58 protein-coding genes and 1 pseudogene (1 of these 59 running past the window's edge) are annotated in these 57671 nt (G+C 39.5%); 48 read left to right on the top strand and 11 right to left on the bottom strand.

What is annotated here, in order from left to right; genetic code table 11:
* A protein-coding gene (locus AC1D7X_RS17265; RefSeq protein ID WP_495475798.1) for a chitinase N-terminal domain-containing protein crosses the window boundary here: on the top strand, positions 1-2125 show its 3' portion. It extends 1109 nt beyond the left edge of the window; the window shows 2125 of its 3234 coding nt (coding positions 1110-3234); its start codon lies beyond the left edge, outside the window; the stop codon is at positions 2123-2125.
* A gap of 77 nt (positions 2126-2202) precedes the next feature.
* Here AC1D7X_RS17265 and AC1D7X_RS17260 read toward each other — a convergent pair whose 3' ends face one another.
* A complete protein-coding gene (locus AC1D7X_RS17260; protein ID WP_495457618.1) occupies positions 2203-2475 on the bottom strand; it encodes a hypothetical protein in 273 nt (90 codons plus the stop codon).
* Positions 2476-2673: 198 nt separating this feature from the next.
* On the opposite strand from AC1D7X_RS17260, the gene AC1D7X_RS17255 reads away from it, so the two are divergent.
* From AC1D7X_RS17255 to AC1D7X_RS17160, 20 genes and pseudogenes are all read left to right on the top strand, one after another.
* Positions 2674-2952 carry a hypothetical protein gene (locus AC1D7X_RS17255; RefSeq protein WP_495457619.1) on the top strand — a complete coding sequence of 93 codons (279 nt, stop codon included), beginning with the start codon at positions 2674-2676 and terminating at the stop codon, positions 2950-2952.
* 92 nt (positions 2953-3044) lie between these two features.
* Positions 3045-3980, top strand: coding sequence for a DNA-binding transcriptional repressor DeoR (gene deoR, locus AC1D7X_RS17250; protein WP_495457620.1), 936 nt, complete (start codon positions 3045-3047; stop codon positions 3978-3980).
* Between the two features lie 252 nt (positions 3981-4232).
* On the top strand, positions 4233-4901 hold the full coding sequence (gene deoC / locus AC1D7X_RS17245; RefSeq protein WP_495457621.1) for a deoxyribose-phosphate aldolase: 669 nt from the start codon (positions 4233-4235) through the stop codon (positions 4899-4901).
* 70 nt (positions 4902-4971) lie between these two features.
* On the top strand, positions 4972-5364 hold the full coding sequence (locus AC1D7X_RS17240; RefSeq protein WP_495457622.1) for a cytidine deaminase: 393 nt from the start codon (positions 4972-4974) through the stop codon (positions 5362-5364).
* Positions 5365-5463: 99 nt separating this feature from the next.
* Positions 5464-6642 (top strand): NupC/NupG family nucleoside CNT transporter, encoded by a 1179-nt coding sequence (locus AC1D7X_RS17235; protein WP_495457623.1) that lies wholly within the window; start codon positions 5464-5466, stop codon positions 6640-6642.
* Between the two features lie 43 nt (positions 6643-6685).
* Positions 6686-7867, top strand: coding sequence for a phosphopentomutase (deoB, locus tag AC1D7X_RS17230; protein WP_495457671.1), 1182 nt, complete (start codon positions 6686-6688; stop codon positions 7865-7867).
* A gap of 45 nt (positions 7868-7912) precedes the next feature.
* A complete protein-coding gene (locus AC1D7X_RS17225; RefSeq protein ID WP_495457624.1) occupies positions 7913-9214 on the top strand; it encodes a pyrimidine-nucleoside phosphorylase in 1302 nt (433 codons plus the stop codon).
* 415 nt (positions 9215-9629) lie between these two features.
* Entirely contained in the window at positions 9630-11201 is a 1572-nt protein-coding gene (locus tag AC1D7X_RS17220) for an ABC-F family ATP-binding cassette domain-containing protein (RefSeq protein ID WP_495457625.1), read from the top strand.
* 28 nt (positions 11202-11229) lie between these two features.
* The gene (locus tag AC1D7X_RS17215) at positions 11230-11985 is read left to right on the top strand and encodes a M15 family metallopeptidase (RefSeq protein ID WP_495475755.1); all 756 of its coding nucleotides are present in this window, start codon (positions 11230-11232) and stop codon (positions 11983-11985) included.
* Positions 11986-12001: 16 nt separating this feature from the next.
* Positions 12002-12676: a response regulator transcription factor gene (locus tag AC1D7X_RS17210; RefSeq protein ID WP_495457627.1), complete on the top strand. Its 675-nt coding sequence runs from the start codon at positions 12002-12004 to the stop codon at positions 12674-12676.
* Positions 12676-14052: a sensor histidine kinase gene (locus AC1D7X_RS17205; RefSeq protein ID WP_495457628.1), complete on the top strand. Its 1377-nt coding sequence runs from the start codon at positions 12676-12678 to the stop codon at positions 14050-14052. Before AC1D7X_RS17210 ends, AC1D7X_RS17205 begins: the two co-directional genes overlap by 1 nt.
* A gap of 69 nt (positions 14053-14121) precedes the next feature.
* Positions 14122-15231, top strand: coding sequence for an ABC transporter permease (locus AC1D7X_RS17200; RefSeq protein ID WP_495457629.1), 1110 nt, complete (start codon positions 14122-14124; stop codon positions 15229-15231).
* Complete coding sequence (locus AC1D7X_RS17195) at positions 15228-15905, top strand: ABC transporter ATP-binding protein (RefSeq protein ID WP_495457630.1); 678 nt, start codon at positions 15228-15230, stop codon at positions 15903-15905. The genes AC1D7X_RS17200 and AC1D7X_RS17195 overlap by 4 nt, the downstream gene beginning before the upstream one ends.
* 69 nt (positions 15906-15974) lie before the next feature.
* A complete protein-coding gene (locus AC1D7X_RS17190; protein ID WP_495475754.1) occupies positions 15975-16508 on the top strand; it encodes a cysteine hydrolase family protein in 534 nt (177 codons plus the stop codon).
* Positions 16509-16537: 29 nt separating this feature from the next.
* Positions 16538-17014: a heme-degrading domain-containing protein gene (locus AC1D7X_RS17185; protein ID WP_495457632.1), complete on the top strand. Its 477-nt coding sequence runs from the start codon at positions 16538-16540 to the stop codon at positions 17012-17014.
* Between the two features lie 130 nt (positions 17015-17144).
* Positions 17145-17648, top strand: coding sequence for a ferritin (locus AC1D7X_RS17180; protein WP_495457633.1), 504 nt, complete (start codon positions 17145-17147; stop codon positions 17646-17648).
* 250 nt (positions 17649-17898) lie between these two features.
* Positions 17899-18153, top strand: a complete 255-nt coding sequence (locus tag AC1D7X_RS17175; RefSeq protein WP_495457634.1) for a hypothetical protein — start codon at positions 17899-17901, stop codon at positions 18151-18153.
* Positions 18154-18180: 27 nt separating this feature from the next.
* Positions 18181-18402, top strand: coding sequence for a hypothetical protein (locus AC1D7X_RS17170; protein WP_495475753.1), 222 nt, complete (start codon positions 18181-18183; stop codon positions 18400-18402).
* A gap of 193 nt (positions 18403-18595) precedes the next feature.
* Positions 18596-18850, top strand: a pseudogene (locus AC1D7X_RS17165) (SDR family NAD(P)-dependent oxidoreductase); the annotation flags it as partial.
* 212 nt (positions 18851-19062) lie between these two features.
* Positions 19063-22269: a bifunctional cytochrome P450/NADPH--P450 reductase gene (locus tag AC1D7X_RS17160; RefSeq protein ID WP_495475752.1), complete on the top strand. Its 3207-nt coding sequence runs from the start codon at positions 19063-19065 to the stop codon at positions 22267-22269.
* 129 nt (positions 22270-22398) lie between these two features.
* Here AC1D7X_RS17160 and AC1D7X_RS17155 read toward each other — a convergent pair whose 3' ends face one another.
* On the bottom strand, positions 22399-22761 hold the full coding sequence (locus AC1D7X_RS17155; RefSeq protein ID WP_495457637.1) for a DUF423 domain-containing protein: 363 nt from the start codon (positions 22759-22761) through the stop codon (positions 22399-22401).
* 132 nt (positions 22762-22893) lie between these two features.
* Between AC1D7X_RS17155 and AC1D7X_RS17150 the strand changes: the two genes are divergently transcribed.
* From AC1D7X_RS17150 to AC1D7X_RS17140, 3 genes are all read left to right on the top strand, one after another.
* Positions 22894-24051, top strand: a complete 1158-nt coding sequence (locus AC1D7X_RS17150; RefSeq protein WP_495475751.1) for a metallophosphoesterase — start codon at positions 22894-22896, stop codon at positions 24049-24051.
* A 202-nt stretch (positions 24052-24253) separates the two neighbouring features.
* On the top strand, positions 24254-24580 hold the full coding sequence (locus AC1D7X_RS17145) for an ArsR/SmtB family transcription factor (protein ID WP_495457639.1): 327 nt from the start codon (positions 24254-24256) through the stop codon (positions 24578-24580).
* Positions 24581-24633: 53 nt separating this feature from the next.
* On the top strand, positions 24634-25929 hold the full coding sequence (locus AC1D7X_RS17140) for an arsenic transporter (protein WP_495475750.1): 1296 nt from the start codon (positions 24634-24636) through the stop codon (positions 25927-25929).
* Positions 25930-26042: 113 nt separating this feature from the next.
* On the opposite strand, the gene AC1D7X_RS17135 is transcribed toward AC1D7X_RS17140, so the two are convergent.
* Positions 26043-26375, bottom strand: coding sequence for a hypothetical protein (locus AC1D7X_RS17135; RefSeq protein WP_495457641.1), 333 nt, complete (start codon positions 26373-26375; stop codon positions 26043-26045).
* A 306-nt stretch (positions 26376-26681) separates the two neighbouring features.
* Between AC1D7X_RS17135 and AC1D7X_RS17130 the strand changes: the two genes are divergently transcribed.
* A complete protein-coding gene (locus AC1D7X_RS17130) occupies positions 26682-27134 on the top strand; it encodes a hypothetical protein (protein WP_495475749.1) in 453 nt (150 codons plus the stop codon).
* 160 nt (positions 27135-27294) lie between these two features.
* Here the strand turns inward: AC1D7X_RS17130 and AC1D7X_RS17125 are convergent, their stop codons facing one another.
* Both AC1D7X_RS17125 and AC1D7X_RS17120 read right to left on the bottom strand, forming a co-directional pair.
* Positions 27295-27456 (bottom strand): hypothetical protein, encoded by a 162-nt coding sequence (locus AC1D7X_RS17125; RefSeq protein WP_495457643.1) that lies wholly within the window; start codon positions 27454-27456, stop codon positions 27295-27297.
* A gap of 79 nt (positions 27457-27535) precedes the next feature.
* Positions 27536-28639, bottom strand: coding sequence for a glycerol dehydrogenase (locus AC1D7X_RS17120; RefSeq protein ID WP_495475748.1), 1104 nt, complete (start codon positions 28637-28639; stop codon positions 27536-27538).
* Positions 28640-28902: 263 nt separating this feature from the next.
* Here AC1D7X_RS17120 and AC1D7X_RS17115 point away from each other — a divergent pair, with 263 nt between their 5' ends.
* A complete protein-coding gene (locus AC1D7X_RS17115; RefSeq protein ID WP_495457645.1) occupies positions 28903-29451 on the top strand; it encodes a superoxide dismutase family protein in 549 nt (182 codons plus the stop codon).
* Between the two features lie 67 nt (positions 29452-29518).
* Here the strand turns inward: AC1D7X_RS17115 and AC1D7X_RS17110 are convergent, their stop codons facing one another.
* Positions 29519-30259, bottom strand: coding sequence for a spermidine synthase (locus AC1D7X_RS17110; RefSeq protein WP_495457646.1), 741 nt, complete (start codon positions 30257-30259; stop codon positions 29519-29521).
* A 255-nt stretch (positions 30260-30514) separates the two neighbouring features.
* On the opposite strand from AC1D7X_RS17110, the gene AC1D7X_RS17105 reads away from it, so the two are divergent.
* From AC1D7X_RS17105 to AC1D7X_RS17080, 6 genes are read left to right on the top strand one after another with little or no spacing between them, the layout of a single operon-like run.
* Positions 30515-31117 (top strand): bifunctional transcriptional activator/DNA repair enzyme AdaA, encoded by a 603-nt coding sequence (locus AC1D7X_RS17105; RefSeq protein ID WP_495457647.1) that lies wholly within the window; start codon positions 30515-30517, stop codon positions 31115-31117.
* Entirely contained in the window at positions 31101-31679 is a 579-nt protein-coding gene (locus AC1D7X_RS17100; RefSeq protein WP_495475747.1) for a methylated-DNA--[protein]-cysteine S-methyltransferase, read from the top strand. The genes AC1D7X_RS17105 and AC1D7X_RS17100 overlap by 17 nt, the downstream gene beginning before the upstream one ends.
* Positions 31657-32475: an SPL family radical SAM protein gene (locus tag AC1D7X_RS17095; protein ID WP_495475746.1), complete on the top strand. Its 819-nt coding sequence runs from the start codon at positions 31657-31659 to the stop codon at positions 32473-32475. The genes AC1D7X_RS17100 and AC1D7X_RS17095 overlap by 23 nt, the downstream gene beginning before the upstream one ends.
* A 27-nt stretch (positions 32476-32502) precedes the next feature.
* Positions 32503-32862 (top strand): YbaK/EbsC family protein, encoded by a 360-nt coding sequence (locus AC1D7X_RS17090; RefSeq protein ID WP_495475745.1) that lies wholly within the window; start codon positions 32503-32505, stop codon positions 32860-32862.
* A 37-nt stretch (positions 32863-32899) separates the two neighbouring features.
* Complete coding sequence (locus AC1D7X_RS17085) at positions 32900-33517, top strand: DNA-3-methyladenine glycosylase family protein (protein ID WP_495457651.1); 618 nt, start codon at positions 32900-32902, stop codon at positions 33515-33517.
* Positions 33518-33549: 32 nt separating this feature from the next.
* Entirely contained in the window at positions 33550-34233 is a 684-nt protein-coding gene (locus AC1D7X_RS17080; protein WP_495475744.1) for a DNA alkylation repair protein, read from the top strand.
* A 102-nt stretch (positions 34234-34335) separates the two neighbouring features.
* Here AC1D7X_RS17080 and AC1D7X_RS17075 read toward each other — a convergent pair whose 3' ends face one another.
* Positions 34336-34656 carry a winged helix-turn-helix transcriptional regulator gene (locus tag AC1D7X_RS17075; RefSeq protein WP_495475743.1) on the bottom strand — a complete coding sequence of 107 codons (321 nt, stop codon included), beginning with the start codon at positions 34654-34656 and terminating at the stop codon, positions 34336-34338.
* Between the two features lie 284 nt (positions 34657-34940).
* Here AC1D7X_RS17075 and zwf point away from each other — a divergent pair, with 284 nt between their 5' ends.
* Positions 34941-36455: a glucose-6-phosphate dehydrogenase gene (gene zwf, locus AC1D7X_RS17070; protein ID WP_495475742.1), complete on the top strand. Its 1515-nt coding sequence runs from the start codon at positions 34941-34943 to the stop codon at positions 36453-36455.
* Between the two features lie 26 nt (positions 36456-36481).
* Entirely contained in the window at positions 36482-37375 is an 894-nt protein-coding gene (gene gnd / locus AC1D7X_RS17065) for a phosphogluconate dehydrogenase (NAD(+)-dependent, decarboxylating) (RefSeq protein ID WP_495457655.1), read from the top strand.
* A gap of 276 nt (positions 37376-37651) precedes the next feature.
* Here gnd and AC1D7X_RS17060 read toward each other — a convergent pair whose 3' ends face one another.
* Entirely contained in the window at positions 37652-38269 is a 618-nt protein-coding gene (locus tag AC1D7X_RS17060) for a TetR/AcrR family transcriptional regulator (protein ID WP_495457656.1), read from the bottom strand.
* A 192-nt stretch (positions 38270-38461) separates the two neighbouring features.
* On the opposite strand from AC1D7X_RS17060, the gene AC1D7X_RS17055 reads away from it, so the two are divergent.
* Complete coding sequence (locus tag AC1D7X_RS17055; protein ID WP_495475741.1) at positions 38462-39220, top strand: SDR family oxidoreductase; 759 nt, start codon at positions 38462-38464, stop codon at positions 39218-39220.
* A 121-nt stretch (positions 39221-39341) separates the two neighbouring features.
* On the opposite strand, the gene AC1D7X_RS17050 is transcribed toward AC1D7X_RS17055, so the two are convergent.
* On the bottom strand, positions 39342-41150 hold the full coding sequence (locus AC1D7X_RS17050; protein ID WP_495475740.1) for a cache domain-containing sensor histidine kinase: 1809 nt from the start codon (positions 41148-41150) through the stop codon (positions 39342-39344).
* 4 nt (positions 41151-41154) lie between these two features.
* A complete protein-coding gene (locus AC1D7X_RS17045; RefSeq protein WP_495475739.1) occupies positions 41155-42819 on the bottom strand; it encodes a response regulator transcription factor in 1665 nt (554 codons plus the stop codon).
* Positions 42820-43122: 303 nt separating this feature from the next.
* Between AC1D7X_RS17045 and AC1D7X_RS17040 the strand changes: the two genes are divergently transcribed.
* From AC1D7X_RS17040 to AC1D7X_RS17005, 8 genes are all read left to right on the top strand, one after another.
* Positions 43123-44496 carry an ABC transporter substrate-binding protein gene (locus AC1D7X_RS17040; protein WP_495475797.1) on the top strand — a complete coding sequence of 458 codons (1374 nt, stop codon included), beginning with the start codon at positions 43123-43125 and terminating at the stop codon, positions 44494-44496.
* A 76-nt stretch (positions 44497-44572) separates the two neighbouring features.
* Complete coding sequence (locus tag AC1D7X_RS17035) at positions 44573-45469, top strand: carbohydrate ABC transporter permease (protein WP_495475738.1); 897 nt, start codon at positions 44573-44575, stop codon at positions 45467-45469.
* A 12-nt stretch (positions 45470-45481) separates the two neighbouring features.
* Positions 45482-46369 (top strand): carbohydrate ABC transporter permease, encoded by an 888-nt coding sequence (locus AC1D7X_RS17030; RefSeq protein WP_495475737.1) that lies wholly within the window; start codon positions 45482-45484, stop codon positions 46367-46369.
* A gap of 373 nt (positions 46370-46742) precedes the next feature.
* Positions 46743-46949: a DUF5316 family protein gene (locus AC1D7X_RS17025; protein WP_495475736.1), complete on the top strand. Its 207-nt coding sequence runs from the start codon at positions 46743-46745 to the stop codon at positions 46947-46949.
* A gap of 69 nt (positions 46950-47018) precedes the next feature.
* Positions 47019-47405: a hypothetical protein gene (locus tag AC1D7X_RS17020; protein WP_495475735.1), complete on the top strand. Its 387-nt coding sequence runs from the start codon at positions 47019-47021 to the stop codon at positions 47403-47405.
* A gap of 141 nt (positions 47406-47546) precedes the next feature.
* Positions 47547-47951 (top strand): hypothetical protein, encoded by a 405-nt coding sequence (locus AC1D7X_RS17015; RefSeq protein ID WP_495475734.1) that lies wholly within the window; start codon positions 47547-47549, stop codon positions 47949-47951.
* 140 nt (positions 47952-48091) lie between these two features.
* Positions 48092-48379: an MFS transporter gene (locus AC1D7X_RS17010; protein ID WP_495475733.1), complete on the top strand. Its 288-nt coding sequence runs from the start codon at positions 48092-48094 to the stop codon at positions 48377-48379.
* A gap of 11 nt (positions 48380-48390) precedes the next feature.
* On the top strand, positions 48391-48786 hold the full coding sequence (locus tag AC1D7X_RS17005) for a hypothetical protein (protein ID WP_495475732.1): 396 nt from the start codon (positions 48391-48393) through the stop codon (positions 48784-48786).
* Between the two features lie 80 nt (positions 48787-48866).
* On the opposite strand, the gene AC1D7X_RS17000 is transcribed toward AC1D7X_RS17005, so the two are convergent.
* On the bottom strand, positions 48867-50963 hold the full coding sequence (locus AC1D7X_RS17000) for a DUF5693 family protein (protein ID WP_495475731.1): 2097 nt from the start codon (positions 50961-50963) through the stop codon (positions 48867-48869).
* Between the two features lie 390 nt (positions 50964-51353).
* Here AC1D7X_RS17000 and AC1D7X_RS16995 point away from each other — a divergent pair, with 390 nt between their 5' ends.
* The 5 genes from AC1D7X_RS16995 (at position 51354) to AC1D7X_RS16975 (ending at position 57090) form a co-directional block, all read left to right on the top strand.
* Positions 51354-51701 carry a DUF8832 domain-containing protein gene (locus tag AC1D7X_RS16995; protein ID WP_495475730.1) on the top strand — a complete coding sequence of 116 codons (348 nt, stop codon included), beginning with the start codon at positions 51354-51356 and terminating at the stop codon, positions 51699-51701.
* A 319-nt stretch (positions 51702-52020) separates the two neighbouring features.
* Positions 52021-52704, top strand: coding sequence for a response regulator transcription factor (locus AC1D7X_RS16990; protein ID WP_495475729.1), 684 nt, complete (start codon positions 52021-52023; stop codon positions 52702-52704).
* Position 52705: 1 nt separating this feature from the next.
* A complete protein-coding gene (locus tag AC1D7X_RS16985; protein ID WP_495475728.1) occupies positions 52706-53698 on the top strand; it encodes a sensor histidine kinase in 993 nt (330 codons plus the stop codon).
* Between the two features lie 102 nt (positions 53699-53800).
* Entirely contained in the window at positions 53801-54484 is a 684-nt protein-coding gene (locus AC1D7X_RS16980; RefSeq protein WP_495475727.1) for an ABC transporter ATP-binding protein, read from the top strand.
* On the top strand, positions 54481-57090 hold the full coding sequence (locus tag AC1D7X_RS16975; RefSeq protein ID WP_495475726.1) for an ABC transporter permease: 2610 nt from the start codon (positions 54481-54483) through the stop codon (positions 57088-57090). Before AC1D7X_RS16980 ends, AC1D7X_RS16975 begins: the two co-directional genes overlap by 4 nt.
* The last annotated feature ends 581 nt before the right edge of the window (positions 57091-57671 follow it).

The raw sequence follows: 57671 nt of genomic DNA, 5'->3' as shown, positions 1-57671 counted from the left end.
ATGGTTCGACAGTGCGACATATAAAGCAGGTTCATATGGAGGTCCTACAGCTAGTGCAGCTGCAACATATAGTTTCGTACATCAAGCACAGCTTCCTAATGCTCAAGACTTCCAAATACGTGTCGTCGTTGATAACTTACCAGCAAACACAACCGTATCAGGATTTAGTACGGGGATTTATTTAACGGGTGGAACACAGGTTGCTAAGATTCAGAACGAAGATGGAACTTGGCCTGCCTCTTACGCTTATAGCTCGACATATAGCTTAACATCGAATAGTAGTGGACGAGCCTATAAAGATCTCACGGTACGTATTAAGCCAAGTACGTTGGGAGCGGCAAGTCTTAGATTGAGACAGAATGGTACCAATCTCATCACTTCCGCAGTTCAAATAGCGGATGTACCTGCAGAAGAGCTTCCTGAAGAAGGCAATCCAATTCCAAGCCAAATTACCGTATCCGAAGCACGCGGTAAAGCGCAGGGAACGGTTGTAACTCTAGAAGGGGTTGTAACAACGGAGCCAGGATCGTTTGGAGGCCAAGCATTTTATCTTCAAGATGATACTGCGGGCATATATGTATTTCAGACATTAAGTGGATTTCATAAAGGCGATATAGTCAAAATAACAGCACCCCTTACATTGTATAACACAGAGATTGAGCTTACGGATCCCGTTGCTATTGTAAAAACTGGAACAGCTTCACTCCCCGTTCCTGTAGTATCCGTAAGTGTGAATGATGTCAATCAAGGCCAAGTGATTCAACTCCAAGATGTGACGATTAGAAACATAATATCTGCAACACCTGCGGGTTCTTTTGAATTCGATGCGGTCAATGGTTCTACAAGTAACCATGTAAGAGTAGATGTACGTACGGGTTTAACATTAGCAGATTTCCCTTATCAAGAAGGAGATGTTGTTGATGTAACAGGAATTTCAGCAATCTTCAAGGGTGTATTTCAATTGAAACCTAGAGGGATTAGTGATTTCACTAGTGTGATTGTACCGACTTTACCCGTCACCACTGCTTCGTTCTCTTCATCACCTAATGAGAATGGATGGTTTAATCACGATGTGATCCTATTGTTAGCAGCAACGGGAAACACGACGGATGTGATTACAACGAAATATAGCATAGATGGCGAGCCAGAAGTCGTATATGCAGGACCTGTAACGATTCAAACGGAAGGAATTCATACCATCCAATATTATTCGTTAACAAGTTCTGGTCAAGTAGAATCTACTCAATCGGTGGAAGTAAAAGTTGATAGAACCGCACCTTCCGTCGTGCTAACACAATCAGGTCAATCGATAGCGGATGTGAAATTAGAGGACGTTCTGAAATTTGAACTTACGAGTACAGATTCACTGTCAGGCGTATCCACACAAAAGCTATTGGTAGATGGACAAGAGATTAGTAGTGGCGCTTCAGTGAATGCGTCAGATCTTGGCTTAGGTGTTCATACGATTCAATACACTGTAATCGATCTAGCTGGTAATCAAGCTGAGAACAGCATTCTTTTTACCGTTCGCAATCCATTAGCTATTGGAGCGCCAGGAAAGCCTGTATTATCCGATAATAGTGGACATTTGAATGGGCTTAAGGGTGGTAGTTATACCCTATCTATGAATATGTGGTGGGGAAATAATGGTACGATTCTAAAATTATACGAGAACGGGATTCTGATCGATACACAGATCTTAAGTGATGCTTCTCCTACAGCACAGAATACAAAGACAAGTATATCTGGTAAAGCTAATGGCACTTATACGTATACAGCTGAGCTGATTAATGTATTTGGAACGACCACAAGTGATCCGTTGATCGTTACGGTATCTGCAGCATCACCGGCTAAATCTGTGTTATCACATGATAACTGGGATGGCGATGGAACATACAAAGTGAGCATGAATATGTGGTGGGGAACGAATGGCTCGGAATATCGATTGTATGAGAATGACGTGTTAATTGATACTCAGAGTCTCGTAGAGAACACATCAAGTGCCCAAAGTGCTACGACAGACATTACGAATAAAGCACCAGGTAAATATGAATACCGTAGTGAATTGATGAACGCTGCGGGAGTAACTTCAAGTGAAACGATCACGATTAATGTTGTGAAATAAAGTTATATTATAATAGTCATCTCTTAAAAAGGAACCCGTCAACACACGTGAGTAACGTGATGGACAGGTTCCTTTATTTAATCTAGATGTAACTTTAGGAAAAATCCCAAAGTTACATCCAAGGATATCTTCATGTGATAAGGCTGTTGCTCATTATTAATTCTTACATGTCCATAAAGATGAAAGATGCCTGAGGTCGTTAAATTAGGTGTTGAATAACCTAGATCGTCACATGTAATTGATAGAAGTTCGAACGCAACATGATCAAAAATAGTATGAAGGCAAGCGGTGAGTTGATCCACTTTGTTCTCTATAGGTAATTTTGTATTATTATGAACCAATACTTTCAAAACCATTGACCCCCCTGCTACCTGTCTAGTAGGTGTGCATTTCTTGCTTACCTAATTTCTTTTAGAAGACTTATATTCGCTTTCTACAGTGTACTGTCCTGCACATCAGTATGTAGACAATTTAACATTAGAAACTTATTTAGCTACAATAGAAATAGTGTTAGAACTACAGGACACTATGAAGGGAGCCATAATGTAATGAATTGGATCGCCCAACAATCGTATTATAAAATCCACAGGCAAGTTACCCACACTAAACAAACAACGATCGTGGATGATCGTTCGATGTATTTATATGAACATAAAGTCATGACGCAGTATCGTGAGTTTCCGATAAAGGATGTATTAGATATGTCTTTTCGAAAAATGGGAGTTGAAGGAGGATTTCTCTATCTTCATACCTTGCAAGGCGTGTATTCTTATACAGTTAGAACGGACCCCAGTGAATTTATTGATAATTTTAAAGAGTTGAAATAAGCACTCTTTTCCATGTCTATATAAAACCTTAGGATCTATGTATAATTAATGAATACATAGTGAGACAAATAAAATAAGTGAGTTGGATAACGATGGACATTGAGAAGCAACGTTTGAGTATAGAAGCGGCGAGACTTTATTATCAATCAGATTATAGTCAGCAACAGATTGCTACCTTATTGGGGGTATCCCGACCGACGGTTTCTAGATTACTACAGCATGCTAAAGATGAAGGGTATGTTAGAATCGATATTATTGACCCCCGAGAAGACATCGATATCTTAGCGAGTGAACTAAAGAAGCGATATCATTTAGACACTGTGCAGTTATGTTATTCACCACTCAATGATTATGAAGAAATCAAGAAACATATTAGCAAAAAGGCGGCTGATTTTCTTCATGAGTCTGTACAAGATGGGGATATCATCGGCGTTACGTGGGGGACAACCATGCATGCTGTAGCTCTAAATCTACAATCGAAACCACTAAAGGGCGTAGAAGTAGTCCAATTAAAAGGTGGCGTAAGTCATTCACAAGTGAATACTTATGCAGCTGAAATTGTGAATCTATTCGCAGAGGCATTCCAGACTATGGCTCGCTATTTACCCTTACCTGTTATTTTCGATAGTGTTGAAGTAAAACAAATGGTAGAAGAAGATCGACATATCGGGCGGATTATTGAATTAGGTAGACAAGCGAATATTGCTGCTTTTACAGTGGGTACGGTACAAGAAGATGCGCTTCTATTCCGTCTAGGTTATTTTAATGAAGAAGAGAAGGAATTACTTGCTCTTCATGGGGCAGGGGATATCTGTTCTCGATTCTTTGATAAAGACGGGGAAATATGTAGTGAAGGAATCAATAATCGTACGGTAGGTATTGATCTTTCCGAACTTAGAAAAAAAGAAAAGTCTATTCTTATTGCAGGTGGACAACGTAAAATCAAAGCGATTCAAGCTGCGCTTGCAGGTAAGTATGCGAATATATTAATTACGGATCAATTTACAGCCCAAGCGTTGTTAAAATAAATAAAATAGAGCAAATAGATTGCATATTTTGCTATAAAATAGAAAGTTGAAATAAGCCTTTAATACCAATATTTATATTGGATTTGAAGGTTTTTTAGTTATTTTGGGTAATATATTCTATAACTTATGCAGGGTGGAAAACAAGAAAAAAATCCCATGAACATAATTTCATGATAGTGTTTACATTTGTTCATATAGGTGATATTCTAAACATGTAATTATGGATCCGTATAAAAGAAGGGTGATGTCAAAATGGATAATTTATCAAAAATGATCGATCATACGCTTTTACGTGCAGACGCAACAAAAAATGAGATTACTAAATTAACTGAAGAAGCGAAAAAATATGAATTTGCATCCGTTTGTGTAAATCCAACATGGGTAGCTTATGCTGCTGAACAGTTGGCAAATACGAACGTGAAAGTATGTACAGTAATTGGATTCCCTCTTGGGGCTAATACTAGTGCAACGAAAGCTTTTGAAGCAAAGAATGCGATCGAGAATGGCGCGACTGAAGTGGATATGGTCATTAACATTGGCGCTTTGAAAGATGGCGACCATCAGCTTGTTGAACAAGATATTAAAGCAGTTGTTGATGCAGCAGCTGGGAAAGCACTTGTAAAAGTAATCATCGAAACTTGTATCCTAACAGATGAAGAAAAGAAGGTTGCTTGTGAACTGGCTGTTAAAGCGGGTACTGATTTCGTTAAAACTTCAACAGGATTCTCTACCGGAGGAGCAACAGCTGAGGATGTAGCACTTATGCGTAAAACAGTTGGTGCAAATATCGGCGTGAAAGCATCTGGAGCTATTCGCAGTCTTGAAGATATGCAAAAAATGATCGCGGCAGGTGCAACTAGAATCGGTGCAAGTTCTGGTGTGAAAATAATGGAAGGCGAGCAATCAACTTCGTCTTACTAATATTCTTGCTAATATTATAGTGTAAATTCCGTGCTGCTCATCATAGAGCAGCACTAACGGGGGAATAATAATGAAAGAACAGTTGATTCAAGAGGCAATAGAAGCTCGAAAGTATGCTCATATTCCTTATTCACACTTTGCAGTTGGCGCTGCATTATTAACAGGAAATAAAAAGATTTACACTGGAAGTAATATTGAGAATGCTTCTTTTGGACTTACCAATTGTGCAGAACGCACAGCTATATTTAAAGCGGTGTCAGAAGGAGAACGTGTTATTGAAGCGATTGCAGTCGTAGCGGATACCGAAGGGCCTGTCTCACCTTGTGGTGCTTGTCGTCAAGTGTTAGCTGAATTTTGTGATGAGAATACCAAAATATATTTAACTAATCTTCACGGGAACACAGAAGAATGGACCATGTCACAGCTTTTACCTGGAGCGTTTCAATCTTCTGATATGAAATAAAAGTAACCTGACAAGTAACCCACTTTTTATGAATGAGATGTAAGCGTTTCATACTGAATCGATCAACTTAGAATCCAAATGACTATTAGGAGAACGATCATGAGATATTTAATTACTATACTGGGCATACTAATTGTTTTTGGGCTCACATACATCGCAAGCAATGACAAAAGAAAGATCCGCTACCGGCCTTTGATCACCATGGTCATCCTACAGATCATTCTAGCCGCAATATTATTAAATACAGTTGTCGGAAATGTTGTCATTAAAGCTATTTCAAGTGTATTTGAAAAATTAATGGAATATGCATCTGAAGGTGTTAACTTTGTCTTTGGTGGTGTACTAAACGAAGGACAATTCACATTCTTTCTATCCGTATTATTACCGATCGTATTTATTTCTGCGCTAATTGGTATCTTGCAGTACATTAAGGTCTTACCATTCGTTATTAAATACATTGGTCTTATTCTAAGTAAAGTGAATGGCATGGGTAAATTGGAATCGTACAATGCGGTTGCATCTGCTGTTCTAGGACAATCCGAAGTATTTATATCTGTCAAAAAACAGATCAATTTATTACCAAAACACCGTCTCTATACATTATGTGGGTCGGCTATGTCGACCGTATCTATGTCAATTGTCGGATCATATATGTTAGTTCTAGAACCTAGATATGTCGTGACGGCGCTTGTTCTTAACTTGTTTGGTGGATTCATCATTACTTCCATAATAAACCCTTATGAAGTTACCAAAGAAGAAGATATTCTAGAAGTACAAGAAGAAGTGAAACAGTCATTCTTCGAGATGCTTGGGGAATATATCATGGATGGCTTTAAAGTTGCCGTTGTCGTAGCTGCGATGTTAATTGGTTTCGTGGCAATCATTGCAATGATTAACGGACTCTTTAGTGGTATATTTGGAGTGTCATTCCAACAAATACTCGGTTACGTATTTGCACCTTTTGCTTTTATTATGGGTGTTCCATGGAAAGAAGCAGTGGATGCAGGAAGTATTATGGCTACGAAAATGGTATCCAACGAATTCGTTGCCATGACTGAACTTAGTAAGTACACTGATCTTTCTTCACGGACAGTTGGTATTATCTCAATATTCCTTGTCTCATTTGCTAATTTCTCGTCGATCGGTATTATTGCTGGTGCAGTTAAAGGTTTAAGCGAAAAGCAAGGGAACGTTGTAGCACGTTTTGGCCTGAAACTGCTATATGGTGCAACCTTAGTTAGTATTCTTTCTGCAATTGTGGCTGGTATATTTATTTAAATACAATAAAAAATACGCACTATAGGAAAGGTAGGAATTAATGATGAAATCATTCAAACGAATTCACGTGATTGTCATGGACTCCGTTGGAATTGGCGAAGCGCCTGATGCAGCTCAATTCGATGATTATGATGTGAATACTTTAGGTCATATTGCCCGTGAATGCGGAGGTCTGGATATGCCATTTATGGCTAAGCTGGGGTTATCCAATATTGAGGAGATCAAGGGCGTTCCAGTAGCTGAGAAACCGCTGGCTTATTATACAAAGATGCAAGAAGCATCGAGCGGTAAAGATACAATGACAGGTCATTGGGAAATGATGGGCCTACGTATTGATACACCTTTCCGAGTATTTGAGGATGGTTTCCCTGATGAATTAATTTCACGAATTGAAGAGAAAACGGGTCGCAAAGTCATTGGAAACAAACCAGCTAGTGGAACAGAGATCATTGAAGAGCTTGGCGAAGAACATGTGAAAACAGGAGCATTAATTGTATATACTTCTGCTGATTCCGTACTCCAAATCGCTGCACATGAAGATGTTGTACCTTTGAAGGAATTATATGAGATTTGTGAATTTTGTAGAGAAATCACACTAGAAGACCCCTATATGCTAGGTAGAATTATCGCAAGACCCTTTATTGGAGAAATTGGTGAGTTCAAACGAACTTCCAACCGTCATGACTATGCATTGAAACCATTCAATCCTACAGTCATGAATACATTAAAAGATGCCGGTTTGGATGTCATTGCGATTGGGAAGATTTCAGATATTTTCGATGGTGAAGGGGTCACAAAGGCCATTCGTACAGTCTCTAATTCCGATGGTATGGATAAATTCATTGCAAATTTTGATGAATCATTTAAAGGATTCAGTTTCTTGAACTTAGTCGACTTTGATGCGTTGTATGGACATCGCAGAGATCCCAAAGGATATGGAGAAGCATTAGAGGATTACGATACCCGCTTGCCAGAGGTATTCTCCAAGATGACTGATGATGACCTACTCATCATCACCGCAGACCATGGGAATGATCCAACCTATCGTGGAACGGACCATACTCGTGAATATGTACCACTCTTAGTCTATTCTCCGCGGTTTAAAGAACCCGGAAATGAGCTGCCAATACGAGAGACGTTTGCGGATATTGGGGCAACGATTGCCGATAACTTCGAAGTCACCATGCCAGAGCACGGAAAGAGCTTTTTATCCGATTTGAAATAAGTCTTACACTACTACATTAAATACGAACGATGAGGAGAAATGACAATGAGAATGGTTGACCTAATTGCTAAAAAACGTGACGGTAAAGAACTGACTACAGAGGAAATCAATTTTATTATTGAAGGATATACGAATGATGAGATTCCAGATTATCAAGTAAGTGCATTGGCTATGGCTATTTATTTCAAAGATATGACTGTTCGGGAACGCGCTGATTTAACTATGGCTATGGTGAATTCAGGAGATACGATTGACCTGTCAGCTATTGAAGGAATAAAGGTTGATAAGCACTCCACAGGTGGAGTTGGCGATACAACAACTCTTGTGTTAGCACCACTTGTTGCTGCATTGGATATTCCTGTTGCGAAGATGTCGGGCCGTGGATTGGGTCACACCGGAGGTACGATCGATAAATTGGAGGCCATTGCTGGTTTCCATGTGGAGATCGATAAAGAAGAATTCGTGAATCTAGTAAACAAGGACAAAATTGCGGTTATTGGCCAATCAGGAAATCTTACACCGGCGGATAAGAAGTTGTATGCACTACGTGATGTTACAGCAACGGTTGATTCTATTCCACTGATTGCTAGTTCGATTATGAGCAAGAAAATTGCAGCTGGATCAGATGCAATTGTACTCGATGTGAAGACGGGTGCAGGTGCATTTATGAAGACTGTTGACGATGCTAAAGAACTGGCTCATGCAATGGTGAGTATTGGTAATAATGTGGGACGTAAGACGATGGCTGTTATTTCTGATATGAGTCAACCTCTTGGTCTGGCTATAGGGAATGCACTCGAAGTGAAAGAAGCGATTGATACACTTCAAGGAAAAGGTCCAAAAGATTTAGAAGAACTTTGCCTTGCTCTAGGTCGTCAAATGGTATTCCTAGCGGATAAAGCAAGTTCACTTGAAGAAGCTGAAGAAATGCTGAAAGAAGTTATACGTAATGGTAAAGCCTTAAATAAATTCAAAGAATTTATTACGAACCAAGGTGGAGATGCGTCCGTCGTTGACCATCCAGAGAAATTACCACAGGCGAAATACTTAATTGAAGTTCCTGCTAAAGTGGATGGCGTTGTTGCTGAGATCGTAGCCGATGAAATTGGTATTGCTGCTATGTTGTTAGGTGCCGGCCGTGCAACGAAAGAATCAGAAATTGATCTAGCAGTAGGGCTTATGCTTAATAAAAAAGTTGGGGATGCTGTGAAAGCAGGAGAATCACTGGTAACCATTCATGCGAATCGTGAAAATGTGGATGATGTGATGACTAAAATTTACGATAATATTCGTATTGGCGACCATGCAGAGCCACTTGTACTTATCTATGATATTGTAACGGAGTAATTCCGCTACGGTGACGGATTGTCCTTCCGATCGCTGTTACGCTCTGATTTCTTGATTGTATACCGCCTGCAGCGGTAGAAATCAGAGCGTAAAGGCGAACGCTATCGCTTCTTCAGGACAATTCCGTCACCTTCGCTACTTCATGCATTCTCAATCGTTTTCTGCGCAAGTACGATTATGATTTAAAACCTAAGAATATACAAAGCAGGATATCATACGACCAAGTGAATTCAATTCACTTGGTCGTATCTTGTTGTAAGAACGTCATTCTATAGAAGTCTCTGAGTTTGAAGAACGGAATGAAATAGGTATGAACAGCATTCTAGTGTTATAATCACGCATGAGTAGATAAAGAGCTCACTTGGATCGTAGTAATACTATTTTTGATATAGATAGAACTAGAGGGGTGTTAGACTTGAGCGTTATTCGGTTGGAGAATGTAACGAAGAAATATGAAGACACAATGATTTTTAGAGATATTTATTTTCGTGTAAGTAAAGGCGAACGTATAGGTTTAATTGGACGAAATGGTGCTGGAAAGTCAACTGTATTTAAACTCATTATGGGTAAAGAAGAGCCTACTGCCGGTAAGGTGGAATTGGATCCTCAGGTTAAGATTAGTTATTTCTCTCAATTCTCTGAACTATCTGGGCATTTATCTGTTCAACAAGAGTTAGAAGGTTGCTTCGAACAGGTTGCTCTCATAGAGAAGGAGCTAAAGGATATCGGGGAAAAGCTAGGCTATGTATCTGATGATGTTGAGATGAATGGACTATTAGAGCGCCAAGCGGAACTTTTTGAACAAATGGAGCATTTAGATGGATGGAATGTATCTGTCGAGATTGACACTGTTCTTAATAAGTTGGGATTCGATGATAGATCGAGGAATCAGCCTGTGGATGAGTTATCTGGTGGATGGAGAAACCGAGCTGCGCTAGCTAAAATGCTAATTGAGATGCCTGATGTCGTGTTGCTAGATGAGCCTACTAACTTTTTGGATATGGAAGGTATTGTATGGTTAGAGCAATGGCTACACCGCTTTAAGGGTGCGATGATATTAGTATCACATGATCGGCAATTTATCGACAGAGTCGTAACACGGACAATTGAAATCGAGAACTATCATTTTCAAGAATATGAAGGGAACTATACCGATTACATACGGAAGAAGAAGATGCGTAAGAAAGTGTTGGATCGTCAGTTCGAATGGGAAGAGGAACTTCTCGTTATGGAATCCGAAGTCATCGATAGTCGCTCGCAGAAGAAAACGTCAAAAGATCGACTCTCACGTAAGTTAGCTGATATAAAGAAACGGGTTGATCCACATCCGGTGAACGTACTGATCACCGATATTTATGAAAATTTGCGGTTCCCAGACAAGTTATGTGAAGTGAAGGCAATCGGGCAGACGTATGACGGTCGAACCATATTTGAGAACATCCATTTTGATATTCAGAAAGAAGATCGTCTGGTTATTGTGGGACCCAATGGTAGCGGGAAATCTACTCTCATTAAAGTGCTCACTGGACAGGAACAACCGAAAACGGGCGAGGTCATCTGGGAGAGAGGCGTTAGTTACGCTTATTTTAACCGGATGTGGGATGAACTAGATCTTAAGGATACGGTTAGTCATGCGGTAAACATCTCTGGGCTTGGCTTAAATGCGACTCGGAAAAAAGTGAATAAATTTCTATCTATGCTCCAATTCTCGGAGAATGATCTCAGTAAAGTGATAGGGAATCTTTCAGGTGGGCAGCAGGCTAGAGTGGCGTTAGCGAAATGCTTACTCTCAGGAGCAGCAGTCATTATATTGGACGAGCCTACGAATCACCTTGATCTAACAAGTATTCAGGTCATGGAACAGGCACTGATTCACTTTCCAGGTGCCGTAGTTACCGTGAGTCACGATCGATTCTTTATTGATAAAATAGGGACAAAGATGCTTACGTTCGATCCTATTTTGGGAATAAGTGAGCAGAACTTATAAAAGAGGCTTTTGGAGGAGGATTACCCCAATGAAACCCTTCGGATGGGGATTAAAGATCGCTGTAGGTGCTATGGTAATTGGTTTATTCCTATCTTCAGCTAACCTAGAGCAGACGATAAGCGCTGAGTCCCAGACCCAGGCAGTTACGCAGGAAAAGGTCACTAAGAAAAATAGCCTACCTAAAGGGTTTGTATATCTAGATGAGATGATTCCTTCTGCGCACTATGATATCAGATATTATGGGGATTATAATTTTGTAGGAAAACGAATTGATGGCTATAAGGCTCCGCTTGCGATTATGTCGCTAAAAGGGGCTACGGCATTAAAAAAAGTGAGCGATGAGTTGAACAAAAAGGGATATCTCCTCATCATATACGATGCATATCGACCTCAAAAAGGGGTAGATCACTTTATCAGATGGTCAAAAGATGTAAAGGATATCAAGATGAAGAAGGAATTCTATCCGTTGCTGGATAAGCGTAACTTATTCAAGCTTGGGTTCATATCAACTAAATCAGGACATACAAGAGGCAGTACCGTTGATCTGTCTCTTGTCCACAAATCTACGAGGGAAGTTGTAGACATGGGCGGTGACTTTGATTTCTTTGGAGAAGTTTCTAATCATGGAACGAAGCTTGTAACCAAACAGCAGACAGGGAATCGAAATCTGCTTAAGAATACGATGGTGAAGTATGGATTTAAACCTTATAGCAAGGAATGGTGGCATTACAGCCTAGTTAATGAACCATATCCGAAACAATATTTCAATTTCAATGTGGAGTAAAGTAGGGGTGTGAAACATGAGAAAGCTATTGGTTGCAGATGATGACCCGAATATTCGTATGTTATTGAAACATGTATTAACAAGAAAAGGGTATCTAGTGATTGAAGCGAATGATGGGGAAGATGCCATTCATAAATTAAAGGATGTTACCGTTGATTTGGCGATTGTGGATGTCATGATGCCGAATATGGATGGTCTAGATTTATGCCAATATATTCGTGAAACCTATGATATACCTATCATATTACTGACAGCACGTCAGCAGCTCAGTGATAAGGAACAAGGATATTTAAGAGGCACCGATGATTATGTCACGAAACCTTTTGAGCCAGAAGAATTATTATTTCGTATTCATGCCTTATTCCGGCGTTATTCCATTGCTTCTGATGAGAAGATACGATTAAACCGTCTAATCATAGACCGTAAGAATTATGAAGTCACGGATGGGCAACAAACACTACTATTGCCTGTAAAAGAATTCGAGTTACTGGCACAGTTAGCTCAATATCCTGGACGGTTGTTCTCTCGTAGTGAATTGATCGAACTGGTATGGGGAATCGACTATGAAGGAGACGAACGGACAGTGGACGTGCACATTAAGCGGCTCCGTGAGAGGTTCTCAGATTATCAAGATGATTTCTTGATTCGAACCGTTAGAGGAATAGGGTATAAGGTGGAGGTAATGACCTAATGAAATCACTATATATACGCATATGCCTTATTTTTTGTTCTGTCATTATCGTAAGTAGTGTATTAGGCTTTCTAATGTCTAATATGTACTATCATATCAAGCTGAAGCCTGTTAATGATTCGAAACTGACTGAAATGGCGCTTCAACTCCAACAATTTAACGAACTACATCCGGAATCGGTAGATGACTATTTACAAAGCGTAGCTACTCTGGGTTATAAGATTTATTTAAGTAACGGTGAAGGGGACGGGCGATTTTTTGGACATCCATTTCGTGAATTGGATCTAGAAAAGGGACAATTACAAAAGGTATTGGACGGGGAAGTGTATCATGGTGTCGCTAATTTCCCCAATAAAGCGTTCGTGACAGGTTTCTTTGATAATCAATTACGAAATAGTATAGGTGTTCCACTTCAAATAAAAGATCAATCTTACGCGTTATTCTTGCGTCCAGATGCTGAAGTGCAATTTGGCGAACTGCGTGTTTTTTTCGCGATGATTATCGGGTTAATTCTTCTGTTCTGCCTAGGTTTTGTGATGATTACTGCACTACATATCGTCAGACCGATAACAAGACTGACGGACGCCACCAAGAAGATTGTTAAAGGAAGATATGATATTAAGCTGAACACGTGGCGCCGTGACGAAATTGGGCAACTGGCTTCTAATTTCATGACTATGAGTAAAGAATTGGAACGGACGAACCGATCTAGACAGGAATTCGTTGCCAATGTATCCCATGAGATTGAATCGCCGCTGACCTCCATTCAAGGATTTGCAAATTCACTTAAAGAGCCATCATTAACGGAACATCAGCGGGATCATTACCTATCCATAATTGAAGAAGAATGTCGCCGCCTATCCTTACTAAGTAAGCAATTGCTTACGTTATCTTCGCTTGATTATGATGACAATGCTTTAATAGTGAAACCGTTCGATCTGCGCACTCAATTACGCCAAGTGATTCAAATCATGGAGTGGAAATTGACGGAGAAACAAATAGCACTCCGTCTAAACCTACCGGATATCACGATTCATGGGGATGTAAACTTGCTACATCAGGTATGGATGAATCTGATCTCGAATGCCATTAAATATACTTCTGAAGGCGGGACGGTTAATATATCTGCAAATATTGAGGGTGGATTCTGTATGATTACTGTATCTGATACGGGCCAAGGTATTTTAGAGGATGAATTGCCCATGATATTTGATAGATTCTATAAGGTTGATCGAGCACGTACTCGCGAGACGCTTAGTAACGGCCTTGGGTTGTCGATTGCTCAGAAGATTGTTCATTCACATAAAGGCTCCATAGAAGTCACAAGTAAACTAGGTGAAGGAACGACATTCACGATTCTGTTACCTTATTTGTAATTTGTTATTCATACTCCGTTCACACTCACCTTCTAAACTGAGTCTATACAGATTAGAAGGGGTGATTATATGTACTTATCATTAAGAGAGCTTCGCCATTCAAAAGCCCGATATGCATTGATTATGGTTATTATGTTATTGGTGTCTTTCCTTGTCTTGTTTGTAACTGGCTTAGCGAAAGGGTTGGCCTATGCTAACACATCTGCAATTGAGAATATGTCAGCTAATCATTATGTTGTTCAAGGGGATGCTGATCATAAATTTAGACGCTCTCAGTTGACCGAATCGAATCTACAAGATGTTCGTTCGATTGTAGGGAAGGATCATGCTACGCCATTAAGTATTCAGATGAGCACAGTTACAGCGATCGACCACGATGCAAAGGTTGATGCCACATTTTTTGCTGTCGATATGACGAGTCAACTTGCTCCATCCGTCGTTGAAGGGACTGCCATTACCAATGAAACCCAAGGTAGTGTGATCGTCGATCGAAAACTTGAAGAATCGGGGATTAAGATCGGAAGTACCATCTCCGATCAGCAGACAGGCATGACTTGGACCGTTGCAGGTTATGTTGAGGATAACTCCTATAGTCACACACCCGTAATATATATGAACAATCAGGAATGGATGGAAATGAACCATCAGGTAGGATCAGCAGTTGAGAACACAGTATTTAACGTGATTGCACTTCATGTCTCTGAAGATCAAGCAACGCTATTACAGAGTAAGCTTGATAATATGGATGTAATTACACAAAAAGAAGCCATCTCTAGTATTCCTGGTTATGCGGAGGAACAGGGATCATTACTCATGATGACGGTGTTCCTATTCTTAATTTCTGGGGTTGTTCTTGCTGTTTTCTTCTATGTCATCACGATTCAAAAGACAAGTCAATTTGGGATTCTGAAAGCGATGGGTACGAAAACATCGTACCTTGCACGTAGTGTTGTTGGGCAAGTATTGATTCTATCTGTGGGAAGTCTAGTTATAAGTCTTGTACTCACCGTTGGTATGTCCATGGTCCTTCCAGAGTCTATGCCGTTCCGTTTAAACACATCTACAATGACCTTAACGAGTTGCTTATTTGTAGGGATGTCTGTGATCGGATCACTTATTTCCGTAATCAAGGTAGCAAAAGTTGATGCGTTAGAAGCGATTGGGAGGGTTGGAGCATGACAGCTAAATTGATCATGACAAATGTAACGAAGTCCTACGGTGATGGTGATTCAACGCTATCCGTTCTGAACAGATTGAATTTACAGGTGAACGAAGGGGAATTCTTAGCTATTCTTGGTCCATCCGGTTCTGGTAAAAGCACATTCCTATCAACCGCTGGAGCACTTCTAACACCGACGAGTGGAGAAGTCATCATTAATGGAGAATCACTTGCTGATAAAGATACAGCACAACTGGCTGATTTCCGCTTGCATAATATCGGGTTCATGTTTCAGAATGCGCAGTTAATTCCTTATATTAAAGTGGAAGAACAATTACTATATGTGGCTAAAATTGCGAAATTAAGTTCAAGTGAAGCTAAGCAACGCTCATCCTATTTACTGAAGCGACTAGGCATCTGGGAACGACGTAATCATTACCCAGAGAAGTTATCGGGCGGTGAGAAGCAACGTGTAGCCATTGCGAGAGCTTGGATGAATAATCCTGCTATATTATTTGCAGACGAGCCCACAGCTAGCCTAGACTTCAAACGCGGCAAGGAAGTCGTTCAAATGTTAGCTGAAGAAGTGAAGAACGAAGGTAAAGCGGCAGTTATGGTTACACATGATGAGCGGATGCTAGAGTGGTGTGATCGTGTACTTTATTTGCAGGATGGTATTCTAGTAAAGAAATAAAGAATAGTATATTGGAGTACAACCATATAGAATAATTATAAGAAGATTATATATATGGAGGTATTTCTTATGAAAAATACTGTATTATTAGTAGTTGATGTTCAAACGGCACTTGTAGAGGAACATCCGTATAATGAAAACACCGTGGTTGCTAACATAAAAAATATAATCTCTACTTGCAGAGTACAAGGTATCGAAGTGGTTTATGTTCGTCATGATGGCAGTGTGGGTGATGAATTGGAACGAAACACGGTAGGGTGGAGTATTTATGAAGATATTTCACCTATGGATAACGAAAAAGTGTTTGATAAGCAATATAATAGTGCGTTTAGAAATACCGGATTAAAAGAATATCTAGAACGTAAAGATATTCAAAACATCATCCTTGTAGGCATGCAGACGGAGTATTGTATTGATGCTACTTGCAAGGTTGCTTTTGAATACGGCTACCATGTTATTATCCCGGAAGATACTACGACTACCTATGATAATCCAGTATTATCTGGTAAAGCATTGTCTGATTACTATACACAACAAATTTGGAATCATCGTTATGCAAAAGTGGTATCCATCGAGCAATTAAATGAAGATTTATTGGTGTGATTACATTTAAGGATAGAGGAGATGACTAATTGATTACCCTAACGATTGAACAGCGTATAGCTCAGATGGAGAAGGAAGAACAAGAACTCCAATTCACGTCATTTACTAATGAAACGGCATTACAACTAGGACTCGTAATCGTGGAGGAAGCAAGACAAACTGCGAAACGTATAACCGTAGACATTACGCGGGATGGGCAACGATTATTTCTGCATGCTATGGAAGGAACCGTTGCTGAGAATGAAGATTGGATACGGAGAAAGAATAATGTAGTGAACCACTTTGGTTCCAGTTCATGGCATGTGGCGCTCCGATTACAAAACGAAGGAACGACGTTAGAAGAACATTATGGTTTGCCTTTTGTAGATTATGTGGGCGCTGGTGGAGGGTTCCCTCTTGTTATTCAGGATGAAGGTCGGATAGGTACGATTACGGTCTCAGGACTACCTGATCAAGAAGATCACGATCTATTGATCTCCGCATTACGTCGATATTTATCTCTTTAGATGAGTATGGATTACTTGGTTAAGGATTATTATGATCGAAATATGGACCTCTTGCCGATGAATGGCTACCATGTTACGATGGATAAGTATGGTTAATCATAAATTATAAGAAGCAGAGGTGACTTGTTCAATGAATGATGGATTAGCGAAAGCTCTTAATACACAGATGAATTTTGAATTTTATTCAGCACATGTCTATCTCGCAATGGCAGCATATTGCTCAGGTGAAAGTCTAGATGGATTTGCGAATTTCTTCACGGTACAAGCAGAGGAAGAACGATTCCATGCGATGAAAATTTATAAGTTCCTTAACGATCGTAGACAACGTGCAACTCTTGAAGCATTACCAGAACCAAAGAATGAGTATACTTCCATGCTTGACGTGTTTGAACACGGTTATGCACACGAACAACAGAACACGAAGAAATTCTATGCCCTTGCTGATTTAGCTACAGATGAGCGCGAGCATGCTACAATCTACTTCCTGAAATGGTTCATTGATGAACAGGTCGAAGAAGAGTCCTTATTCGATAGCATCATTCAGAAGTTGAAACGTATTGAAAAAGATAGCAACGCATTCTATATGTTAGATGCAGAATTTGCATCCCGTTCATTTACTCCGCCTGCGGAATAGTGGATCGGCTGGGATATTCCCATTAACCAATCAGATGAGTAGATAGAGGGGAAATGCCTCCTTTTTCTTACTCATCTTTTTTACGTGTAACAGGTAGTAAAGGATGTTTGAAATTCTAAAATCACATAAATTTAGCAATATCCAAGAAAAATCCTTGTTTGAAAGCCGATCTTCGTATAAAATTCTGATAGTGTGTCTACAGATATGAATATGACGTGGAATATATCTAGGATAAAAGGGGAATATCATTGTGACAGAGGAACTGGCGCAGAATGCGGTTGTTACCATAACTGGGATTCCAGCAAACTTGCTGGTGGTGGATCCTCAGAGTTATGAGGACTGTTATGTTTTGAAATCGAATCTATCAGGAAAAATATACCACGTTGAATCCGTTGAAAAAGTGAATGGATATACACCAGAAGAATTGAACGATATGAAGGTCATTGGAGAGCACAATGGGCTTTGTGTATATGAAATGATCCCGTGGTGGAATGAGCTTGTATAATATGAGATATAGAGATGGAGTGTTTGTATGAGTAAAGGAACGGTATGGAATAAAGGGAAACACAATGGCGGACCAGACCGAATTAAAAAAAATGCTACGGATAAAAATCAAAAATCTGTCGAAGCTGTCACACCTGAAAAGATAGACTTCAATAATCCGATTAACCATGTGAAACCGATGAAACGTGATAATAATGCGGTCATTAGACCAGCACGCGTTGTTCATAAAGATCCAAAGAGTAATAAATAGGGATAACAAACAAGAATAGGACATGGAGTGATGTGTGGAGAATTCCACGGATTGCTCCATGTTCTTTTTCATATTCTGTTACTTACTACATTAGTTAGTTCTAGAACTCTTGAGGATACTCACACCCCATTCCTTTTCTAGGTTGGATTAGATTGACTAATCGCAGAAATGGTTACATATAAATTATGTGCAGCTTTTTGCTAACGCTGGAATCGCCAATGATGGACCGGCGGATCAGTTGTTATCTGAACATTGGAAAAGAACAATTGATATTAACTTAACCGGTGTGTTCCTTAGTGACAAATATGCCATTAAGCAAATGATGGCTCAAGGTACTGGGGGAGCTAATGTGAACTGTGGTTCCATCCATAGTCATGTGGGAAAAGCGGGCGTTACAGCATATGCTTCAGCAAAAGGCGGCCTTAAATTGTTAACCCAATCCCTAAGCACAAAACCAATGACTAGTTTATCTAATCATGGTTTTTTTCTAAATTAAGCGTCTGACTGGTTTTGTCTGCAAGTATAGTTTTTATCTGAAAGGTAAATCCTATGCTATTGATATACTTGAAACAGGTATATAGATGTTGGCAATTACGTGCCTTAATTCAACGGTTTACACCACTTTTTTATAAAATCATAATAGGAACGGAGAATAATGAAATGGATAATAATATGGAACCTCAAATACCTCAACCTAAGACATATGGTCCATTAGGTAATCTTCCGCTGTTGAACGTAGAACAGCCTATTCAGTCGTTACTTAAACTCTCATATGAATTCGGTCCTATTTTTAGAAATGTTCTACCTGGTGGGAAAAGTAATGTCTATATTTCAAGCGAGGAATTAGTAGCGGAGGTATGTGATGAGTCTCGTTTTGATAAACGGGTATGGACTCCTTTAAAGAATGTCCGAGCTTTTACAGGGGATGGATTGTTCACAAGTGAGACAGATGAACCTAATTGGCACAAGGCTCATAATATTCTGATTCCAAGCTTTAGTCAGAGAGCTATGCAGGGTTACCACAATATGATGGTGGATATTGCGGTGCAACTTGTACAGAAATGGCTGCGCCTAAATCCTGACGAGAACATTAATGTACCAGAAGATATGACCCGTCTAACACTAGATACCATTGGTTTGTGTGGGTTTAATTATCGGTTCAATAGCTTCTATCGAGATCAACCCCATCCATTTATCGTTAGTATGGTGCGGGCGTTGGATGAGGCAATGGCTCAAATTCCGCGATTAGAGATTCAGGATAAGTTGAAGATCATGACGAAACGTCAATACAAAAAAGATATCGATACGCTGAATTCTTTAGTAGATAAGATTATTGCGGAACGAAAAGCTAGCGGAGAACAAGAAGCAGAAGACTTACTATCACGGATGTTAACTAGTAAAGATCCTGACACGGGTGAAGGATTAGATGACGAGAATATTCGCTATCAGATGATTACGTTCTTGATTGCCGGCCACGAGACAACCAGTGGTTTGCTTTCATTTGCAATATATTATCTCTTGAAGAATCCGGATAAGTCGCAAAAAGCGTATGAAGAAGTAGATCGTATTCTAGTAGATCCAACGCCAACCTACAAACAGGTCGTTGATCTGAAATATATACGGATGATTCTAAATGAAGCATTACGTCTATGGCCAACGGCTCCAGCGTTCTCTCTTTATGCTAAGGAAGATACGTTGCTGGGTGGTAAATGGCCAATGAAGAAAGGGGATAGTGTGAACGTCCTTATCCCTAAACTTCATCGTGATACCAAAGCTTGGGGCGATGATGTAGAAGAGTTCCGTCCTGAACGATTTGAGGATCAGAGTAAAGTGCCAATCAATGCCTATAAACCGTTTGGTAACGGGCAACGGGCATGTATCGGACAACAGTTCGCTTTACATGAGGCTGTTCTAGTGCTTGGGATGGTACTTAAACATTTTGAACTCATCGATTATTCGAACTATGAGCTCAAGATCAAGGAAACATTAACGCTGAAACCGGATGACTTTACAATCCATGTTCGTAAACGTGAACAAGCCGCAGTGGTAGATCCATCTTTAAGTATGGCAACAGCTCAAGCTACTGGAGCAGCAACTGAACATAAAACCGATGAGGGATCACAACGCCCTTCCATCATTGGCGTGAATGATAAACCTTTATTAGTCTTATATGGTTCTAATCTAGGTACAGCAGAAAGTATCGCACGTGAATTAGCAGATATCGCTCGATTACATGGCGTGCAATGTGAAGTAGCAACACTGAATTCGCGTATCGGTAAGTTACCAACAGAGGGTGCTGTATTGATTGTCGTTGCTTCGTATAATGGTAAACCTTCTAGCAATGCACGTGAATTCGTGCAGTGGTTGGAACAGACCGAGAATGGTTCACTTCAAGGCGTGAATTATGCTGTGTTTGGATGTGGGGATCGCACTTGGGCTAGTACGTATCAGGATGTGCCTAGATTTATAGATGATCAAATGTCTCTCAAAGGGGCTAATAGGCTCTCTAAACGTGGAGAAGGAGATGCTAACGGAGACTTCGAGATGCACTTAGAACAATGGCGAGAACAGATGTGGGTAGATTTGATGGAAGCTTTTGATCTGACATTTGATCATAAGATGGAGAAAGAGCGTACTTCACTTAATGTTCAGTTCGTCAGTGGTATCGCAGGTGCTCCACTAGCTCAATCATACGACGCTGTTCATGCGACGGTGTTAGATAACCATGAGCTTCAGTCAGAAGATAGCGAACGTCATACACGACATATTGAGGTGAAAATCCCTGAAGGAGTTAGCTATCGAGAAGGAGATCACCTTGGTGTATTACCAAGTAATCGAAGTGTCAACGTCAATCGAATTCTGAAACGTTTCGGATTGAACAAAAGTGATCAAATCATCTTAACGGCAAGTGGACGAAGTGCGGCCCATCTACCATTGGATCGACCTGTTAGTCTTTACGAACTGTTAAGTCATAGTGTGGAAGTACAGGAGCCAGCTTCCAGAGCACAACTACGTGAGCTTGCGTCCTACACAACTTGTCCTCCACATAAGCGTGAGTTAGAAGCGATGACAGAAGAAGTGGCTTATAAGGAACAAATACTGATGAAACGAATCACCATGTTAGATCTTGTTGAGAAGTACGAAGCATGTGAGATTCCATTTGAGCGTTTCTTAGAACTATTGCCACCGCTTAAACCTAGATACTATTCTATTTCGAGCTCACCTATAGTTAACCCGGACATCGCAACAATAACAGTAGGTGTTGTAAAAGATTCGGCATGGAGCGGTAAAGGTGAATACTATGGCGTAGCATCAAATTACTTGGCAGAACGCCAAGTAGGGGAAGAGATTATTATGTTCGTCCGAACACCAGAATCCGGATTCTCACTTCCAGAAGACCCTGCAACACCTATTATAATGGTTGGACCTGGAACGGGAGTTGCCCCATTCCGTGGCTTCTTGCAGACGCGTAGAGCCTTAATGCAAGAAAGGAAGAAATTAGGAGCCGCACACCTGTATTTCGGATGTAGGAATAACTGTGACTATATCTACCGCGACGAACTCGAGCAATTTGAGAAAGAAGGCGTGGTGACACTTCATACAGCTTTCTCTCGTACGGAAGGAACTCCTAAAACGTATGTGCAAGACTTAATCAAACAGAATACGACCGAATTGATCGATATTCTGAACCATGGCGGCATGATATATGTATGCGGGGACGGCAGTGAAATGGCTCCGGATGTTGAGCATGCACTACAAGATGCGTATCAATTAGAGAACGGTAAAACAGAAGAAGAATCCAAAGCGTGGTTAGATGAGTTACAAAAAGAGGGTCGATACGCCAAAGATGTATGGTCCCGCGTTTAATAAATAGCGGAATGTAAGAAGAAAAATTAATCATTCCGTGATTGTGATTAAACGTTATTCAGAAAAGAGGGTGTCCCAAAAGTCATGAAAATGGCTTAGGGAACCCTCTTTTTTACGTAAAAAGAAATATTAAATTAAAGTAATGACCACCATAACCCATCCCACCAGAAAAGCAACGCCACCTAGAGGAGTGATCGCACCCAATTTACGTATACCGCTTAAACTTAAGGCATAAAGACTTCCAGAGAATAAGATAACTCCCGCGAAGAGAAACCATCCTGCCATCACGATCAGAGATGAGTTGGATGATTGCGCTGCAAGTAGTCCCAGTAGTAAGAGTCCAAGTGCATGAGCGATGTGATATTGAATACCTGTTTCGTACACTTTCATCATATCCGGGGTTAGTTTCTTCTTTAATGCATGTGCTCCAAATGCTCCTAACGCAACAGCGAGAAACATCAATATACTTCCGAGTAGTAATAAGGTGTTCAACTGTATTCCTCCTATACAAATTGCTATCCACCAGAGTGTATCATTTATAGAGTTGAATAGACTAGCATTAATCGATATTATTTACTCAAGAGTTCAAATAGAAAATTAGCTTAAAGGAGAATGTAATCACAGATGAAACGAGTAATACGAATGATCGTGCAGGTTGGTTTAATCCTTATCATCTTTTTAGGCTTAAATGCTTATCTTGGATGGAATAGCTACGTATTCTTGTCCCATTATATCGCTTCATTGTCCATCGTTTGGTTTTCTATCGTATTCTGTATTATCGTGATCTCGTATTTACTAGGTCGATGGTGGATCAATAATCCCGTAGGTCGCCTACTTAAAGTAGTTGGTTCTTACTATTTTGCCCTAATGGAATTTATGATTATTTTATTTCCGGTTGCAGATATTGCGGCATGGTTATTAAGAAGTGCAGGATATTCTAATCATGTTGTTATTCCTGTTGTTGGATGGACGACCATTGTGGTGTTAGGTATTCTCATGCTCTGGGGAACGTTTAATGCTTGGACCCCCATTCTTCGGACCTATCCTATACCGATTTCGAAAAAAGCGGGTGGACATCGCAAACTAACTATTGCCGTAGCATCCGATATTCATTTGGGGAATATTGTAGGAAACCGCCATCTCAAACGTCTCATCACAGGAATAAATGAAATGAAACCTGACCTGATTCTGTTACCAGGTGATGTTATTGATGACTCCATTGAGCCATTTATTCGCAATAATATGGTGGAAAGTCTGAAACAGTTACAGGCTACTTATGGGGTGTATGCGGTATTGGGTAACCATGAGTATTATGGTGGGCATATTGAACAATATGTCAACGAGATGAGATTAGCAGGAATTCAGGTTCTTCAAGATGAAGTCATTACGATCGATAACGGTTCGATAACGATTGCTGGTCGGAAAGATAAAACAGCTGAGAGCATGGATCCAGCAGGAAGATTAAGTATACAAGAGTTACTTCAGGACTCAGACTCATCGAAACCGATCATTGTGATGGATCATCAACCCTATGGATTTCAAATCGCGGCTGAAGCGGGAACGGATATTCTATTGTGCGGCCATACGCATCGTGGACAATTTGCCCCCAATCACTGGTTGACTCGTCGACTATTTGAGTTAGACTGGGGTTATATGCTTAAGCAGAGTATGCATGTCGTCGTATCCTCAGGATTCGGCACATGGGGACCTCCAATTCGGCTTGCCAGCCGATCTGAGATCATTCGATTAGATGTTGAATTAACGGCAATGACGGATATCTGATGGCATTGGTCGAGATTCCATTTGTTTAGACAATGAAAAAGATTCAAGCTGTAAGCTGCCTCCGGAACTTTAGATGAGGCAGCTTATTAGATGTATATCTTGTTTATTTGGTGATGTAGCTATAGTATATAAGCATGTGCTTATATACTGGTGGATAAAAGGTAAATAAGAATGATCAAAAGAATGGATAGGAGGGAGTACTATGGAGGAACTTTCGAATATTGTAGACAGCTTGAAGCTATTAGGTGATAAAACACGCCTTACGATGTTATCTCTTCTGAAAGAACGGGAATGGTGTGTCTGTGAGTTCGTTGACATTTTTGAAATTTCCCAACCTGCGATAAGCCAACACTTAAGAAAACTTAAGGAGTTAGGGATCGTGAAGGAGAGTAAACGAGGACAATGGGTACACTATTCATTGAATATTGAGGATAAGCCCTATATCCAAGCCGTTCTTGATCAATTACCACATTCAAAGATCATACTATCTCAATTGAACAAGGCGCAGATTGTCGTTGTTTGCGAGTAAGATAATGAACTACAGCAGTTGCAATGATTCATACAACAATGGAGGTTAGGTTAGTGGGTTCTGTAATTCTATCAATTATTATCTTTGTAATCACTTTAATTTTTGTCATTTGGCAACCTAGAAATTTATCGATTGGTTGGTCCGCATGCGGGGGCGCTATTCTAGCATTGCTTGTTGGGGCGGTAAGTCTTGATGATGTTGTGGATGTCACATCTATTGTCTGGAATGCTACTTTAGCTTTTGTGGCTATCATTCTCATTTCTTTAATTCTGGACAAAATAGGATTCTTCGAATGGGCAGCCCTACATATGGCCCGAGCAGCTCGGGGAAATGGGATTCGGATGTTCGTATTGGTTACGATCCTTGGAGCAATCGTTGCTGCATTCTTCGCGAATGATGGTGCAGCCTTAATATTAACTCCGATTGTATTGGCGATGGTACGAGCTCTGCATTTTGATGAGAAAAAAGTATTTCCGTTTATTATAGCTAGTGGTTTTATCGCGGACACAACCTCGCTACCTCTTGTGGTAAGCAACTTAGTTAATATTGTATCCGCAGATTTCTTTGGTATAACATTTATGGAATATGCTGGACATATGATCGTACCGACACTTTTCTCCTTAGTAGCTAGTATCTTGGTGCTCTACTTCTTCTTCCGAAAAAGTATTCCGAGAACCTTTGATGCAACGCAGTTAAGAAACCCATCCGATGCTATCAAGGATAAGAAAATGTTCAAACTTTCGTGGATTGTTCTAGCTTTACTCCTAATAGGTTACTTTGCAAGTGGTCTATTGCATATCCCCGTTTCTGTCATTGCAGGAGTCATTGCGATACTCTTCTTGCTCATGGCTAGCAAAAGTCCATATGTAGTGACGAAAGAAGTTGTTAATGGTGCACCATGGGCGATTGTATTCTTCTCGATCGGGATGTATGTCGTCGTATATGGCTTGAAAAATGCAGGGCTGACTGACTTATTATCCGAAGTCATTCAAGTAGCAGCAGATCAAGGACTATTCGTTGCCACGATGTCTATGGGTTTCATTGCAGCATTCATCTCATCGATCATGAACAACATGCCTACGGTGATGATTGATGCCTTAGCTATAGATGCTACGAGTACAACAGGTGTGATCAAAGAAGCATTGATCTATGCGAACGTTATTGGTTCCGACCTAGGTCCGAAGATTACACCGATTGGTTCGTTAGCAACACTATTGTGGCTCCATGTTCTTACATCGAAAGGTGTGAAAATCTCATGGGGAACGTATTTTAAAACAGGCATGATATTGACGATTCCAACGTTGTTCTTCACATTATTAGGCCTTTATCTGTGGTTAATAATCATCTGATTGATAAGTTATGTAGGTAGCCGAGAAATTCGTGAAGAAATGAAAGAACCACGCCCAAGAAGTCGTGGTTCTTTCTTTCATAATATACGTTATATAAAAATCGGGTAACTGGATTAAAGTAAGAATAATAGTGCAAGGAATCCTAAAGATAGAGCCAATCCAGCTCCATATCCGTAGCCATAACCAGGATAAAAAGCAGATACGGATACTGGTTTAGTTCTGCCTTTAGATATAGATTTTGTTTTGGAAATGGACTTCATTTTGGATTTCATTGGTGCGCTACATACGTATGCACTTTGATTACAATTTCCATTAAGAATTAAATGACCATCTCTTACATCTGTAATGGTTCCATAATAATAAGTTCCATCACACAACATAGCACACACTTGTTTGCCCATGTGAGGTCGTATTCCTTCTTCAGTCATTGGATTAATGATATACATAATGATGCTCCTCCCTTTATAAACAGAATGGTTTAACGATGTACTCAGGTATAAATTACTTAATCAATCAACATATTATATGGTCAAAGTTACGAATATCTTGGACAAAAGTACTAAGGTATATGAACTATCTTTGTGTGGATTGTTGAAAAGGTAGACTAAAGCACTGGCTACTAACTAAATCTAGGTGTGAAAAATGTACGAGGAAGTTAACACATTATATGAAAATATGAGAACGCATTTGAAAGAATCTCATATATTAGAATATACCTTCCGGAGGGTAATATAGTAAAAGGAGTGATTCAATTGCCTATTCAATTCTTAGATTCACGTACTTCAGAGTTCAGTAATACAAATACAGGTGTTGGCGTACTTCCAACAACACCAACGATACTGTTGGGGGATATCGGCTTACAAGTCGTAGCGGTTATCGGTACACCCAATCAAACAGACGTCCGTGTACTCTTATGGGGAACACTTGGGGTTAATACCGTTGCAGCAAATGAAGTAACGATCACGATTGAGCGAGGTGGTACTGGCGTAAGTGGTTCAGGTACTGTGATCTACACGGCTACGGAAGATTTGTTAACGGGAAATAACCTTATTAACGTTCATGCTGCAGATTTTCAACCGGCAGTGCCTGTAACGGGGGAAATTCGTTATTCTATGTACGCTATCAATTCTGGTACAGGGCCGGCAATTACAATAACAGGGCCAGTAGCTTTTGGTGGACACGCTTCAGCAGGAACAACGCCTTAAATAAGGTAGAATAAGAAATAGCTTTATATAATCTACACCATAAATACCTTCAGGGAACCCTGAAGGTATTTATGGTGTAGTTCGTTTACAGATGAAAGAGAATGAAGCATGACCTCAATGAAGATGTTGTAGGTGGAGATTGATCAATCATGGGTCATTATTAATTCTTTGAATGTTTCTCAGTAGAAGGCGTTTCTTCAAACACCTCTGCGGCTTCCTCAGCGGAGAATTCAGGTTCGAATTTACCGACAAGAGGTAATTTATTTAATTTCGTTGTTTGAACTTCTGCTTTTGTAGGTTCGTTATTCTTTGAGTTGCTCATATAGACACCTCCTTTTCAATTGGGGAAGAACAACCATTAGTTTCCCTGAAAGGTGTAAGGATTATACAAGATCACCCTGTTAGTCTTTATAGGATTCAGCGATCGCATTTGCAGCAACAATGGCATTATACACATCATCCGGTATAACCGGGAAAGGCATATTAATCATCGTGTCATTCTCTGCGCATGACAATTCAGCGACTTGACGCCACTCCGATTCCACAAATTTATCGACACCAAGGTCTTTTAAAGTGAGAGGGAGTTGGACGTCTTTAATGAGTTGAATCACAGTCTCTAATTCTTCCTTAGGAGCATTCTCAAGGACAAGCTGTGCCAATAGACCGAATGTCACTTTCTCACCATGTTGAGCCTTGTGTAGAGAATGTACTGCCGTCATCCCATTATGAATTGCATGAGCGGCTGCTAGTCCACCTGATTCTGCACCAACACCACTTAAATAAATGGTTGCTTCAATTGTATTTTCAACAGCTTTCGTCACGACTTTTTTATCTACTGCTTTCTTGGCGTTAACAGCATTCTCCAACAAAGTATCATAACATAAGCGAGTTAAGCCAAGTCCCGTAGTAGAAGGTTTCATAAGAACGAGATTATCTCCATTAGATTGGTAACATGCTCGTGCTTCAAAATAAGTTGCTAGAGCATCGCCGATCCCAGCTGCAAAAAAGCGAGATGGAGCAGCCGCTAAGATTTCGATGTCCGCTAGGACAATATCAGGATTCTTAGGTAAGAAGAGATATTCATCAAATGAACCATCTTTTTTATATATAACAGCTAGAGCTGTACATGGGGCATCGGTCGAAGCGATGGTAGGGAAGATAACGACGGGTAACTTTTCATAATAAGCGGTAGCTTTGGCTGTATCTAATGTTTTACCACCACCGATCCCAACGATGATATTAGCACCTAGTTTGCGAACGGATTCACGGTGTCTTTCAATTTCTTCTTTTGTACATTCATAATTAAATTTCTCGAAAGTTACTTTTCCACCGGCAGTTTCAATAGACGAACCCGCTTCCTTTTTGGCACGGTCTAGAATGAATTCATCACAAATAATATAAACGTTATCTCCATAATTTTTGATGTAGTCATTCAATTTGGAAAGTAGGTTACGTCCGGAAAGGAATTTGCTGGGTGAAGTAATTGATTTGACGAATTCGGTCATGGTAAATGCCTCCAATAGTTTAATTAGTCTTTCATTTTCGACATGAGTCGTCTACCTTATAGTATTTACCTAATTATTGATGGAGTATGCTGGTTGGTGACATTGGTGATAGATAATAAGTGATTAGAGTTAGCGTGACAGCGCAGCGCTAAATTAATCGTATCTTTAAACAGAATTCATTTTATGTAGTCACGTTTTCTTTTATTGGAAAAAGGTAATCCTAAATAGGAAAACCCAACCAGATAAAGGAGGACGAATAGGTTATGAAGAAAAATATAGTGTATATCTCGCTTGGAGTGCTAAGTATGGTACTATTAGTCGCTGCTTTCGTGATTCCAGCGGCATTCGCCGATTCCAAAGAGATGCAGGTTAAGACAAATATTATTAATTCTAAAGGTGAAAAGATAGGAACAGCGGTCATTACACAAAAGTCTGAGGGCATTCAGGTGCACCTTGAAGCGAAGAATCTTCCGCCAGGCGTACATGGCATCCATTTTCATGAAATGGGAAAATGTGAGGCACCCGATTTTAAATCAGCGGGAGCGCATTTAAATCCTGATCTTAAAGAGCATGGTTTTAACAATCCAAAAGGCTTCCATGCTGGAGATTTGTTGAATATCGAAGTCAAAGAGGATGGAACCGTAACAGCGGATTTGGAGAGCAAAACGGTAACCTTAACTAAGGGTGCATCCAACTCTCTATTGAAACCAGGTGGAACATCGATAATCATTCATGAGAAAGCGGATGATTATGTAACAGACCCATCAGGTAATTCCGGGGATCGGATCGCTTGTGGAGCCATTCAAGAATAATATGAAATAGGTAGAAACAATCCTGAGGACACCTCCTCAGGATTGTTTTTTTGCATCCATCGTTCGTTCATTTATCCCAAATGATATGACCCTCATCCAGAACAATCTCATTAAACCCTGCCATATTTCGAGCTTGGTAACCGATAGGTTGGGAACTACCGATCATAATGATATTTTGAGTATCTGTTTGACCTTCTGCTGGAAGGGCAAATACTTTGGTATAGCTATATTCCTCACTAAGCGTTGAATGGATAGCATTGATGAGGTTATCATGACCCGATCTACCAATGAGATTCATAATGATAGAGCCATGGGAATGGAGTCTGTCTGTTGTCACACCTAAGAATTCCTTGGATACGAGTTGGCTTGGTGTGCCCTTATCCGTGAATGCATCGACAATAATCACATCATAATGATCTGTTTCTTCCGCTTCAAGAAGTTGCCGTCCATCACCGATCATCACGTTATCTTTGCTATACCCGAAATATCGTCTACTAAGCTCAACCACGTTCATATCAAGCTCAGCTACTTTAAATTGTTTGTCTGAAAAGTAGTTAACTATCGTTCCGATGCCATGACCAATGAGAAATATATCCCTAGACGAGGGATCATTGAACTCCATAAGATGGATAATTGCTCTAGGGTACTCAAATATCACGCGTTCTGGATGATTGAGATCCATGGCACCTTGAATGGCTTCATTAGAGAATTGAAGTACGCGGAAATTCCCTTTCTCACCATATAATTCAGTCGTATCACAGACCTCTATTTCATGATTATCGGTTATTACCTTTTCTAGTAATTGCAAGTCATCGACCTCCTTTAAGATAGTACGGTGGTAAGATTATTGAATATAGTCATAAAGTTAACGATAGATCAACAAGTGATGCCATGCAAGTCTCAAAGGTTGATATTTATTTCAAGCTTCTTTTTTACGACAAGACGCTTAGCAACATCATGGTTTTCAGCGTAATACATATCGTTATCTTGCTCTTATATTCCCAAAAGCGTACATACGTTTATGAAAGTGGTTATAATGTTCTCAATAGGGAGGGTAACTGTTATGGTGAAATGGATCGAAAAGGTGTCTAAGGAACAATGGGAAGCGATTCTATCGAATGATACGTCTTATGATGGTCAATTTTATTATGCTGTGAAGACCACAGGTGTCTTTTGTCGACCGTCCTGTAAATCCAGACCTCCCAAATTAGAAAACATCCAAATATTTCAAACAGCAGATCAAGCATTAGCAGAGCAATTTCGTCCATGTAAAAGATGTAAACCTACAGGTCAACGATTGCCTGATGATGAATGGGTAACGATTGTCACAGATTATATAGACCGTAATTACATGGAGAATCTAACACTAGAACGTCTTGCAGAGATATGTCATGGGAGTCCATACCATTTACATCGAACGTTTAAACGGTTGAAAGAGATAACCCCCGTGGAATACATTCAATTAACTAGAGTCTCGAAGGCTAAGGCGTATTTACTGGAGACAGACAAGTCTATAGCAGATGTGGGACAACTTATTGGAATTCGCAACACATCATATTTCATAACGTTATTTAGAAAAATGACCGGCTTCACTCCTTTGTATTATCGGCAAACTCATTCAAGTGAAAACCATGTGGAGGTACATCGCTGTGATAAAGAAATCTAATGTCATGATTTATTGGACGCTACTTACGTATAAGGAATGGAATATATATATTGCCGCAACCACAACCGGGTTATGTTATGTGGGTTCGCAAAATAAACCTTTTGAAGAGTTGGCCGATTGGGTTCATCGGAAGTTTCCTAGTGCTGAATTACTTCATGATGATGATGAGATATTACAAGGTTATAAGAACGAACTGATCGAATATTTAGAAGGCACAAGACGAAACTTCACAGTGCCCTTTGATATGAAAGGAACACCATTCCAGCTTGCAGTATGGAACGCACTCTGTATGATCCCCTGTGGACAGACTCAATCGTATTCAGATATCGCCCATGTCGTTCAAAAGCCAGCCGCTGTTCGTGCCGTCGGTACTGCCATTGGAGCGAATCCAATCCTAATCACTGTACCTTGCCATCGGGTCATTGGGAAGAATGGAACACTTACCGGATACCGTGGTGGGTTAGATATGAAAACCAAGTTACTACTTCTTGAACAACGTATGACAGAACACTGCCAAATAGGAGATGTTGAGTTAACAGATGAGAACAGAATATCTCTATAAAAATCCTAAAACACTTCTCAATAAAGGAACAGGATTTCTTTCTGGATATACCCATTCTTTGAACCCATATACAGGGTGTACCTTTGGTTGCTCCTACTGTTATGTACGTCAAATGCCGGTATCTACTTTCCGTGAAGGGAAGTGGGGGCATTGGGTAGATATTAAACAAGGTGCAGCAGATATTTTCCGTAAAGAGCTTAAGCGTGCCAAATCCAAAGGTGATGTTTCAATATTCATGTCATCGAGTACAGATCCTTACCAACCGATCGAGCACTCTGAAAAGGTGACACGTTCCTTGCTAGAGGTTATGGTTGAAGATCCACCTGAGTTTCTATTTGTGCAAACTCGGAGTCCGCTTGTCCGACGAGATATCGATTTATTATTGCTTCTTAAAGATCATGTTCGAGTAAGTATGACGATCGAAACGGACCGAGAGGATATCCGCAAATATTTCACACCCCATGCACCCCCGATCCAGGCTAGAATTGAAACACTTCGATTGTTAAAAGAAGCAGGTGTACCAACACAAGCAACGATTGCTCCTATGCTACCGAGTACTGAGAATTTCGCAAACTTACTAAGACCCATAGTCGATCGAATCTGTATCGATGATTATTTCATGGGAGATGGTAGCGGGGGTAAACGAACTCGGAGTTTAAAGATAGATTCCTTATATAAAGAATTAGGCATAGAAGAATGGTACGATCCTTCGGCGTATAAGATGGTGTACGATTGTTTCAAGCATGTTTTTTCTGAAGAACAGATATTCATAAGTCAAAAGGGGTTCGAACCCTAATCACCAAAGAAATGAAGGTTAGTATCTATGAGTAAAACCAATACAATGAGAATTCTAGATAAGAATAAAGTATCCTATGAAATGGTTGAATATAACAATGAAGATGGGCAAATTCATGGTGCAGCGTTGGCAGCACTAATCAATAAACCAGCAGAAATGGTGTTTAAAACGTTACCTATGAAGGAATTGCAACAATGGACCGGATATGTACGCGGAGGTTGTTCTCCTGTAGGTATGAAGAAACGATTTCCGACGTTTATCAATCAAAGTGCATCTCAACTAGACAAGATGTTAGTCAGTGCTGGGAGAATCGGATTACAGATGGAACTGAATCCACATCAGCTAAAAGAAGTCGTTGCTGCAGAGTTTGTCGATTTAATAAGTTAGAATCACACGTAAAAGATACCGCCCAGGGGGGATCTCATTGCAAAAGGTAATAACGAAAACCTTTGACTATGGGTTAGAAGAAATGGATTACTTAAAAAGTGTAGATGCAAATCTGGGAGCAGCGATGACTAGGTTGGGTAAGATCGAACGCGCCATCATTCCTGATCTATTCACTGCGCTCATTTATGCGATTGTGGCTCAACTTATTTCTGCGAAGGCGGTTCACACAATATGGAACAGAATGCAGGAACAGTTAGGTGAAATATCTCCAAGTAATATCGCTTTGCAGTCCGCTGATGATATTCAAGCATGTGGAATGACCATGAGAAAAGCCATCTCCATACAACAAATTGCTCATGCAATTGCAACGGGAGCCTTACATTTAGAAGACCTACATGATCTATCTGATGCTGAGGTTATTCAGAAACTGATGACCTTAAAGGGTGTAGGTAAATGGACAGCAGAAATGATACTCATTAACTCGATGGAACGACGTAACGTGGTCAGTTGGGGAGATGTGGCCATTCGGCGAGGAATGATGAAGTTATATGGTCTTAACAGCATTTCAAAAGAAGAATTCGAACAATACTGCCATAGATATTCCCCTTATGGATCAATTGCTTCCATATATTTATGGAACATTTCTTTTGAATAAGATGAGAAATCTTGCGATAAGGAGTACAGGATATGGACATGACCATTAAAGAACAGCTACTCGAGTTAGCTGAGCAAGAATATCAGAAATTCAGTTCCGCGCTTATTCCGAATATTCATAATGTTATGGGTGTGCGTCTACCAGAGCTACGTAAACTAGCTAAAAGAATAGCTTCAGGAGATTGGCGTAATTATCTAGAACATGCAGAAAGTGATTACTTTGAGGAAGTCATGTTGCAAGGAATGGTCATCGGTTATGTAAAAGCAGATATCGAAGAGATATTGAGGTATGTTACTGCATTCGTACCTAAAATTGATAATTGGTCGGTATGTGATAGTTTCTGTGTAGGTCTCAAATTCACCAAGACAAATAAGAAGGAAGTATGGGATTATCTGCAGCCTTTGTTAACCTCAGATAAAGAATATGAAATCCGATTCGGTGTCGTTATGTTGTTAAATTTCTATATCGAAGAACACTATATAGATCAAGTACTACTACGGTTAGATAATATCCAACACGACGGGTATTATGTGAAAATGGCTGTCGCATGGGCAATATCCATGTGTTACGTGAAGCAACCTGTCCCAACAATGATCTATTTAAAAAATAACTCGCTAGACGATTTTACATTCAATAAGGCATTGCAGAAGATTATAGAATCTTTCCGTGTTGATCAGGATTCGAAGAACATCATTCGTAGTATGAAACGGAAATAACACCGATTTTTAATATGTGTTCCTCCAAAGAGACATTCAATAGTGGATGTCTCTTTTTCTTTTTCGTAGTCCGAATATCGCTAGATTAGATGCTTCATTTCTTCACAACCACTTCATAGCCCAATTCTCGACAGCATTGAGGGCTCTTCCTAATTCCGTTCCTTTTCTTGTTAGAGAATATTCGACTCTAATGGGATGTTCCATAAGGACATTTCGATTAATAATCCCAAATTCTTCTAGTTTCTTGATGCGTTCATTAAGCATTCGTTTACTTAAATCTGGAATAAATGAATGAATTTCGCTAAACCGTTTCGGTTCCTCCATCAAGGTATGAATAATTAGAGTAACCCACTTTTTCTCAAGAATTTGATAGGCACGTTCGATTTGTTCAGATAGGATTTTGGGATGTATTTCATCACTCATTGTTATTCTCACCTTTCTTTCGTTGGTTATTAATTATACACCGTTTACATTTTATAAGATGACATTTTCTTAAGGTAAATAAATCTTTTATTATCAAAGTATAACAAAGAAAGCGCTGTTAAATATAGTTTTTTTGTTAGTTCACATGTTAGACAATTTTATGTTGACTAAAGTAATTTAGAGGTTTAATATTGGTAATGTTAAATTAACAACTAACTTAAAGTAATTATATATCATAAACACAATATGGTTGCAATTCGAATGAATAACTAGGAGGAATATATTTGGACACCATGTCATTTGTCTTGTTTGGAGCGACAGGGGATTTAGCGAAAAGAAAAATATACCCTGCACTATATAATTTATTTATTGAAAAAAAGATGCCAGAGGCTTTCTCTGTTATTGGTCTAGGAAGAAAGGAAATTCCTGATGATGTGTTTCAAGCACTTGTTGAGAAATCATTAAACATATTCTCTAGAAACGCACCGGACAACCCCAATACCATGAAGGCTTTCCTTCGTGCGTTCCGATACAGTCAATTAAATGTTAACAATATAGAAGATTATCAAAAACTACATCAATTAGTCGTTCAACGAGAACAAGAATTAAATCTTACCGAGAACCGTATGTTCTACTTGTCAGTTTCACCAGAATTCTTTGAAGTCATTGCCATGAATATCAAAGATAGTGGGCTGGGTACAACAAAAGGATGGAAACGCCTGATCATTGAGAAACCATTTGGTCGCGATTTGAAATCAGCTCAAGAGTTGAATGCAAATCTCAGTAAATCATTTGAAGAAGATGAGATTTTCCGTATTGACCATTTCCTTGGGAAACCTATGGTACAGAACCTTGAGGTTATTACATCTTCGAACCCAATTCTTGAAGCCTTATGGTCGAATCATTATATTGCTAACGTTCAAATTACGGCAAATGAAGTTGTTGGCGTTGAAGAGAGAGCAGGGTATTACGACCAATCTGGCGCATTACGAGATATGTTCCAGAATCACATGTTACAAATATTAATGATGATTGCCATGCAATTACCTAAACAGGGGGATGCTAACAAGGTCCGACTTAAAAAGAAAGCCGTGATGGAGTCACTTCGTCCTTTACAATTAGAAAATGTTGTTGATAACGTCGTTCGCGGTCAATATGTAGCGGGTGAGTCTCAAGGAACATCTGTTGATGGATACATTGATGAACCTGGTGTTGCCGTTAACTCTCCTACAGAAACATTTGTTGCAGCTCGATTGTGGATCGATGACTTCTTCTGGAAGGGTGTTCCTTTCTATATCCGCACAGGTAAAAGAATGAAGGAAAAATCAACAAGGATTGTTATTGAGTTCAAAGAACCATTAACAAATAAAACCTTAGATGATCAAGAAAATACGGCTAACTTGCTTGTAATTGAAATTGGCCCAGATGAAGGCATGTTTATTCAACTAAACAAGAAAAACAGTCATGGTGAATTAGAACCAGTACGCATGGATTGTTATTCGAATAAAAAAAATGCACCTGAAGCATATGAGAAGTTAATTCACGATGCGATGAATGGAGATTCAACATTCTTTGCCCATTGGGATGAAGTGGAAATGTCATGGAAATGGGTAGAACCTATCCTTAATGCATATGAGGATAATCTAATTCCTCTACAGACTTACCCTGCAGGGTCTTATGGACCTCAAGGTTCAGATGAACTGCTAGCCGTTGAAGGATTTAAATGGTTGGGGGACTCAGCAACTGAGAGTAGTAGTACGGTGAAAGAAGAATATGCTTTTTCAGCTAGCCATAAATAAATAATAACAACTTGGAGGACACTAACATGAAGGTTGGATTAATTGGTTTAGGAAAAATGGGTATGAACTTGGGACAGAATCTTATCGAGCACGGACATGATGTTGTTGCTTTCGATTTGAATGCAAAAGCTGTAGAAGAAATGACAACTTATGGTGCACAGAGCGCTACAAATATGCAAGAACTTGTTCAAGCCATGGAAACACCAAGAATTGTATGGATTATGGTGCCACATCATGTTGTTGACTCCGTAATCAGCGAGATCTCACCTTTTATGTCTAAAGGAGATATTATTATTGAGGCTGGGAATTCTCATTATAAAGAATCGATCCGTCGTCATGACGCGCTCAAAGAAATCGGTATAAGCTTCATGGATGTTGGTACATCAGGCGGTATGGAAGGTGCACGTCATGGTGCTTGTTATATGATTGGTGGGGATCCAGAAGCTTGGGCTATTGTTGAACCATTATTCCGTGATACTTCAGTAGAGAACGGTTATCTGTATGCAGGCAAAGCAGGTAGCGGACACTATTTGAAAATGGTTCACAACGGTATCGAATACGGCATGATGGCTTCCATTGGTGAAGGATTCGAAGTTCTTGAGAAAAGTGACTTCGACTTCGACTATGAGAAAGTGGCCCGTGTATGGAACAATGGTTCCGTTATTCGTTCTTGGTTAATCGAATTGATGGAGCATGCCTTCTCGAAGGATGCGAAGTTGGAAGATATTAAAGGGGTTATGAATTCTTCTGGTGAAGGAAGATGGACGGTTGAAGAAGCCTTCGATCTACAGACTGCTACTCCAGTCATCGCGATGTCCTTGTTAATGCGTTACCGTTCGCAAGAAAATGACACATTTACAGGTAAAGTTGTGGCAGCACTTCGCAACGAATTCGGTGGACATGCTGTAGAGAAGAAATAAGTAACTTAAATATGTATCAAGTATTTCATAATAAATTCAATAATGATCAAACGTTAAACCCGGTAATCACATAGATTACCGGGTTTTTCTGAAGATTAAGTTAAATTATCATAATGATTTGATTTAATTTAACTAGTCTTATTGAATTTTGTTTTTTATCAGTCGATCCAACAGGAAGCCGATAAGATACCAGAACGCTAATGTAGTCAAGTAAACAACAACGTGATAACTAAAGGAGCTGCGCTAACAGCGCAACTCCTTTTCTTTTCGCTTCGCTTATTTATTCTTAACATCGGTATTGATCTTAAAAATACCATCTGAGGTAGAATAATTTGCTATTTCTAATAACTGCTGGGCCATGTAATCAGGAGAGTGTTTAAACCCGCCATGAATCCATTCTGTCATGATCCCAAAGATAGCATGAGCTTGATAACTTGCAAGAATTTCACCATTTAATGTAGGAGAAAACTGTGAACTGGAAAAGTCATATAAAAATAGCTTTTTTAACTCACTACAAATTCTATTTTGTAAATAATATAATTGATTCGTTTTTAATATAAGAGTGTAAAAATCGGAATGATGATGGACGTGTTCAAAAATTTTGATGGCAGAAGAAGTAAGATATTTAATCTCAAAAATTTCAATGTCTCGGTAAGGATCACGATAGGATGCAACTAGATCAGCCATAACATCATTAATGATCTCATCCATAAGATCTTCTTTATATTGATAATGTTTATAAAATGTCCCCCGATTAAGGTTTGCACGATTCACAATATCGGTAATGGTAATTCCTCTGAAATCATTCTCTTGAATTAGGGAAAGGAGTGATTCTTTTAACGCTGACTTTGATTTGTGAATTCTTCTATCATGGCCAGTAGTGTGGCTACTCATAATATTCTCCTTTCTATCGTATGAATAGTAAACAGATATGCATTAAATGTTGATAAATCAACAAAAACCCTTCATTTGATGGTTGTATAAATTTAATATACTTCATTATACTATAAATAGATTTAAAATAATGAACATCTGTTGGATAATGCTAAAACAGTATCTAAATTTGAACACATTGGAGGATGAATTATGAAAATCAATGACAAAGTGGCAGTAGTAACTGGAGCAGCATCTGGTATGGGAAAGGCGATTGCTATCCTTTTCGCTAAGGAAGGTGCTAAGGTAGTCGTATCTGATTTGAACTTAGATGGAGCAAACACCACCGTTGAGGAAATCAAGGCAAATGGAGGAACAGCATTTGCTATTAAGACGAATGTTGCTGTAGAAGCAGATATTCAGGCTCTAATTGATACAACTGTGAGTACATATGGCACCGTGGATATCTTAATAAATAATGCGGGGATTATGGATAATTTTGAACCTGCGGGAGATGTTGAAGATGATAAGTGGGAACGCATTTTTGCGATTAACACAACGAGTGTTATGCGTTCAACACGTAAAGTAATGCCTATCTTCTTAGAAAAAGGAAACGGTGTGATCGTCAATATCGCTTCTGCTGGTGGACTATTTGGCGCACGTGCAGGAGCTTCTTACACGGCTTCTAAACATGCTGTTGTTGGTTTAACTAAAAACACAGCCTTTATGTATGCGGAAAAAGGTATTCGCTGTAATGCAATCGCTCCTGGTGGCGTTGGTACTAATATCCATCTTGCCATGACGAATATTAATGAATTGGGCGCTTCACGTCAACAGCTTGGGATGGCTATTAATCCACGTATCGGTACATCAGAAGAGATCGCTACCGTTGCATTGTTCTTAGCTTCTGATGACTCTAGTTTCGTGAATGGTCAGGTTATCGCAGCAGATTCCGGTTGGAGCGCATACTAAGTCCCTGTTCGTTAGAAGCGAATGAGGAATAGTTAAATTAAGAATCCCCTATAAGATACTCTACGAACACTTCATGTTTACATGAAAGTGAGAGTGACCTAAAGGGGATTTTTGTCATGATTTATTTATGATTCGGAAGGCGCAGGATCACGGTCGTTCCTTCACCTAATTGACTACTCAGCTCAATGCCATACTTTTCACCGAAATAAAATTGAATACGATCATGGACATTTTTGACTCCAATATGCTCCTCATCAAGTGTGTCAGAGGGTTGAGAAAGGCGGTGACGTAACTGCTTAAGCTTGTCTTCATCCATCCCCGTTCCGTTATCCTTCACAATAATCAGCATATCTTCTCCTGATTTCATTGATGATACCTCAAGAAGCCCAGGTCCAATTTGACATTCCAATCCATGTACGATGGCATTCTCAACGATCGGTTGAAGGGAGAAGTGCATCATTTGTAATGCTTCACTATTGGCTTCTAGATGTTCTATATATTGAATTTTATCCCCGAACCGTATTTGTTGAATCTTCACATACAGACGAATATGCTCAAGTTCTTCTTGGAGAGTGACGGTTTCTTTCCCGTTTTGGATATGAATTCGAAATAGTCTTCCAACAATCCCAACCATCTCACCTATCTCGCGTTGTCCATTAATGACCGCCTTCATTTGAATGGATTCAAGTACATTTGCAAGGAAATGGGGATTGATCTGGCTCTTAAGTGCTCTGTATTGGGCTACTTTTTGTTGAGCTTTAGCCATGGAGGATCTCTCAATATAGTTCTGTAAATCTTCAACCATTTTGCGTATTCCCTTGTACAGCACACCGAACTCATCGCGACGGTTACTACTTAGATCGACATCGAAATTCCCCATACCCACCATTTTAACTTTTCTACTTAGGATGATAATGGGTTTAGTTACACGCTCGGATAGGATATACATGAACAACAGAGCCGTAGCAAGTGACAAGAGAGCTAAGGTTAGAATGATTTTACCAAGGAAGCTAGCTTGTTTCGTCATCTCATCTTCATCGATATATTGGATAACCTTCCACTCTGAATAGGGTGAGGTGACGAAGTTAATATATGAATCCATCCCTGCGAAATCAGCGTAAAAGCTTCCCGTATCTTGGATCATAAAAGTCCGGAGCGTCTGACCCTCCATCTCGATTGGCTGACTTGGAGGAGCTTGTACGGCATCTGAATTATAAACATTACCACCCTGATCATCCAAAATAATAAAATTACGTTTACTATCCTCGGAAAGTTTTAAAATTTCTCGTAACGAATCGAGACGGATATCGATCAGCATGACACCTATGGGTTGTTTACTCCCTTTTTTATTAATTACTCTTGCGATGGAAATGACGGGTTGTTTCGAATTCGTGCGATAGAAGGGGAGATGGCTACCAAAGAGGACCACACCACCCATTTTCTCTTGTGTCCGCAAATACCATTCTTCCGTAGTGTAATCCTTCACATCATAATCGGCTCGATTAAAATTGGCTGAGTAGAATACGCGAGAACCTGCATAGATCTGAACACTGTCGACATTCTTGATTGTCATTTCTATTGCGCTTATGAATCGTTCAATGGTATTTCCATATTGGATACTTTGATCATTACTGTTGCTAGAATGATTGGTCCAATGTTCAAGTGCTGCTTGAAGCTCACTATCAAGCTGGGCATTCAGAGTTCCTTTTTCGATGCTTTGAAGGTATTGATCAATATTAAATGATAGATTGTTAAGAATAAGATTAGAATTGCTTTGATATTCGTTTTTGACAGCTTGATTTGAAAATATATAGATAATAGCAGAGATGACTAACAGCGGAACGGTAATGGTAAAGATCATAAGCACAAAAATTTGATGATTTACATGCCTCATACGCATATGATTCGTGGGTCGACCCGTGTTCTTCAATGGATCACCACCCCGATTGTTTTCTATAATCTGAAGGCGTCATACTCGTGATGCTTCTGAATGTCTTCACAAAATGCTTATAGCTTTTATATCCGCACATGGCACATACATCGGTAATTAAGTATTTCGGATTCTTCAAGCACTCCTGTGCATATTCAATCCGGATTTCAGTTACAAATCTCATGTAGTTCTTATCTAGCTTTCTTTTGAACAAACGACTTAAATAGGATGGATTATAGAAGAAGCGGTCAGCCACCATTTGGAGTGTGACATCTTGATCAATATGTTCTCTAATGAAAGATTCGATATGTTCAAAGATAATGACATCTTGTTGCTGGTTATGCGTTAATCCTTCGGTATACACAACCCCTAAATGAATCATCCATCTCCCTAGCCATTCAAACAGAGATTCAAGCGTTGCGAAGTCATCGACAAAGGTTAGATTTAAAAGCTTATCACTGTACACTCCTTCGATGTGAATACTATTTTTATGGGAAAAACGTATGATTACACTTATGATTTCCTGTAGGAATGCGAGCCATATTTCTGGTGAAACATGAGGAGCTTTGTTCACAATATCTTGAGCTAGACGCTGCATCAGTTGATGGGTCTCTGTTGCATTCCCATTCTCGATACAATTAATAATTCGTTTCTTATCATTCTCTTCTAGTTGTATAATAGTTGCTTTTGCTGAAATGGAAGGTTCGTCAAATGGGGAAGCCAGAAATAGGTTAAGGTTGGTTTGATAGAAGCGTTGATACAATGCTTTATCTGTATAGTGCAATAACTTATAGATTTGTGTTACATCACTTGTTGACGGACCAACCACTACAAAGAATGATGTGTTATATTCTGAACCTAGTAATTTAAGCATGTGATCTAATTGTTGCTGTACTTGATTTCCTATAAAAAAGAAGGGGTTATCGTTATTTTGTGTTTCTTCTAAAATAACGAGGCCATACAGTTTCGATCTAGATATGTAAGTAAATATATGTCTTGGAGTATGCGTAGGGAAAATGGATTCGGCTGTTTCATGTATGATCCTCTCGGTATGCTGTTTGATCCATTTCATCGATTGCGGATGTGCATCTAAATGTGGTAAACATGCCAGTACAAAAGGTTGACATAGGAAGTCATCACTATTGAAGCCACAAAGTTCACGGATCATCTTCCTATCGATTGTGGTATCCTCTTCTTCGAGCAGAAGTTTTACTAGCTGACTTCCTTTTAGTTTCCAATTTTCTTGTATATCCTGTTCCAATTTAGAACGAGTCTGAAGCTCGGTGCGTGTAATCCTGAGCCTGTTCATGCACGCTTGGATGGTTGCTAAACTTTCCTCATATTCTAAAGGTTTGAGCAAGAAATCATGTATACCTCCTAGTCGAATAGCCTTCTGGGCGTATTCAAAATCATTAAACCCCGTCAAGATGATAAACAAGGTATCAGGAAGAACCTTTCGAATTTCTTCAATCATCTGAAGACCATCCATTTCAGGCATGCGAATATCCGTGATGACTAGATCGGGTTGCTCACGGAGAGCAGTTGCTAGACCCTCTTTTCCATTATCAGCTTCCACGATGGTATGAACTTCTAGATCCTGCCATGCGAAGTAATGTTTCAGACCCGTTCTAATTAATGGTTCATCCTCTACAATCATAAGTTTGTACATGAAATTCCCTCCGAAAGGCTTAAACCTATAGTGGATTTTGAGAAACTATACATGATGTGTAATATTCAAGGTAGATAGTAGGTCGAACATTGATATCAATTGCTAGAAAAAACTATTGTTCTTCAATATTATGTTACATATTATAACATCACTTTGTGGAATGAGAGAAGGAACATGTAAGAATACGACTATGAAAGTCAAAGAAGAGGGATTCTTCTAAATTTACAATTGAATTATGATTAGTGCAAGGAATGAAAGCGTATTTTATTCCAATATACCATAGGGGGTAATACATTGAGAGCTATGAAAAAAGGGTTAATCAGTATGTTCGGTGTCGCATTACTAGGAACACAGTTAGCTGCATGTGGGAACACGAATAATGCTAACTCACCTAGTACTAACTCGGTTAAGCAAGAAACAACACCAACGGAGACCGCTGCCAAGCCAGTAGAAATTACATGGTGGAACTTCCCAACTTTTCAAGCTTTAGATGGTGAAGTTGGTAAGTACGAGAAAGAAATTATTACAGCATTTAATGAGAAATTTCCTGATATTAAAGTAAATCTTGAAATGATCACTTTTGAAGGTGGCCCTGAAAAACTAAATGTTGCGATTGCATCCAATACAGCGCCCGATGTCATCTACGATGCACCAGGACGAATTATTGACTGGGGGAAGAAAGATCTACTTGCTCCAATCAATGATATGGTGACTGACGAAGTGAAGAACGACATCTCAGAAGCCTTCTGGAAACAATCGGGCGTAGGCGACAAGATCTATATGTATCCTATTAATACGGCACCATTTATGATGGCGGTTAACAAAACAGTCTTTGAGAAGATCGGTGCTCTTGATTTACTCCCACTTAATAAAGAAGACAGAACCTGGACGTTTGATGAATACGTAAAGGCGTTAGAAGCTGTGAAAGAAAAGGCGCCTGATGTGATTCCAACGGGTTTCTTCGCAAAAAGCCAAGCTGGAGACCAAGGAACGCGAGCTTACCTTGCTAACCTAGGCGTATCTAGATTCTTGAATGAGGATAACTCGGCGGTAGCCATTAATACAGATAATGCAGCTAAGGCGCTGGATTGGATTGTTCAAGCTACAAAAGATAAACTCAGCGTTACCGGTGCGGCATCCTTAGCTGCTGCAGACGTGAATGACTTGTTCCTGCAAGGAAAACTGGCCTTTACACTAAACTATTCTGCAGTACTCAAAGCTCAGAATGTATCTAAAAAAATGGTTGAATTTGAAGATGTTCTTCTTCCTTTCCCAACGATGGATGGTTCGGAACCGAAACTTGAGCCATATCTTGGTGGCATGGCCATATTCAATAATGGCAATGACGACAAAATCGCAGCATCTAAGAAATTGATCGATTTCATAGCTAATGATCCTGTGTATGGTAAGAAGAACTTGATTCAAACGGGTGGACTATCTGTTCGTAATTCGGTTACAGGTCTTTATGATGATCCTGAGTACACTTACGCTGAATATGCACGTAAGTTCACGACAGATGCACCGACGATTGCGGATGGATACGCTGAAATCCGTACCTTCTGGTTCCCTGAATTGCAACGTGCTTTGACAGGTGGCGCAACAGGTAAAGAAGCTTTAGACAGCTTTGCTGAGAAAGCCAATGAAGCAATCACCAAGGCAAAAGCATCAGCTAAGTAAGGGATGAGTAATCAGAGATTAGAGTGCGGTAAGTACTCTAATCTCTTCAAATCATCGAAGAAACGGGGAGATGGGTGTGGGGGAAGCGATTCGCAAAAAAAAAGGTTATATAATACGAGACTGGTTCATGAGTTATCTTTTCTTACTACCTGCGTTTGGATTTTTCCTTCTATTTGTTGCTTATCCAATGATAAAAGGGATTTATATTAGCTTCTTTGATTACTCTTTGCGAGACTTTAATTTTATTGGGTTAGATAATTATGTTTCGTTGGTTCAAGACGATAATTTCATGAAGTCCATGGGGAATACGATATTACTTGTCGTTATCACGGTACCTATTGTTATTATTTTTTCTCTATTCATCTCCATGAATATTTACAAGAAAAAAGAATTTGCAAGATCATTTTTCCGAGGCGTGTTCTACTTGCCAGCTGTATCCTCGGTCGTAAGTATTACTGTTGTGTGGGGTTGGATCTATCATCCTAACTATGGAATACTCAATTATTTGACCAGTCTGATTGGAATGGAGCCTGTATCCTGGCTAGGGGATACCAAGACTGCTTTACTTGCGATTATCGCCGTATTAATAACCACTTCCGTAGGTCAACCTATCATTCTGTATGTCGCATCTATTGGTAACATACCTACATCTTACATCGAAGCAGCGGAGCTTGACCGCGCAACACCATGGCAAATTTTCCGAAAAATATTATGGCCGATGCTCATGCCAACGAATTTATATATTATCGTGATCACGACGATCAATACCTTCCAGTGTTTTGCTCTCATTCAACTTCTGACTTCAGGTGGCCCCGTATATAGTACATCGACCGTTATGTATAGCGTATATGAGCAAGCGTTCATGCTAGGACATTTCGGTTATGCATCTGCGATGGGTGTTCTACTCGCCATTGTTATTGGTATTATCTCGATCATTCAATTTAAATACTTTGGCAGCGATGTTGAGTACTAAGGGGGGACCATCATGAATTCTATGAATACAGTAAAAATGAAAGCACCTAGGTTACAACCAACGAGAAAAAGTGCATGGGACAGAAAAATAACGATTCCGAAAGTCGTTGCAGCCATCCTGTTAGTACTATCAACGCTATTCTTTATCTTTCCTTTTTATTGGGTAGTATCGGGATCGTTTAAGCTACAGACCGTTGCTACAACCATTCCACCAGAATGGTTTCCGTTAAAGCCAACATTTGCGAACTGGTCTGAATTATTTAAGAATCCAGTGGAACGGTGGATGCTCAACAGCTTCATCATTGCATTTACAGAAATGCTTGCGATATGTATCGTTTCGTCATTAGCTGGATATGTGCTTGCCAAGAAATCATTCCCTGGACGAGTCATCATCTTCACCATATTTGTGGCAGCGATGGCTTTACCTAAGCAAGTGATCCTCGTGCCGCTCTTTACGATGTTAGCTGATTTCGGTTGGGTCAATACATATAAAGGGCTTATATTACCTGCGATTGGATGGCCGTTCGGTGTATTCCTGATGAAACAGTTCGCACAGACCATTCCTAGTGAACTGATCGAAGCCGCCAAAATCGATGGTAGTTCTGAAATGCGACTATTCACAACGATCATATTGCCATTATTGAAACCGGCCTTAGGAGCGTTAGCTATCTTTACTTTCATTACTTCTTGGAATGATTATTTCAGTCAACTCATCATGACACGCTCGACATCAATGATGACGCTTCCACTTGGAGTAGCAACACTCAGAGGTGAATTCACGACCAATTATGGTCTCCTGATGGCAGGTGCTGCTTTAGCATCGATACCGATGATTGCGATCTTCTTGCTCTTCCAAAAAGCATTTACACAGGGGATTACGATGGGGGCAGTGAAGGGTTAACTACATTTTCAAGGAATCTTAACAAATGAACTTCAATAATACGAAATAATTAAGGGGCTGTCCCAAGTCATGAAAATGATTAGGGGCACCCCATTTGTTATTTTTGTAGGAGAAGGGTAGGTGTTCTGAGAGGACGCTCCGCGAACGGACCGTTTCTCTAATCGCTGTGGTCTCCAAATTTCTGGATTGGAACCGTTCAGCGGTTGAAATTCGGAGACCAAGTGTTAAAAGAAAATAAAGTAGTATTAGACTAAGGACGCTTCATTCAGCTAGCGGGCAGGACAGTGTAATGAACTTCACTTCTTCGCTTACAACCTTTCCCTGTTATAAACGTTATATTAGTAACTAGGGTGATTGGGAAGGAAGATCAATTATGAATTTTTTTATCTATCTAGGGATAATTCTCATTCTTGTTTCTGGCCTTTGCATCAGAGCATGGACGACTGGTTACCAACAAAGAGGTAATTTTTATTCAGAGCCTAAGGAAGATCTTGAAATGATGAAGAAAGTTGCTACATGGTCTACTTTAGCAGGAGTAGTTTCGTTTTCAGTTGCTGGATTGATGTATTTATTAAGCTAACGGGCAGTATAGTTTAACCACAAAAGGTAAATTTTGATAGTATATAACTGGGATGAGGTGATAATCGAAGTGAAAAGACCTTTAGGAGTTACTTTAATTAGTTGTTTTTACATAATTGGTGCATTAGTATTAATTTTCACAGCAATATTCTTTAATGCAGATGCAGATGAATTTGGCATAGCCTATAGGTTTGGTTTACCAAACTTTCCAGAACAATTATTTAGGGTTATATTGGCTGTTGCTTCCCTTATCCTCATCTATGGTTATATGGGTTTAAAAAAATGGGGATTTTGGTTGATGATTATTTACTCATTTGGATTTGGTTTAATAAGTTATAATCTATTATCATCGCATAATCAACAACCATTCATAGGGAATGTCAGTTGGTCAGTAATTGTATTAATTTATACGTTTTTTATTAGAAAGTCCTTTTTCCTCACAGAAAAGGATGAATAATTCAATGAATATATTCAACTAACGGGCAGTTTAGTTCATCAGATAGTATCTGATACCAATCTACTGCTAGCAACATAAACCAGCTTGAATTCGTCTCTTCTAGTGGGAATTTAATGCAAATCGTGAAAAGAGGTTGTAAATTTGAAAGGAAAAAGAAGAACTATTATTCTGTTAGTTTTATTATTCTCCTTTGTGGTTATAGGATTCTTAGGTTTCAAATGGCTTCAAGACAACATTTTTTATCAATTCCAAAGCTTCTCAGTGATAATCAATAATAAATCAGACTACGATATCATTTCGGTAGAGACAGGGATAATAAAGGGCACTTCAAAAGATATCTATGCAACGAAGATAAAGAGCGGGGAAACCATTAAAATTAAGCCTGTACTGACCTTAACTGGAGAAGGGGCGATATATTTAAGGTATACCGATTCAAGAGGAGATACCAAAGAAATAACGGTTTGCGGTTATACAGAATATCTGTCGGGAAATTCAAAGGTGACAATTAGTAATGATAAGGCAAATGTTGAAGAAAGATGCACATAAGCTAACGGGCAGTTTAATTAAGTAGGAATAAGGTGAAATGATATTTACGGAGGAAGATATGTCTTCATGCGAACAATAAGTGGTGATGCACTAAAAAGGAGGGCAATGCAGAATGGAATTCAAATTTGGGGACGGTGCTATTGTTCTACCCCCTATACACATTATCGTTTGTTATCAGTTTCTTCGTGAATGGCGTCATATACTCGGCAATGATTTTATTACCGACCTATCTACAAAGCAGTCGGGGGATGACAGCACTTGAATCTGGGTTATTTCTGTTACCAGGTAGTATAGTTATGGCTATCATGTCACCTATTGCAGGTAGACTCTTTGATCGTCACGGTATGAAATGGATTGGCATTACGGGTGTATCCTTACTCGTAATTACAACGGCACTGTATACGAATCTAACTTATACTAAGGGGTAGTGTTAATAGTCGTGATTTATATGGTACGTTCATTTGGGGTAACGTTCTTAACGATGCCATTAATGACGGCTGGGCTAAATTCATTACGTCCAACTTTACAAGGCCACGGTACAGCGATGCAAAATACGCTTCAATCGATTTCGGGTGCCATAGGTACGGCTGTTATGACAACGATTATGGCAACACAAACCAAGCTGTTTATCACGAAAGAAGTGGCGAAAGTTGGCAACGTTGATCCAACATCTGAACAGTTCATGGATATTTCTGGGGATGGATTACTACATGGTATTAACATGTCGTTCATAACAGCTACTATATTTGCAGTAGTTGGACTTATCAGTATGATCGTATTGGCCGGTGCACTTGATAAGAAAAAGAAAAGAGAGAATTCTGCAGTATCGGTATAAAGAATTGCTTGAATATGAATAAAACAAGCCAACTACGATGGAGTAGTTGGCTTGTTTCTTGCGATTTCTTGGGGTGATAACTATAACGATATGTTATTATCATTCGTCTTTACAGTGCGCTCACGTTTAGACAAAGGATACAACTTATACCATATATTTTCGAGCACATTCCATGTTCCTATATACAGCAGACTGACGATGGCACCAAATATCACCCCGTAAGCGGCACGGATTAATGAAATATGAAACGGCGTATGGAGATGAGCAAATGTATCTACAAGTGAAGTCTGGCCGATGATCCCTAATGCTAATATATACAAGGCACCTGGTCTATGTTTTAGCGCAAGGTAAGCACCTAATATAAACAAGGGATGAGCGAACAAGAATTCTTTGTTTCTAGGTCGAATGCCAATCGTATTCTCGAGTAAAGTCCTGAAGAATAATTCAAGAGAAGTTGCAGTTCCACCATTTCCTGTTCTCGATACATAATAAAGCATAACGACAAGGGCGAACCCAGCCCCTAAAACCCAAAGGACACTGATATGAGTTAATAGAAGACGTTTGGTTTTTAGGATTTTGCCCTCTAATGTTAATCCTTCATTGAAAAAGAGGAGGTACAAGCCAACTAAAGCAATCGGGATCAGGCTCGCTACTCTAACCCCAATAAACTGGTCAATGTATAACAAATAAGTGATGTCATCTAACATCGTGACGATAAATATTCCACCGATAAGTGATATGAGTGCTGTACTTAAAAAGATGATGAATGCAAACCAAGGGGTTGTAGATTTCTTATCATTCTGTTTAGTACGTATCCATTTCATGGCTATGAAAAGTGCTACACAGGGTGCCGAGACAGCTACACCGAGAGCTAGTATTTTATACAACAGATTAGAAGATAGAATGCCGATTCCACCGGTTCCGAACAATCCTAGAATAAAGATAGTCAATACATGAGCGGGAACAAAGTAAGACATCATGATTGCAATTAGAGAAATGCTGCCTAGAACGCTAAGTATTTTGAGAATCGTATAAAAGTCCATATCGGTTGGTGAAAAGGAATGTGCAGAGTTGATTGTGAACCCTGCTTCTTGGATTCTTGTTACAGCTCCATCAGTTCCATCAAGAATAGCGTATATCTCTTTAAGAGGGTCTGTATATAAGCCTGATTCTTCGCTTTGAGCGGGAATGCTATTCAAGAGAATCATACGTATGTTACGATCCTTGACAGCCAACACGAAACGGTCAGAGTAGCGTTGAATTTGTTGTTCTAATTCTTCTAGCGTAACGTTCTCCATAAGCTTGCTAGCGTCTTTCGTAGAGAAATTGTGCAAACGGAAAATATTATAATCTAGTTTACTCGCTAGGGTGTCAAATCCCATCGGATCAGCCTTTTGCATCTCCATGAAAGCTACTCCTAAGTTATGCTTATTAAAGAGATCAGCCATTGAGGACATATCATCCGTCTCACCATCATTCGAGTACCCAGGAACAGCTGTTCCATCTATTAAGACTGATGATACCTCAAATCGATCTAATTCCTTCAATACATCTTCCATATGGTCCAACGAAAAGGGTTGGCGATGATTAGATAGCGAAGCGACGATGCGAAATCCTTTATTCTTTAACATGGTCATCGTGATTGGATCAAGGTCCATTGGCACACGAGTAGCGTCAGCTATAGGCATTTCGATTATGAGACCGTTTTGTTTCTTATAAGTCCAAGGATGGATGTTGATATTTAATCGTTCAAAGTTGTTCTGGATCATGGTCTTCATTTCAATCTCGGAATCTTTCTCGGAAAACAATATGTAAGTAAAGTTTTGATTAGGAGATATCTGTGTTTGTGTTAAAGCGGTGGCCTCATGTGACGAGAACAACTCGATTCTTCGACTCAGCTGCAGGATGTTGAGAGTACTTTCATCCACAGCCATAGAGGTGATTCCTGATTGTTTCATTAATGTTAGTTGTTCATCGACGAACGCTTTCGGATTGGGTTTATAGTCTGAAATTTGAAGAAGGTTCTTATAATTAAAAACAATCTCTACATTATTAGACGTATTCTCCGTTTTCATACGATGATACACCACTGGAATAGAAGCTACTATTCCTAAGATTACTAGACACCATAACCATCGCAACATTCTTTGATTAATTTGACTGTACCCATTAAACATTTTGATTCATCTCCATCATATTGTAGTTGAAACATCGATAAATCCTTGTTAAATGAACTTCATAAAAGAGATACACTCTAATTATTGTAATCTCACTTAAGTGGAAAGAGTATAGCATAAAACCATAAGAAAGACTTCAGTTATGTGCTAATCTATTCATTTGCTTCATTAATAAGTATCACTAGCATTGAATAAACAAAATAATACGGCGAAGCTAAATATGCTGATAAACGACATCATGAAAAGAATTGCATTTTCAATTGTGCTTACAGCTACGCTATTCACATCCTGCGGAACATCAGGATCAACAATAAATGATGCTACAACAGATATGGACCATAGTGAGATGGTAAAGCGATTGAACAATTTGATACCGTTCATGAGAAAAAGATGCATTTTATCATAGTAAGTAAGGATTTGTCTTACTTTACCCACATCCACCCTGATTATAAAGGAAACGGTGTATTCTCGGTTACCACACCATTCCCAACATCTGGTGAGTTCAAGATGTTTGCAGATATTATATCCGTTACAGACCTACAACCTTATCTTGGGGCCATTGGACATGTTGTAATCATGTCGCAAGACGCAGAGAAATTCCTACATGTTCATCCTACAGTTGACAGAGGGACAGGCCCGAATGCCGAATTTAATAGTATGTTCCCTCAAAGCGGTCTTATAAGATTTGGGGACAGTTCCAGCAGAATGGTAAAGTATTTACAGTTCCTTTCGTTGTAAAAGTTCTATAACGATTTACTTTTTATATGGACACTCAGAACCCTTGTCCTTCAAGGGATTTTTCTTGCTTCTTAGATCTAATCCGATGACACAAGTAAGATTGTATGGTATTTTGATAAAATAAAACTAATCATCCTAAGTAGCATCTGGCAACAGCGAGCCGATGGCAATCCAAGTGGGTTTGGGATGGAAAGGCGCATTGGATATATGGATCGTATACTTCCAGTAAATATCTAAGAGGGCAGCAGATTCCACGGAATTGCTGCTTTTTTGATAGTAAGGTAAGGTTTAAGTGAAAATAAGAAAGGATGATCTTCAAATGAAAATATTACTGGTAGAAGATGATCGAACGATTGCATCAGGTCTTGAATATTCGTTGCAACAGGATCACTATTCTACGGTTCTTTGTTATGATACCGTAACTGCTAAACAGGTGATAGCTGAACAATTAGATCAGTTTACCTTATGTTTATTTGATATATCGCTACCCGATGGTAATGGCTACGAGTTATGTAAGATGGTGAAGGAGCGGAGTGATATTCCTGTTATTTTTCTAACAGCGATAGATGATGAGGTGAATGTCGTGATGGGACTTGATATGGGGGGAGACGATTATATTACCAAACCTTTTCGGATCCGTGAGCTTCTCTCGCGCATTAAATCCGTCTTAAGAAGATATCATAAACAGACCCAGACCAATTCGATCATTGAAATTGATAATATACGGATCAACACGCTAGAAGGAAAAGTGTATAAGAATGGCGATGAGGTTTCAGTGACTGCGTTAGAGTATCGGTTATTGCTTATTTTTGCGAATCATATTGGACAGGTTCTTTCAAGAAATCAGCTATTGGAACGGATTTGGGATGTGGCAGGTGATTTTGTGAATGATAATACATTAACGGTCTATATTAAAAGATTAAGAGAAAAGTTAGAGGACAACCCTCAAGAACCGATGATTATCAAAACAGTGCGTGGTCTAGGATATAAGGTAGGTGATTAGTATGCTTCGAAATAGAGAGTTTCGATGGTTATTCGTTACAATGTGTTCAATCAGTCTCGTGGCAATCGTGATCTCGGCGATGATGTCATTCGCTGCTGCAGTACTTACTTGTGTCTCATCAGCTTTACTTATTGCATGCAGTTTGGTATTTACGAGATGGAGATATAGGGAGATAGAGAATCTCTCTAGCTACTTACGTCAAATAAGTAATGGGGATTACACGTTAGACGTTCGTGATAATCAGGAAGGTGAGCTTAGTATTCTAAAGAACGATATTTACAAAGTGACACTTATGTTATCTGAGCATAGTGCTCTTTTGCAGCATGATAAAGTCCAGCTTACGAATGCGATCTCCGATATATCACATCAGCTAAAGACTCCCCTAACCTCCATGACCGTCATGGCAGATTTATTAAGTGAACCTGAACTTCCTCCTGAGAAAAGAACGGAATTCACACGTAATATACGGATTCAACTCGAAAGAATTGGATGGCTTGTTTCTTCATTATTAAAGTTCTCCAAAATCGATGCAGGAACGGTTCAATTCAAAAAAGATCCTATTTCCGTCAGAACATTGTTTCAAAAATCACTAGAACCGGTTCTGATTCCAATGGACATTAAGGAACAAACCGTCTCGATTAAGGGCGAAGACAGCTCATCTTTTCTTGGTGATCTCAATTGGACCGCTGAAGCTGTCATCAATATTCTGAAAAATTGCGTGGAGCACACCCCTAAAGGTGGGGAGATCTCGATATCTTTTGCAGAAAATGCACTGTATACCGAAGTAATCATTGCTGATAACGGAAAAGGGATTCCGAAAGAAGAATTACCCTATGTTTTTAAACGATTTTATAAAGGGAAGAATGCAAGCGAAGACAGTATTGGCATTGGATTAGCCTTATCTCACAGTATTATTACAAGTCAGAATGGAGATATCCATGTGAAGAGTGGGAAAGGCACGGGCACTCAGTTTCATATTAAGTTCTACAAATAATTCATTGCATGAAGTTAAGTGACTAAATCGTCATGTAACAGTCACTTTAAAGTCATGATCGACAGATATACTGATCTCATTAGCACAAATGGAGGTCTTAGAATGGAAATATTAAAAATTGAACATCTATCTAAAACGTATGGTAAAGGTGAAACCGCGGTAAAAGCACTTGATGATGTATCTTTTACAGTAAACAAAGGAGAATTCATCGCTATTATCGGTCCATCTGGTTCAGGGAAATCAACGATTCTACATATGCTTGGTGGTGTGGATCGACCGACAAGTGGCAAAGTGCTCGTTGATAACACAGACATTTATAATCTGAATGAAACTCAACTAGCGATCTTTCGACGTAGACAAATTGGCTTGATCTATCAATTCTATAATCTAATTCCAGTCTTAACGGTGGAAGAGAATATTCAGCTACCCTTACTACTTGATGGACATAAGGTGGATAAGAAGCAATTCGCGGATATCGTGAAGACTTTAAACCTAGACAATCGCTTAAAGCACTTACCGAATCAACTCTCTGGTGGACAACAACAACGGGTGTCGATTGGAAGAGCGCTGATTAGTAATCCTGCGATTATGCTCGCAGACGAACCAACAGGTAATCTGGATAGTAAGAATGGTAATGAAATTATTGATTTATTAAAAATGTTTAATAAAACCTTTAATCAAACGCTGATAATCATTACCCATGATGAGCGGATTGCGCTACAAGCCGATAGAATCATCACCATTGAAGATGGAAGGATTGCCAAAGACGAGGTGATTCGTCCGTGAATATTGTTAACAAATTAACAGTACGACATTTGAAGGAGAACAAACGCCGCACACTAGTGACCATTATAGGAGTTATTATCTCGGTAGCGATGGTGACAGCTGTTTCTACACTTGGGGTTTCCTTTATGGAATTAATGAAGAAGCAGAGCATCTCCACTGGTGGGGAATGGCATGTCCAATATAAAGATGTTACTAAAGCTCAGCTCGCAGCGATTCAAGCGGATGAGGCAACGAATACCCTGGTCATTTCCAAAGATCGTGGTTATGCCCCTTTAGAAGGCGGACAGAATGAGAACAAGCCCTATTGGTTTATTAAGGAATACAATACAGCAGGTTTCGAACTATTTCCGATTGAGCTTCTTGAGGGGAGACTGCCGAAGGCTAACCATGAGGTGGTTATATCCGAGGAGATTGCTAAGAACGCTAAAGTGACCTACAAAATTGGTGATTCATTCACTCTGGATGTTGGGGAGCGTGTGATTAGTGATGATGCTAATGGTCCTCTACTAACTCAAAACGCACGATTACAGATTGAAAATGATACCCTGTCTGAAATGTTAGTTCATAAGCAACCCATAAGCTACACGATTGTGGGAGTGATAAAACGTCCGACCTGGGAACCAACATGGGCTCCGGGCTATACAACCCTAAGTTACGTGGATGAAAGCTTGATCGCAGCAGACGAAAAAGTCACAGCGACGGTTGTATTGAACAAGGTGGATAACTCTATATATACACACGCTGAGGAATTCGCAAAAGAAAATAATATTGAGTCCGAGTCCATTTCTTATAATAATAGTCTGCTACGCTATTATGGTGTGGCAAATAGTAATGGCATACGTGATACGCTGCTTTCCTTGTCAGCGATTATTATGGCCGTGATTATCATTGGCTCCGTATCTTTAATCTATAATACTTTTGCGATTTCTGTCTCGGAACGCGCACGCCATCTAGGCATGTTGTCAAGTGTAGGCGCTACGAAAAGGCAAAAGAGAAATTCGGTATTTTTTGAGGGAATGATTATCGGGTTAATCAGTATCCCTATTGGGATCATTTGCGGCATTGTCGGCATAGGGATAACCTTTATGTTTATCAATTCGATGATTCAAGATGTGTTAGGGATAACAGAACAATTAACGGTGGTCGTCACACCTGTCTCCATACTAATCGCTTGTGCTGTTTCAATAGTGACGATTGCTATATCTACCTATCTTCCAGCCAGAAAAGCTTCTAGGATCTCAGCGATTGATGCGATTCGACAAACCACTGAGGTTAAGCTCTCTGGTAAAACGGTGAAAACATCCAAATTCGTTCGTAAATTGTTTGGAATCGAAGCGGAAATTGGGTTGAAGAATCTAAAAAGAAATAAACGCAAGTACCAAGCAACGGTGTTCTCGCTTATCATTAGCATTGTGTTGTTTTTATCGGTATCCTATTTCACTACTAACCTGAGAAAGTCGATCGAACTATCACAGGACGGCTTGAATTATGATATCCAAGTCTATATGGGGAATGAGGACTTTCCAAAAGTAGATCGGTTGACCAAATCGATATCTACCCTGCCAAGTGTTACAGAATATAATGTGGTTAGAACACTAAATGTGAGTTCTCGGATTGAGGAGAAAATGATTGCTGAAGAATTGAAAGAAAGAGTGAAGAAGGATAGCAGTATGTTAGATGATAATGGGAAGCTTCCTTATGCCATTCAGATTAATGTACTCAATGAACAGAATTTGAAGGCTTATACACAATCAGTCGGTGTTCCTTATGAGCAACTAATCAATCCTGATCAGTTGACGGCCATTGTGATCGATACCGTCTCTTATCAAGATGAGATAGCCAAAAAATTTGTTGAGACCAAAGCGATTCAAACGAAAACCGGTAATCAACTTGATTTAAGCTACACTGGTGGGGACTTGGAAAAAGAGTTGAAATTAAAACCAGTAACCATCGTCGCTTTGACAGATCAACTGCCTTTGGGCGTTCATACAGTGGAAATAGGCAGATTAAACATTATCGTCTCCGAACAAGTATTAGATCAATTAGGGATTGAACCCCTGAGTAAAAATATTATAAGCAGACTTAACCTGAACAGCACAGACCCATTGAAGACACAACAGACCATTGAAGAGATGAAAGAGAGTAATGTCTATGTTAATAATGTATATCAGAATAAACAGCAAAATGAACAGATGATCTTGTTAATGTCTGTATTCATCTATGGGTTTATCTCGTTAATTACATTAATATCAATCGCCAATATTTTGAATACTATTTCTACAAGCATATCTCTTCGGAAAAGAGAGTTTGCGATGCTGAAATCCGTTGGGATGACGCCTAAAGGGTTCAACAAAATGATTAATTACGAAAGTATATTTTATGGAATGAAATCACTACTCTATGGTCTTCCGATCAGTATCGGTGTAATGTATTTGATGTACAAATCACTGATGAATAGCTTCGAATTTGGCTTCACACTCCCATGGATAAGTATGATGTATGTTATCGTTGCTGTATTTATCATAGTTAGCTCAGCCATGTTATATGCGAGTTCGAAAGTGAAGAAGGAAAACATTATCGATGCTTTAAAACAAGAGAGTATATAGCCAAAGAATGATGGAGGCACGTGAAATGTTTAATCATTTCAGGTGCCTCCATTTATTTGTGATGCAACAAGCAGTAGTATCGCTGCGGAGGAGATTAGAGGGATGATAGCGAAAGTATAGATAGAAATAAGAGCGGAATGAGTGGAGGGGAAGTATATATAGGAGTTACAGCGGAATGAGGCATTGAAAGTGTACATAGAAATTATAGAGGAATGAGGCGAAGGGAAAGGTTAATTCAGTAGCAAGTGCGTAATGAGAAGAAGGGAAAGTATACTTCAGTAATAAGAGTGTAATGAACGAGGGCGTTTAACCATGCAAGGGTCTTTCAGAGGTACTGGCATACAATGTCTGACCCATGAATGAGGAAAGCCATGTTCGTCTATCACTCTACAGACGGGGATTTAACGAATTCTCCTATCTGGTTGTATGAGAGAGATAGACGAATTCGTAGATTAGTAGTTATATGAAAGGGATGCGGGTTAAAAAACGTATATTAAGATCATAAATACATAAATCAAAATTACATAGGAACGCTTGTACGCATTCGGAAAAGAAGGTAAAATAAAGATACAATTGAATCT

It is taken from the genome of Paenibacillus sp. Y568 (assembly GCF_059445545.1).
The sequence above is the reverse complement of the archived record's forward strand: the minus strand, read 5'-3'. Positions and strand labels throughout refer to the sequence as shown.

What these genes read in the sequence shown, in the direction of transcription:
- AC1D7X_RS17255 (WP_495457619.1), top strand. Translation starts at nt 2,674, where the DNA reads ATGAATTGGATCGCCCAACAATCGTATTATAAAATCCACAGGCAAGTT.
- deoR (WP_495457620.1), top strand. Translation starts at nt 3,045, where the DNA reads ATGGACATTGAGAAGCAACGTTTGAGTATAGAAGCGGCGAGACTTTAT.
- deoC (WP_495457621.1), top strand. Translation starts at nt 4,233, where the DNA reads ATGGATAATTTATCAAAAATGATCGATCATACGCTTTTACGTGCAGAC.
- AC1D7X_RS17240 (WP_495457622.1), top strand. Translation starts at nt 4,972, where the DNA reads ATGAAAGAACAGTTGATTCAAGAGGCAATAGAAGCTCGAAAGTATGCT.
- AC1D7X_RS17235 (WP_495457623.1), top strand. Translation starts at nt 5,464, where the DNA reads ATGAGATATTTAATTACTATACTGGGCATACTAATTGTTTTTGGGCTC.
- deoB (WP_495457671.1), top strand. Translation starts at nt 6,686, where the DNA reads ATGAAATCATTCAAACGAATTCACGTGATTGTCATGGACTCCGTTGGA.
- AC1D7X_RS17225 (WP_495457624.1), top strand. Translation starts at nt 7,913, where the DNA reads ATGAGAATGGTTGACCTAATTGCTAAAAAACGTGACGGTAAAGAACTG.
- AC1D7X_RS17215 (WP_495475755.1), top strand. Translation starts at nt 11,230, where the DNA reads ATGAAACCCTTCGGATGGGGATTAAAGATCGCTGTAGGTGCTATGGTA.
- AC1D7X_RS17210 (WP_495457627.1), top strand. Translation starts at nt 12,002, where the DNA reads ATGAGAAAGCTATTGGTTGCAGATGATGACCCGAATATTCGTATGTTA.
- AC1D7X_RS17205 (WP_495457628.1), top strand. Translation starts at nt 12,676, where the DNA reads ATGAAATCACTATATATACGCATATGCCTTATTTTTTGTTCTGTCATT.
- AC1D7X_RS17200 (WP_495457629.1), top strand. Translation starts at nt 14,122, where the DNA reads ATGTACTTATCATTAAGAGAGCTTCGCCATTCAAAAGCCCGATATGCA.
- AC1D7X_RS17195 (WP_495457630.1), top strand. Translation starts at nt 15,228, where the DNA reads ATGACAGCTAAATTGATCATGACAAATGTAACGAAGTCCTACGGTGAT.
- AC1D7X_RS17190 (WP_495475754.1), top strand. Translation starts at nt 15,975, where the DNA reads ATGAAAAATACTGTATTATTAGTAGTTGATGTTCAAACGGCACTTGTA.
- AC1D7X_RS17180 (WP_495457633.1), top strand. Translation starts at nt 17,145, where the DNA reads ATGAATGATGGATTAGCGAAAGCTCTTAATACACAGATGAATTTTGAA.
- AC1D7X_RS17170 (WP_495475753.1), top strand. Translation starts at nt 18,181, where the DNA reads ATGAGTAAAGGAACGGTATGGAATAAAGGGAAACACAATGGCGGACCA.
- AC1D7X_RS17160 (WP_495475752.1), top strand. Translation starts at nt 19,063, where the DNA reads ATGGATAATAATATGGAACCTCAAATACCTCAACCTAAGACATATGGT.
- AC1D7X_RS17150 (WP_495475751.1), top strand. Translation starts at nt 22,894, where the DNA reads ATGAAACGAGTAATACGAATGATCGTGCAGGTTGGTTTAATCCTTATC.
- AC1D7X_RS17145 (WP_495457639.1), top strand. Translation starts at nt 24,254, where the DNA reads ATGGAGGAACTTTCGAATATTGTAGACAGCTTGAAGCTATTAGGTGAT.
- AC1D7X_RS17135 (WP_495457641.1), bottom strand. Translation starts at nt 26,375, where the DNA reads ATGTATATCATTAATCCAATGACTGAAGAAGGAATACGACCTCACATG.
- AC1D7X_RS17125 (WP_495457643.1), bottom strand. Translation starts at nt 27,456, where the DNA reads ATGAGCAACTCAAAGAATAACGAACCTACAAAAGCAGAAGTTCAAACA.
- AC1D7X_RS17120 (WP_495475748.1), bottom strand. Translation starts at nt 28,639, where the DNA reads ATGACCGAATTCGTCAAATCAATTACTTCACCCAGCAAATTCCTTTCC.
- AC1D7X_RS17115 (WP_495457645.1), top strand. Translation starts at nt 28,903, where the DNA reads ATGAAGAAAAATATAGTGTATATCTCGCTTGGAGTGCTAAGTATGGTA.
- AC1D7X_RS17105 (WP_495457647.1), top strand. Translation starts at nt 30,515, where the DNA reads ATGGTGAAATGGATCGAAAAGGTGTCTAAGGAACAATGGGAAGCGATT.
- AC1D7X_RS17095 (WP_495475746.1), top strand. Translation starts at nt 31,657, where the DNA reads ATGAGAACAGAATATCTCTATAAAAATCCTAAAACACTTCTCAATAAA.
- AC1D7X_RS17090 (WP_495475745.1), top strand. Translation starts at nt 32,503, where the DNA reads ATGAGTAAAACCAATACAATGAGAATTCTAGATAAGAATAAAGTATCC.
- AC1D7X_RS17080 (WP_495475744.1), top strand. Translation starts at nt 33,550, where the DNA reads ATGGACATGACCATTAAAGAACAGCTACTCGAGTTAGCTGAGCAAGAA.
- AC1D7X_RS17075 (WP_495475743.1), bottom strand. Translation starts at nt 34,656, where the DNA reads ATGAGTGATGAAATACATCCCAAAATCCTATCTGAACAAATCGAACGT.
- gnd (WP_495457655.1), top strand. Translation starts at nt 36,482, where the DNA reads ATGAAGGTTGGATTAATTGGTTTAGGAAAAATGGGTATGAACTTGGGA.
- AC1D7X_RS17060 (WP_495457656.1), bottom strand. Translation starts at nt 38,269, where the DNA reads ATGAGTAGCCACACTACTGGCCATGATAGAAGAATTCACAAATCAAAG.
- AC1D7X_RS17055 (WP_495475741.1), top strand. Translation starts at nt 38,462, where the DNA reads ATGAAAATCAATGACAAAGTGGCAGTAGTAACTGGAGCAGCATCTGGT.
- AC1D7X_RS17045 (WP_495475739.1), bottom strand. Translation starts at nt 42,819, where the DNA reads ATGTACAAACTTATGATTGTAGAGGATGAACCATTAATTAGAACGGGT.
- AC1D7X_RS17040 (WP_495475797.1), top strand. Translation starts at nt 43,123, where the DNA reads ATGAAAAAAGGGTTAATCAGTATGTTCGGTGTCGCATTACTAGGAACA.
- AC1D7X_RS17030 (WP_495475737.1), top strand. Translation starts at nt 45,482, where the DNA reads ATGAATTCTATGAATACAGTAAAAATGAAAGCACCTAGGTTACAACCA.
- AC1D7X_RS17025 (WP_495475736.1), top strand. Translation starts at nt 46,743, where the DNA reads ATGAATTTTTTTATCTATCTAGGGATAATTCTCATTCTTGTTTCTGGC.
- AC1D7X_RS17000 (WP_495475731.1), bottom strand. Translation starts at nt 50,963, where the DNA reads ATGTTTAATGGGTACAGTCAAATTAATCAAAGAATGTTGCGATGGTTA.
- AC1D7X_RS16995 (WP_495475730.1), top strand. Translation starts at nt 51,354, where the DNA reads ATGCATTTTATCATAGTAAGTAAGGATTTGTCTTACTTTACCCACATC.
- AC1D7X_RS16990 (WP_495475729.1), top strand. Translation starts at nt 52,021, where the DNA reads ATGAAAATATTACTGGTAGAAGATGATCGAACGATTGCATCAGGTCTT.
- AC1D7X_RS16985 (WP_495475728.1), top strand. Translation starts at nt 52,706, where the DNA reads ATGCTTCGAAATAGAGAGTTTCGATGGTTATTCGTTACAATGTGTTCA.
- AC1D7X_RS16980 (WP_495475727.1), top strand. Translation starts at nt 53,801, where the DNA reads ATGGAAATATTAAAAATTGAACATCTATCTAAAACGTATGGTAAAGGT.